This window comes from Ollibium composti (assembly GCF_004801285.1).
Lineage (GTDB): Bacteria > Pseudomonadota > Alphaproteobacteria > Rhizobiales > Rhizobiaceae > Mesorhizobium > Mesorhizobium composti.
This window is the reverse complement of sequence record NZ_SSNY01000007.1, coordinates 225,522-268,848: the sequence shown is the minus strand read 5'-3', so window position 1 is coordinate 268,848 and position 43,327 is coordinate 225,522. Positions and strand designations below refer to the sequence as shown.

The 43,327-nt window shown below is 64.8% G+C and carries 40 protein-coding genes, 2 tRNA genes and 1 pseudogene (1 of these 43 running past the window's edge); 20 read left to right on the top strand and 23 right to left on the bottom strand.

Annotated elements, in window-relative coordinates; all coding sequences use genetic code 11:
• From E6C48_RS14020 to E6C48_RS14010, 3 genes and pseudogenes are all read left to right on the top strand, one after another.
• Window positions 1–97 (top strand): IS3 family transposase (locus E6C48_RS14020; RefSeq protein WP_136358204.1); only part of this gene is annotated, 97 nt, incomplete at its 5' end.
• Window positions 98–119: 22 nt separating this feature from the next.
• Window positions 120–440 (top strand): annotated as a pseudogene (locus tag E6C48_RS14015) (ATP-binding protein); the annotation flags it as partial.
• A 25-nt stretch (window positions 441–465) separates the two neighbouring features.
• Window positions 466–1,467 (top strand): hypothetical protein, encoded by a 1,002-nt coding sequence (locus E6C48_RS14010; protein ID WP_136358202.1) that lies wholly within the window; start codon window positions 466–468, stop codon window positions 1,465–1,467.
• A 74-nt stretch (window positions 1,468–1,541) separates the two neighbouring features.
• Here E6C48_RS14010 and E6C48_RS14005 read toward each other — a convergent pair.
• Window positions 1,542–1,618 (bottom strand) — tRNA-Asp (locus tag E6C48_RS14005).
• 270 nt (window positions 1,619–1,888) lie between these two features.
• Here E6C48_RS14005 and E6C48_RS14000 point away from each other — a divergent pair.
• Window positions 1,889–1,964 (top strand) — tRNA-Val (locus E6C48_RS14000).
• Between the two features lie 271 nt (window positions 1,965–2,235).
• Here the strand turns inward: E6C48_RS14000 and hupB are convergent.
• The 4 genes from hupB to E6C48_RS13980 form a co-directional block, all read right to left on the bottom strand.
• A complete protein-coding gene (hupB, locus tag E6C48_RS13995) occupies window positions 2,236–2,508 on the bottom strand; it encodes a DNA-binding protein HupB (RefSeq protein WP_136358200.1) in 273 nt (90 codons plus the stop codon).
• Between the two features lie 199 nt (window positions 2,509–2,707).
• Window positions 2,708–5,119, bottom strand: a complete 2,412-nt coding sequence (lon, locus tag E6C48_RS13990) for an endopeptidase La (protein ID WP_136358198.1) — start codon at window positions 5,117–5,119, stop codon at window positions 2,708–2,710.
• 330 nt (window positions 5,120–5,449) lie between these two features.
• Entirely contained in the window at window positions 5,450–6,724 is a 1,275-nt protein-coding gene (clpX, locus tag E6C48_RS13985) for an ATP-dependent Clp protease ATP-binding subunit ClpX (RefSeq protein ID WP_136358196.1), read from the bottom strand.
• Between the two features lie 298 nt (window positions 6,725–7,022).
• On the bottom strand, window positions 7,023–7,655 hold the full coding sequence (locus E6C48_RS13980) for an ATP-dependent Clp protease proteolytic subunit (RefSeq protein WP_136358194.1): 633 nt from the start codon (window positions 7,653–7,655) through the stop codon (window positions 7,023–7,025).
• A 221-nt stretch (window positions 7,656–7,876) separates the two neighbouring features.
• Here E6C48_RS13980 and E6C48_RS13975 point away from each other — a divergent pair, with 221 nt between their 5' ends.
• Together E6C48_RS13975 and E6C48_RS13970 are read left to right on the top strand one after the other, a co-directional pair.
• Window positions 7,877–8,605, top strand: a complete 729-nt coding sequence (locus E6C48_RS13975; RefSeq protein WP_136358192.1) for a hypothetical protein — start codon at window positions 7,877–7,879, stop codon at window positions 8,603–8,605.
• Window positions 8,606–8,713: 108 nt separating this feature from the next.
• The gene (locus tag E6C48_RS13970) at window positions 8,714–9,970 is read left to right on the top strand and encodes a cytochrome P450 (protein WP_136358190.1); all 1,257 of its coding nucleotides are present in this window, start codon (window positions 8,714–8,716) and stop codon (window positions 9,968–9,970) included.
• Window positions 9,971–10,020: 50 nt separating this feature from the next.
• On the opposite strand, the gene E6C48_RS13965 is transcribed toward E6C48_RS13970, so the two are convergent.
• From E6C48_RS13965 to E6C48_RS13940, 6 genes are all read right to left on the bottom strand, one after another.
• A complete protein-coding gene (locus E6C48_RS13965; protein ID WP_136358188.1) occupies window positions 10,021–10,947 on the bottom strand; it encodes a metallophosphoesterase in 927 nt (308 codons plus the stop codon).
• A 78-nt stretch (window positions 10,948–11,025) separates the two neighbouring features.
• A complete protein-coding gene (locus E6C48_RS13960) occupies window positions 11,026–11,376 on the bottom strand; it encodes a cupin domain-containing protein (RefSeq protein ID WP_407940994.1) in 351 nt (116 codons plus the stop codon).
• 165 nt (window positions 11,377–11,541) lie between these two features.
• A complete protein-coding gene (locus E6C48_RS13955; protein WP_136358184.1) occupies window positions 11,542–12,825 on the bottom strand; it encodes an O-acetylhomoserine aminocarboxypropyltransferase in 1,284 nt (427 codons plus the stop codon).
• Between the two features lie 147 nt (window positions 12,826–12,972).
• A complete protein-coding gene (locus E6C48_RS13950) occupies window positions 12,973–13,494 on the bottom strand; it encodes a CoA-binding protein (protein ID WP_136358183.1) in 522 nt (173 codons plus the stop codon).
• A complete protein-coding gene (locus E6C48_RS13945) occupies window positions 13,491–13,910 on the bottom strand; it encodes a VOC family protein (protein ID WP_136358237.1) in 420 nt (139 codons plus the stop codon). Before E6C48_RS13945 ends, E6C48_RS13950 begins: the two co-directional genes overlap by 4 nt.
• On the bottom strand, window positions 13,910–14,731 hold the full coding sequence (locus E6C48_RS13940) for an enoyl-CoA hydratase (RefSeq protein WP_136358181.1): 822 nt from the start codon (window positions 14,729–14,731) through the stop codon (window positions 13,910–13,912). Before E6C48_RS13940 ends, E6C48_RS13945 begins: the two co-directional genes overlap by 1 nt.
• A 153-nt stretch (window positions 14,732–14,884) precedes the next feature.
• Here E6C48_RS13940 and E6C48_RS13935 point away from each other — a divergent pair, with 153 nt between their 5' ends.
• The 5 genes from E6C48_RS13935 to rpsI all read left to right on the top strand — a co-directional run bounded on the left by E6C48_RS13935 (window position 14,885) and on the right by rpsI (window position 17,158).
• Entirely contained in the window at window positions 14,885–15,337 is a 453-nt protein-coding gene (locus tag E6C48_RS13935; RefSeq protein ID WP_136358179.1) for a PaaI family thioesterase, read from the top strand.
• 54 nt (window positions 15,338–15,391) lie between these two features.
• On the top strand, window positions 15,392–15,577 hold the full coding sequence (locus E6C48_RS13930) for a type II toxin-antitoxin system HicA family toxin (protein WP_136358177.1): 186 nt from the start codon (window positions 15,392–15,394) through the stop codon (window positions 15,575–15,577).
• Between the two features lie 9 nt (window positions 15,578–15,586).
• On the top strand, window positions 15,587–15,985 hold the full coding sequence (locus E6C48_RS13925) for a type II toxin-antitoxin system HicB family antitoxin (protein WP_136358176.1): 399 nt from the start codon (window positions 15,587–15,589) through the stop codon (window positions 15,983–15,985).
• 232 nt (window positions 15,986–16,217) lie between these two features.
• Window positions 16,218–16,682, top strand: coding sequence for a 50S ribosomal protein L13 (gene rplM, locus E6C48_RS13920; protein ID WP_136358174.1), 465 nt, complete (start codon window positions 16,218–16,220; stop codon window positions 16,680–16,682).
• Window positions 16,682–17,158 (top strand): 30S ribosomal protein S9, encoded by a 477-nt coding sequence (gene rpsI / locus E6C48_RS13915; protein ID WP_136358172.1) that lies wholly within the window; start codon window positions 16,682–16,684, stop codon window positions 17,156–17,158. Before rplM ends, rpsI begins: the two co-directional genes overlap by 1 nt.
• Window positions 17,159–17,320: 162 nt before the next feature.
• On the opposite strand, the gene E6C48_RS13910 is transcribed toward rpsI, so the two are convergent.
• Together E6C48_RS13910 and E6C48_RS13905 are read right to left on the bottom strand one after the other, a co-directional pair.
• On the bottom strand, window positions 17,321–18,715 hold the full coding sequence (locus tag E6C48_RS13910) for an MFS transporter (RefSeq protein ID WP_136358170.1): 1,395 nt from the start codon (window positions 18,713–18,715) through the stop codon (window positions 17,321–17,323).
• Window positions 18,716–18,884: 169 nt separating this feature from the next.
• A complete protein-coding gene (locus E6C48_RS13905) occupies window positions 18,885–19,511 on the bottom strand; it encodes an invasion associated locus B family protein (protein ID WP_136358168.1) in 627 nt (208 codons plus the stop codon).
• A gap of 217 nt (window positions 19,512–19,728) precedes the next feature.
• Here E6C48_RS13905 and E6C48_RS13900 point away from each other — a divergent pair, with 217 nt between their 5' ends.
• Complete coding sequence (locus tag E6C48_RS13900) at window positions 19,729–21,543, top strand: extracellular solute-binding protein (protein WP_136358166.1); 1,815 nt, start codon at window positions 19,729–19,731, stop codon at window positions 21,541–21,543.
• A gap of 24 nt (window positions 21,544–21,567) precedes the next feature.
• A complete protein-coding gene (locus E6C48_RS13895; RefSeq protein ID WP_136358164.1) occupies window positions 21,568–22,245 on the top strand; it encodes a DsbA family oxidoreductase in 678 nt (225 codons plus the stop codon).
• 277 nt (window positions 22,246–22,522) lie between these two features.
• Here E6C48_RS13895 and mfd read toward each other — a convergent pair whose 3' ends face one another.
• A complete protein-coding gene (gene mfd / locus E6C48_RS13890; protein WP_136358161.1) occupies window positions 22,523–26,005 on the bottom strand; it encodes a transcription-repair coupling factor in 3,483 nt (1,160 codons plus the stop codon).
• Window positions 26,006–26,015: 10 nt separating this feature from the next.
• Entirely contained in the window at window positions 26,016–26,315 is a 300-nt protein-coding gene (locus E6C48_RS13885; protein WP_136358159.1) for an FAD assembly factor SdhE, read from the bottom strand.
• Window positions 26,316–26,405: 90 nt separating this feature from the next.
• On the opposite strand from E6C48_RS13885, the gene recG reads away from it, so the two are divergent.
• Window positions 26,406–28,514, top strand: coding sequence for an ATP-dependent DNA helicase RecG (gene recG / locus E6C48_RS13880; protein WP_136358157.1), 2,109 nt, complete (start codon window positions 26,406–26,408; stop codon window positions 28,512–28,514).
• Here the strand turns inward: recG and E6C48_RS13875 are convergent.
• From E6C48_RS13875 to E6C48_RS13845, 7 genes are all read right to left on the bottom strand, one after another.
• Window positions 28,466–29,218 (bottom strand): DUF502 domain-containing protein, encoded by a 753-nt coding sequence (locus tag E6C48_RS13875; RefSeq protein WP_136358155.1) that lies wholly within the window; start codon window positions 29,216–29,218, stop codon window positions 28,466–28,468. The genes recG and E6C48_RS13875 overlap by 49 nt on opposite strands.
• A gap of 76 nt (window positions 29,219–29,294) precedes the next feature.
• Complete coding sequence (locus E6C48_RS13870) at window positions 29,295–29,591, bottom strand: HigA family addiction module antitoxin (protein ID WP_136358153.1); 297 nt, start codon at window positions 29,589–29,591, stop codon at window positions 29,295–29,297.
• 31 nt (window positions 29,592–29,622) lie between these two features.
• Entirely contained in the window at window positions 29,623–29,904 is a 282-nt protein-coding gene (locus E6C48_RS13865; RefSeq protein ID WP_136358151.1) for a type II toxin-antitoxin system RelE/ParE family toxin, read from the bottom strand.
• A 73-nt stretch (window positions 29,905–29,977) separates the two neighbouring features.
• Window positions 29,978–31,801 (bottom strand): glutamine--fructose-6-phosphate transaminase (isomerizing), encoded by a 1,824-nt coding sequence (gene glmS / locus E6C48_RS13860; protein ID WP_136358149.1) that lies wholly within the window; start codon window positions 31,799–31,801, stop codon window positions 29,978–29,980.
• Window positions 31,802–31,948: 147 nt separating this feature from the next.
• Complete coding sequence (glmU, locus tag E6C48_RS13855) at window positions 31,949–33,298, bottom strand: bifunctional UDP-N-acetylglucosamine diphosphorylase/glucosamine-1-phosphate N-acetyltransferase GlmU (protein ID WP_136358147.1); 1,350 nt, start codon at window positions 33,296–33,298, stop codon at window positions 31,949–31,951.
• Between the two features lie 97 nt (window positions 33,299–33,395).
• The gene (locus E6C48_RS13850; protein ID WP_136358146.1) at window positions 33,396–34,142 is read right to left on the bottom strand and encodes a cytochrome c biogenesis CcdA family protein; all 747 of its coding nucleotides are present in this window, start codon (window positions 34,140–34,142) and stop codon (window positions 33,396–33,398) included.
• A gap of 94 nt (window positions 34,143–34,236) precedes the next feature.
• The gene (locus tag E6C48_RS13845) at window positions 34,237–35,085 is read right to left on the bottom strand and encodes a DMT family transporter (RefSeq protein WP_230978761.1); all 849 of its coding nucleotides are present in this window, start codon (window positions 35,083–35,085) and stop codon (window positions 34,237–34,239) included.
• Window positions 35,086–35,336: 251 nt separating this feature from the next.
• On the opposite strand from E6C48_RS13845, the gene E6C48_RS13840 reads away from it, so the two are divergent.
• Window positions 35,337–35,714 carry a COG4315 family predicted lipoprotein gene (locus E6C48_RS13840; RefSeq protein ID WP_136358142.1) on the top strand — a complete coding sequence of 126 codons (378 nt, stop codon included), beginning with the start codon at window positions 35,337–35,339 and terminating at the stop codon, window positions 35,712–35,714.
• A gap of 165 nt (window positions 35,715–35,879) precedes the next feature.
• On the opposite strand, the gene E6C48_RS13835 is transcribed toward E6C48_RS13840, so the two are convergent.
• Window positions 35,880–36,083: a hypothetical protein gene (locus tag E6C48_RS13835; protein WP_136358140.1), complete on the bottom strand. Its 204-nt coding sequence runs from the start codon at window positions 36,081–36,083 to the stop codon at window positions 35,880–35,882.
• Between the two features lie 258 nt (window positions 36,084–36,341).
• Here E6C48_RS13835 and topA point away from each other — a divergent pair, with 258 nt between their 5' ends.
• From topA to E6C48_RS13810, 5 genes are all read left to right on the top strand, one after another.
• On the top strand, window positions 36,342–38,927 hold the full coding sequence (topA, locus tag E6C48_RS13830) for a type I DNA topoisomerase (RefSeq protein WP_136358138.1): 2,586 nt from the start codon (window positions 36,342–36,344) through the stop codon (window positions 38,925–38,927).
• Between the two features lie 4 nt (window positions 38,928–38,931).
• The gene (gene rnr, locus E6C48_RS13825; protein WP_136358135.1) at window positions 38,932–41,226 is read left to right on the top strand and encodes a ribonuclease R; all 2,295 of its coding nucleotides are present in this window, start codon (window positions 38,932–38,934) and stop codon (window positions 41,224–41,226) included.
• A 2-nt stretch (window positions 41,227–41,228) separates the two neighbouring features.
• Window positions 41,229–41,681, top strand: a complete 453-nt coding sequence (locus E6C48_RS13820; protein ID WP_136358133.1) for a DUF983 domain-containing protein — start codon at window positions 41,229–41,231, stop codon at window positions 41,679–41,681.
• Between the two features lie 72 nt (window positions 41,682–41,753).
• Window positions 41,754–42,491: an NUDIX hydrolase gene (locus E6C48_RS13815; RefSeq protein WP_136358131.1), complete on the top strand. Its 738-nt coding sequence runs from the start codon at window positions 41,754–41,756 to the stop codon at window positions 42,489–42,491.
• Between the two features lie 27 nt (window positions 42,492–42,518).
• On the top strand, window positions 42,519–43,327 hold the 5' portion of the coding sequence (locus E6C48_RS13810; protein WP_136358129.1) for an MFS transporter. Its footprint extends 376 nt past the window's final position; only the first 809 of its 1,185 coding nucleotides appear in the window; it begins with the start codon at window positions 42,519–42,521; the stop codon falls past the right edge of the window.

Sequence of the window (43,327 nt, the reverse complement as noted above, 5' to 3'; positions counted from 1 at the left end):
CGATTACATCGAGCGCTTCTACAATCCCCGGCGACGGCACTCGACACTGGGCTATATGAGCCCCGTCGAGTTCGAGGAGAAAGCTATGTTAGCTTAACCCCGTGTCCGAAAAACCGGCAGCAGGCCAGATCGCCAACCGGCTCGCCCATTCCGATCTCGTCATCCTCGATGAACTCGGATATCTGCCCTTCAGCGCGTCAGGCGGGGCGCTGTTGTTCCATCTACTGAGCACGCTCTACGAGCGCACCAGCGTCGTCATCACCACCAACCTCAGCTTCAGCGAATGGGCGACCGTCTTCGGTGATGCCAAGATGACGACGGCGCTGCTCGATCGCCTCACCCATCATTGCCACATCTTGGAAACCGGAAACGACAGCTTCCGCTTCAAGAACAGCTCAGCACAGGCCGCAACGAGCAAGAAGGAGAAAGCCGCCCCTTGACCAAAACCTAAGACCCAAACCATACATGAAGGCGGGTCACTTCTCGGCGAAAATCCCGGGTCAGCTCTCAGCGGAAATCAACAGCGAGGCGTTTGACGTCTATCGAGGCACCAACGAATGGGCGAAAAAGGCCATTCGAACGCGCGAGGATTGGGAGCGTGCCTGGAAGTATATAGGGCCTGTTTTCGGGCGGTACTCGCCTGCCATGGTGACAATGCCGACGATCTCAGCCTGGCGTCAAGGCATTGAGGACGACATCAGTCTGCGAGAAGCCCATCGGGCGCTGAAAATCTGGCGCGCGCTCTGGAAGGTCATGGCTGCGCTCAAATACTGCCAGTTGGAAGGCGATCCGTCTCTTGCGGTGGCAAACACAGAGCCGAAGGGGCGCAGCGAGACTTGGTCCGAAGGTGAGGCCGTTCGCTTGGTGAAACGCGCCTTCCGCATGGGCTATTTCGGCTTGGCGGCGGCCTTGGCCTGCATGTGGGACGGCTCAGTATCACCAGTCGATGCCAGGTCCCTCACCTACGGTCAATTCCGCCGAGACGGGAAAGGGTGCTGGTTCGAGCTGAGCCGTGCGAAATCGGGACGTGACGCCGTTCTGACACTGTCCAAACGAAGCGCGCGGTTGCTGGAATGGTATATGCATCACCGCTTTGGCGATGCTGAACCTCTGGCAGGCGTTCGACTGTTCCAGACCAAAGGCTTTACACCGGCGCCAGGATCGAAGGGCGGCAGACCACGTCAAGGCGCTCCCTACACGCGCAATTCTTTCTCCGAAGACTTCCGCACCGTTCGATCCGTCGAGTTCCCAGGGGATACTCGCATGATGCTCGACTTCCGGCGGTCGGGTAGCGCTGAGGCCGTCGCCGGCGGCGTGGAAGGTACAGCCCTTTCCGCGAAGCTGGCAAACTCGTTGAGCGAATCGAAAAAGCTCGAACAGACCTACGTGCCGGTTCAAGTCGAAATGGTCAGGCGGGCCGATGCGGCTCGACTGGAGGGTAGGAAGGCCCTTCGTGGGAACAAATAGAGCCGAAAGTTTGAATTGCCGGTCTGGCGTTCAAACTTTTTCGAGGGAAGATGGTAGCTAAGCCTTTGAAAGAATGGCGCGAGTGACGGGGCTCGAACCCGCGACCTCCGGCGTGACAGGCCGGCACTCTAACCGACTGAGCTACACCCGCGCTTGCGGCGCACAGGACACGTCCGGTGCGTCGTTGCGCGGTGGATAAGGGGTTCACCGCTGGGTGTCAAGCGCACCTTTGGCGCTATTCTCACCGGCCGAAGCTTTTTTCCACGACGCCGTTCCGCGCCCATCGCGGCATCCGCCTTTCACCCGGCCGGCACGCCCGGAAAAGAAGCGATTTCGACCTCATCAGTGGCGGTGTCCTGCGAGGGATACGCCGTATTTGTCCTTGCGAAGCGGAGATCAACCGCTTAAAGCTCCGACCCGCGGGCGATTAGCTCAGTTGGTAGAGCATCTCGTTTACACCGAGAGGGTCGGCGGTTCGAGCCCGTCATCGCCCACCATTTTATATCTCACGGCAGTTCGCTTCGCTCACGCCTCCGACGGGGCGGGCGAAAGCCCGGGCCGCGGTCGCGGCCTCGTTCCGGTTCTTTACCTGATCTCACGGCAGTTCGCTTCGCTCACGCTTCCGACGGGGCGGGCGAAAACTTGGGCCGCAGGCGCGGCCTGCTCCAGCCTGAGTGACCTCCTCCCGCCCCGCCCTTTCGCGTGCCCCCGGCAAACAAAAAGCCGGGCAATGCCCGGCTTCCTGCATGGAACCGAAGGAAGGCGATCTTAGTTGACCGCGTCCTTGAGGCCCTTGCCGGCCGAGAACTTCGGCACGGTGCGCGCGGGGATCTTCACCTCGGCGCCGGTCTGGGGATTGCGGCCGGTCGAAGCCGCACGCTTCGAGACGCTGAAATTGCCGAAGCCGACCAGCCGGACATCGCCACCCTTCTTCAACTCGCCGGTGATGACGGAAAAAACCGCATCGACCGCCGACTGAGCGTCACCCTTGGAAATCTTGGCCGCATCGGCGACGGCGGACACCAGTTCGTTCTTGTTCATAAGGTTTCCCTTCCATGAGAATGCCGGAACACGTCGACTCATCCGGCTGGGCCCGGACTTTATGGAGAAGCGCTGCGACAACCAAGCGGAAATGCTGGCCGGAAGGCGAAAAAAGCCCGGAAATCCGGGCTTTTTCACATGAAAAAGCCGGGCGCGAAGCCCGGCTTTCCATTTGTTGCAATGCAGCGTCGCAAAACACTCAATGAGCGAGCGACTTGCCGGCGTCCTCGGCCGCATCGACCGGGCCGGGCGTCGTGGCCGGCTCCACCCATTCGATCGGCTCCGGCACCCGCACCAGCGCGTGCTGCAGCACTTCTCCGACCCGCGAGACCGGGATGATTTCCATGCCGTTCTTCACGTTGTCCGGAATCTCCGCCAGATCCTTGGCGTTGTCCTCCGGGATCAGCACCTTCTTGATGCCGCCGCGTAGTGCCGCCAGCAGCTTTTCCTTCAAGCCGCCGATCGGCAGGATGCGGCCGCGAAGCGTGATCTCGCCGGTCATCGCCACGTCGGCCTTCACCGGAATGCCGGTCAGCACCGAAACGATGGCCGTGGCCATTGCGGCACCTGCGGACGGACCGTCCTTCGGCGTGGCACCCTCGGGCAGATGCACGTGGATGTCGCGCTTGTCGAAGAGCGGCGGCTCGATGCCGAAATCGATGGCGCGGGAGCGGACATAGGAGGCCGCCGCCGAGATCGATTCCTTCATCACGTCGCGCAGGTTGCCGGTCACCGTCATCTTGCCCTTGCCGGGCATCATGACGCCCTCGATCGTCAGCAATTCGCCGCCGACCTCGGTCCAGGCAAGCCCGGTGACGACACCGACCTGGTCGTCCGTCTCGGCCATGCCGAAGCGGTAGCGCTGCACGCCGAGATAATCGGCCAGGTTGTCCTGGGTGATCTTCACCGCCTTCTTCTTGGTCTTCAGGATCTCCGTCACCGCCTTGCGGCCGAGCTTCATCAGCTCACGCTCGAGCGAACGGACGCCCGCTTCGCGCGTGTAGGTCTGGATGATGCCGCGGATGGCGTCCTCGGAAACCGAGAACTCCTTCGGCTGCAGCGCGTGGTCGCGGACCACCTTCGGCATCAGGTGCCGCTTGGCGATCTCGACCTTCTCGTCCTCGGTGTAGCCGGCGATGCGGATGATCTCCATGCGGTCCATCAGGGGCGCAGGGATGTTCAGCGTGTTCGCCGTCGTCACGAACATCACCGAGGACAGGTCGTATTCGACCTCCAGGTAATGGTCCATGAACGTCGCGTTCTGTTCGGGGTCGAGGACCTCGAGCAGGGCCGAAGACGGATCGCCGCGGAAGTCCTGGCCCATCTTGTCGATCTCGTCGAGCAGGAAGAGCGGATTGGACTTCTTGGCCTTCTTCATCGACTGGATGACCTTGCCGGGCATCGAGCCGATATAGGTGCGGCGGTGACCGCGGATCTCGGCCTCGTCGCGCACGCCGCCAAGCGCCATGCGCACGAACTCGCGCCCCGTCGCCTTGGCGATCGACTTGCCGAGCGAGGTCTTGCCGACGCCGGGAGGACCGACGAGGCACAGGATCGGCCCCTTCAGCTTCTTCTGGCGGCTCTGCACGGCCAGGTACTCGACGATGCGCTCCTTGACCTTGTCGAGGCCGAAGTGATCGGCGTCGAGCACTTCCTGGGCGAAGTTCAGGTCCTGCTTGACCTTGGAGTTACGACCCCACGGGATCGACAAGAGCCAGTCGAGATAGTTGCGCACGACCGTCGATTCCGCCGACATCGGCGACATCGAACGCAGCTTCTTCAACTCGGCTTCCGCCTTCTCGCGGGCCTCCTTGGAGAGCTTGGTCTTCTTGATGCGCGCTTCGATCTCGGCGGCCTCGTCGCGGCCGTCCTCGCCCTCGCCGAGCTCCTTCTGGATCGCCTTCATCTGCTCGTTGAGGTAGTATTCGCGCTGGGTCTTCTCCATCTGGCGCTTGACGCGCGAGCGGATGCGCTTCTCCACCTGCAGGACGGAGATTTCGGCTTCCATGAAGCCCATCGCCTTCTCCAGCCGCTCCTTGACGGAGAGCGTGGCGAGCATTTCCTGCTTCTCGGGGATCTTGATGGCGAGATGCGATGCGACCGTGTCGGCCAGCTTCGAGTAATCCTCGATCTGGCTCGCCGCCCCCACCACCTCGGGCGAGATCTTCTTGTTCAGCTTGACGTAGTTCTCGAAGTCGGAGACCACCGAGCGCGCCAGCGCCTCGATCTCGACTTCCTCCTCGCCCGGCTCGTTGAGCATGGTCGCGCGGGCTTCATGGAAATCGCCGCGATCGGTGAATTCCGAGATGCGCGCACGCGCAGCACCCTCGACCAGCACCTTGACGGTGCCGTCCGGCAGCTTCAGCAGTTGAAGCACGTTGGCGAGCGTGCCGACGTCATAGATGGCGTCCGGCTCCGGATCGTCATCGGCGGCATTCTTCTGGGTTGCGAGCAGGATCTGCTTTTCCTGCCCCATCACCTCTTCAAGGGCCTTGATGGATTTCTCGCGGCCCACGAACAGCGGCACAATCATGTGCGGGAAGACGACGATGTCGCGCAGCGGGAGGACCGCGAAGACGCCGTCGGCGGGGGACCTGGAAGTTTTGGCCATTGTCCAACCTTTCTGTCGCGACCGCTCTAAGCCAATCGCGAATCTCATATTAACGACCGCGGGTCGTTCCGCCTATCATCCTTTGTGACGGGAGTTTGTCAGCACGGAATGCAGCCCATCGGCCTTCCGTCGATAGGTGGATGCTGGCGACGGAAAGATCAAGGGCAAATGGCAGGCGACTAACTTGCCCCGCACGGAACGGAAGCGGCAGCCGCACAGCAAAGCGGCGCCTTTCGGCGCCGCCAGGCATTCCAAGGGAAAGGCAGCAGCGCCCGTCTCTTCAGCCGCATTTGCGCAACGCCAGACGATTCCGTCTGGCTGCAAAATGCTCTAGGCGCTGACCGGGCCCTTCTTTTCCTTGCTGTCGGAGTAGATGTAGAGCGGGCGGGCGCTGCCCGTAACCACTTCCTCCGAGATGACGACCTCGCGCACGCCTTCCAGCGCCGGCAGCTCGAACATGGTGTCGAGCAGGATCGCCTCCATGATGGAACGCAGGCCGCGTGCGCCGGTCTTGCGCTCGATGGCGCGCTTGGCGATGGCCGACAGCGCGTTCTCGTGGAAGGTCAGGTCGACGCTCTCCATCTCGAACAGCCGCTGGTACTGCTTGACCAGCGCGTTCTTCGGCTCGGTCAGGATCTGGATCAGCGCGGCCTCGTCGAGATCCTCCAGCGTCGCCAGCACCGGCAGGCGGCCGACGAACTCGGGGATCAGGCCGAACTTCAACAGGTCCTCCGGCTCGACCTGGCGGAACAGGTCGCCGCTGCGGCGGTCCTCCGGCGAGGCCACGGTGGCGCCGAAACCGATCGAGGTCTTGCGGCCGCGATCCGAGATGATCTTGTCCAGGCCGGCGAAGGCACCGCCGCAGATAAACAGGATGTTGGCGGTGTCGACCTGCAGGAATTCCTGCTGCGGATGCTTCCTGCCGCCCTGCGGCGGCACGGAGGCGACCGTGCCCTCCATGATCTTCAACAACGCCTGCTGGACGCCCTCGCCCGACACGTCGCGGGTTATCGAGGGATTGTCGGACTTGCGGGAAATCTTGTCGATCTCGTCGATATAGACGATACCCCTTTGGGCACGTTCCACATTGTAGTCGGCCGACTGCAACAGCTTGAGGATGATGTTCTCCACGTCCTCGCCGACATAGCCGGCCTCGGTCAGCGTGGTGGCGTCGGCCATGGTGAAAGGCACGTCGATGATGCGCGCCAGCGTCTGCGCCAGCAGAGTCTTGCCGCAGCCGGTCGGGCCGATCAGAAGGATGTTCGACTTCGCCAGTTCGACGTCGTTGTTCTTGCCGGCGTGGGCGAGGCGCTTGTAGTGGTTGTGGACGGCGACCGACAGCACGCGCTTGGCGTAGGGCTGGCCGATCACGTAGTCGTCGAGAACCTTCAGGATCTCCTGCGGTGTCGGCACGCCTTCGCGCGACTTCACCATCGAGGTCTTGTTCTCCTCGCGGATGATGTCCATGCACAGTTCGACGCACTCGTCGCAGATGAAGACGGTGGGGCCGGCAATGAGCTTGCGAACCTCATGCTGGCTTTTGCCGCAGAACGAGCAGTAGAGGGTGTTCTTGGAATCACCGCCGCCGTTGCTGACCTTGCTCATCGTCCAGTCCTTTTCATGGGCACCCGCCAAGCGGACACACCCGATAACCTATCGCGGGAAACCGCCTTTTCCAGTACCCGGCCCCCGTAGCGCATTCCGTACAAGGCACAACCCGGAAAGCGCCAGCCGATTCGCAGTTCCCCGGCGAAAAAGCTAAGCCGCCGAAGCTCAATAGAGCCTTAACGTAGGCGGTCGGGCTTCCCGAGGGAACAGCCAATTGTGGCGGAAATGCCGCAAATCCACGCAAAAGTTCCGGACCGGCCGGCCTTTGTCGGCCAGCCCGGAGGCAAAGTCCGGCTCAGGCCTTGGCCTCGCCCTCGTTTTCGTCGCGCGACGTCATCACCTTGTCGATCAGGCCGAGACCCAGCGCCTGCTCGGTGGTGAGGAAGTTGTCGCGCTCCATGGCGTTGTGGATCGTCTCGTAATCCTGCCCGGTGTGCTTGACGTAGATCTCGTTCAGCCGCCGCTTGAGCCGCTCGGTGAACTGGGCGTGGATCATGATGTCGGTCGCCTGGCCCTGATAGCCGCCCGACGGCTGGTGGATCATGATCTGGGCGTTCGGCGTGCAGAAGCGCATGTCCTTGGCACCGGCAGTCAGGAGCAGAGAGCCCGCCGACATCGCCTGGCCGACGCACAACGTCGACACCGGCGGCTTGATGAACTGCATGGTATCGTACATCGCCAGGCCCGACGTCACCACACCGCCCGGCGAATTGATGTACATGTTGATCTCTTTCTTCGGGTTTTCCGCCTCGAGGAAGAGAAGCTGCGCGCACACCAAAGAGGCCATGCCATCCTCGATGGGGCCGGTGATGAAGATGATGCGCTCCTTCAGGAGGCGCGAGAAGATGTCGTAAGCGCGCTCGCCACGGTTGGTCTGTTCGACCACCATCGGGACGAGGTTCATGTAGGTTTCATACGGATCTTTCATGGACTGTCCCTTGACACGCAGGATTGAGGCTGAGGCCGAATCGGGGCGCAGGAGCCCTGATGCGTAGATAGGATGGCCCCTCACCCTTGCGCAAGGCCGACCGGAACCGCCTTCCGGTTAAGGTTGCCCGTTAACGAATTTTAACGAATCCGCTTTTCCGCCGTCCGCCTGTCCGCTTAGGTTGAAAAAGGAGTTTCAGTTCGCGTTCAAGGGGTGGCGCAATGTCGACGAAGAAGCTGATGATCGCCGTATCGGCGCTCGCCGTGCTCGGCACGGTATCGGAAACGGCGGCGGGCGGGCGGGCGGTCGCCTGCTACGAGCCTTACCGGACCGCGCCGGTCTACGATACGGTCTATGAGAACGTCGAGGTCAATCCCGGCTACAGCCGGGTCGAGGTGACGCCGGCAATCTACGGCACGCGCAGCCGCACCGTCGTGGTGCGCGAGGAAAGCGTCGGCTACCGCACCATCCCGGCCGAATACGCCTACCAGCGCGAGCGGGTCGAGATCTATCCGGCCACCAGGGTGGCGCGCACGATCCCGGCGGAAGTGCGCACCCGCTACCGCACCGTCAAGGTCGCCGACGGCGGCTACGACTGGGAATGGCGCTGGATCGACGGCCGCAAGGTGCTGTGCAAGGTCAAGCGCAAGGCCCGCTACCAGCGCGTCGCCGAGACGGTGGTGGTGCGCGAGGCCCGCACCGTCTACGAAACCGTGCCCGCCGAATACGGCTACCGAAAGCGCAAGGTGATGGTCAGCCCGGAACGCACCGAGCGCTACGTCATCCCGGCCCGCTACGAAACTGTGGAAGAACAGGTGGTGGTGCAGCCTGAGCAGCGGCGCCTGGTCGAAGTGCCGCCGTCCTACCAGCGCGTGGCCCGCAAGGTGCTGGTCCAGGAAGGCTCGGAAGGCTGGCGGCGCGTGCACATCCGCCGCCACTGCGACGACTGAGGATCGAAGCGCAGAAAGCCGCATAGGATCGTACGCCCTCGTGGCGCGGGAACGTGGCATCACGATACGGTCTGGCACAGGCGCGGCAAACCGGGCTAATGATCCGGCATGACCGAGAAAGCCGTGCCTCCGCCCTACCTCTCCTTCGATCCGGCGAGCCGCCGCGTAAGGCTCTCGCCGCGCGAGCCGGCCTTCGTGCAGAACCCGTACGAGGCCTATGCATTCCTGCATGCGGCGAGCCCCGCCTTCTTCTGGGAAGACTACGGCCATTGGTGTTTCGGCGGCTACGACGACGTCAACCGGTTGCTGCGCGACCGGCGCTTCGGGCGGCAGAACCCGGCCGGCGTGCCGGACAGCCGCGGCGTCGATCAGGACCGCAGCCATCTCGCTTCCTTCGACGCGGTCGAGGCCAACTCGATGCTCGAGTTGGAGCCGCCGGTGCACACGAGGCTGCGCACGCTGGTCAACCGCGCCTTCGTCTCCCGGCAGGTGGAACGGCTTCGCCCGCGCGTCGAGGCGCTGGCCAACGAATTGATCGACGGCTTTCCCAAGGACGAACCGTTCGACCTGATCCCCGCCTATGCGACGCCGCTGCCCATCACCATCATCGCCGAGATGCTCGGCGTGCCGGTCGAAATGGGGCCGCAACTGCTCGACTGGTCGCATCAACTGGTGGCGATGTACACGCTCGGCCGCACGCGCGAGACCGAGGAGATTGCCAACAAGGCGGCTCGGGAGTTTTCCGCCTTCCTGCGCGGCTATGTCGCCGAACGGCGCGACGCGCCGGGCGACGATCTCTTGTCGCTGCTAATCGCGGCGCATGAAGGCGACCAGAAGCTTTCCGAGGACGAACTGGTCTCGTCCGTCATTCTCTTGCTCAACGCCGGCCACGAAGCGACCGTGCACCAGACCGGCAACGCCGTGCGCGCGGTCCTCCAACAGGGCGGCGACCCACGCCGCTTCGTCACAACGGCCGAAGAGACGGCGGCCACGGTCGAGGAATGCCTGCGCTTCGAGGCGCCGCTGCATATGTTTAACCGCTACGCCTATCAGGAGATGGAGGCGGCGCCCGGCATCACGGTGAAGCCCGGCGAGCAGATCGGCCTGCTGCTCGGCATGGCCAACCGCGACCCGGCCGCCTTCGCCGAGCCGCACGCCTTCCTGCCCGGCCGCGCCGACCAGAAGAACGTGTCGTTCGGCGCCGGCATCCATTTCTGCATCGGCGCGCCGCTGGCGCGGCTGGAATTGCAGGTCTCGCTGAAGGTGCTGTTCGAGCGCCTGCCCGGCATAAAGCTGGCCAGCGAGCCGCGCTTCCGCGACAGCTATCATTTCCACGGGCTGGAGGCGCTTCCAGTGTCTGCCTGACGGAAACGGCCGGACCAGGCAGGCCCGGCCGCTCCCCGGCGCTCCGCCGCTCAGATATTCAGCGTGCGGTTCTCCTCGCGGCCGAAGCCGCGGACTTCCAGCCGGTCGGCATAGACCTCAACCACCGAGAAGGCGGACTGGTCCGGCGTATCGACCATGCCCTTGAAGTTCAGGAAGTGCTTGCCGGCAACCTCGCCGTAGTTGCCGGCATGGTTATGGCCGTTGAAGTAGGCGACGAAATTGTCGAAGCCTTTCAGCAGATCGACGACCCGCTCGCTGTCCCACATGTTGTGCTCGTTCTGCGGGAAGACCGGGTAGTGGCCCATGACGATGGCCTTCTCGCCGGCGGCCTGGGCCTTCTTCATGGTCTCTTCCAGCCAGGCGAACTGCTTGTCGCCGAGCGAGCCGTTCCAGGTCTGGGCGTTCGGCGCGCCGCTGGCCTCCAGTTCCGCCAGGCGCTTGGCCGCGACCTCGCGGCGCGGATCGTCCTTCGGAGGCGCAAACAGGCTGACGTCGTTGCCGTCGAGGACGATGAAGCGATAGCCGCCGCCGGCGAAATCGTAATAGGCCTTCTCCATGCCGACGGTGCGGGTCACCGAGGTCAGGTACTCGGCGGCGATATCGAAGTCATGGTTGCCGAGCAGGAAGAAGTGATCGTGCCGCAGCTTGTCGTAGAGCGGCAGGATGTGGTTGTAGCTGTCCCAATGGCGGTCGATGATGTCGCCCAGCGTGGCCACGAACTGCAGGTCCTCCTTGTTGAAGGCCTCGATCGCCTCCGACAGCTTCCACAGGCTGTTGGAATAGTAGCGGTTGAGCTTCAGGTTGGGGACGACCGGCGCGTATTGCGGATCGGCGACGATGCCGAAGCGGAACAGCGGGCCGTCCTGGGCGCCGGCCGAGGTGACGGCAAAGCCCGAAAAGGGCGTAACCAGCGCGGCCGCGGCGCCGGCCTTGAGAACGGTGCGACGGGTAATCATGGCGGTCTCCTTGCTTGTTGGGGGACAAGCCGGAGCTACCCATGCGCGATGACAGCGGGGTGACGGTTCCGTCAAGATTCAAAGACGGATCACGTATTCCTTGCGGGTCGTTTCAACGACTTCCCAGCTTCCCTTGAAGCCGGGCCTCAGCACGAAGGAATCGCCGGCGCGCACCGTGCGCGCCTCGCCGCCGTCCTCCGCGATCACCGAGACGCCGGACAGAATGTGGCAGAATTCCCATTCGTCGTATTCGATGCGCCATTTGCCGGGCGTCGCTTCCCAGATGCCGGCATAAAGCCCGCCGTCGCGCTCCTCGACATTCCAGGTGCGGAATTTCGGATCGCCCGCGACCAGGCGATCCGGTGCGGGCGCTCCCTCCTCCGGCGTGACGCCGGCGGTATCGATGGAAAGGAAGCTTGGCAGACTCATCGACATTCCAATCCAGTATCGGGGTGCGTCCTTCGAGGCTCGCTCCGCTCGCACCTCAGGATGAGGGAAGCCGGAGCTCCGCTTCTCAGGAGAGGTTAGCGCCAAACGGTCCTCATCCTGAGGTGCGAGCGGAGCGAGCCTCGAAGGACGCACCCCGCCTTGATATCAGGCTTTCGCCAGCGCCTGGTCGAGGTCGGCGACGATGTCGTTGACGTCCTCGATACCGATGGACAGACGCACCACTTCCGGTCCGGCGCCGGCGGCGACGCGCTGCTCGTCCGAAAGCTGCCGGTGCGTGGTCGAGGCCGGGTGGATGACCAGCGACTTGGTGTCGCCGATGTTGGCGAGGTGCGAGAACAGCTCCAGCGACTCGACCAGCTTGATGCCGGCGTCGTAGCCGCCCTTGAGGCCGAAGGTGAACACCGCGCCGGCGCCCTTGGGCGAATACTTCTGCTGCAGCGCGTGGTTCTTGTCGTTCGGCAGGCCGGGATAGGACACCCAGGCCACCTTGGGATGGTTCGACAACCAGGCGGCGACGGTGGCGGCGTTGTCGCAGTGGCGCTGCATCCTGAGCGGCAGCGTCTCCAGACCGGTGAGGATCAGGAAGGCGTTGAAGGGCGAAATCGCCGGGCCGAGGTCGCGCAGGCCGAGCACGCGCGCGGCGATGGCGAAGGCGAAGTTGCCGAAGGTCTCGTGCAGCACCATGCCGCCATAGTCGGCACGCGGCTGCGACAGGAGCGGATACTTGCCCGACTTCGACCAGTCGAAGGTGCCGCCGTCGACGATGATGCCGCCGATCGAATTGCCATGACCGCCGATGAACTTGGTCAGCGCGTGGACGACGATGTCGGCGCCGTGCTCGATCGGCCGCACCAGATAGGGCGAGGCCAGCGTGTTGTCGACGACCAGCGGCAGGCCGTGCCTGCGCGCGACCTCGGCGATCTTGGCGATGTCGACGAACTCGCCGCCGGGGTTTGCAAGGCTTTCGATGTGGATCGCCTTGGTGCGGTCGTCGATCAGCTTGTCGAAGCTCGACGGGTCGTTGACGTCGGCCCAGCGCACTTCCCAGCCGAAGCTCTGGAAGGACGAGCCGAACTGGTTGATCGTGCCGCCATAGAGCTTGCGCGCGGCGACGAAGTTGTCGCCGGGGCTCATCAGCGTGTGGAAGACCAGAAGGTGCGCGGCCTGGCCCGAGGCGGTGGCGAGCGCCGCCGTGCCGCCTTCGAGCGCCGCGACGCGCTCCTCCAGCACCGCCTGGGTCGGGTTCATGATGCGGGTGTAGATATTGCCGAACGCCTTGAGGCCGAATAGCGAGGCGGCGTGATCGGCGTTGTCGAAGACGAAGGACGTCGTCTGGTAGATCGGCGTGGCGCGCGCGCCGGTGGCCGGATCGGGCTTGGCGCCGGCATGGACGGCAAGCGTGTTGAAGCCTGGTGCGCGCTGGTTCATGAAAAATCTCCCTCTACCCCTGCACGGAACTCGCGGCGCATTCTTGGCGAAGCCGCCGCCGGAATGCAAAGGAGAAAATTTCCCGAAGCCGGATATTTCGACGCAGATCGAAGCGACGGAATGGCCGATCTTGGAAATTTCTTCCGACTATTTCTGCCGGATGCCGAAACTCTGGAAGCCGCCGCGCATGATGGGCCGCTTCGAAGAAATGACGCCGGAAGAGACACCGTTCCAGCCGATCTCGCCGGACAGCCGGCCATATTCGATCTTCGGGCAGCGGTTCATCACCACCTTGACGCCGGCGGCCTCCGCCTTCGCCGCCGCCTCGTCGTTGCGCACGGTGAGTTGCATCCAGATGACCTTGGGCAGCGGGTCGAGCGCCAGCGCCTCGTCGACGATCGGCGGGACGGCGGCGGAGGCGCGGAAAATGTCGACCATGTCGATGGCCGCCGGGACATCCGCCAGCCTGGCATAGGCCATGCGTCCGAGGATATCCCTGCCGGCTTGGCCGGGATTGACGGGAAAGACCTCGAAACCCTTGGCCAGCAGGTATTTCAGCACGAAGAAGCTCGGTCGCACCTCGTTGGCCGAGGCGCCGACGATGGCGATCGTCCGCACTGAATTGAGAATGCCGGCGATGTAGGCGTTGTCGTAACTGTCGTGATTCATGCGGGCAACGCTATACGGCCTTCCGCGTCGATCGGGAAATCGGGATTGTGGGCGACCTCCCAGAGATTGTTCTCCGGGTCGGCGAAATAGCCGTACCAGCCGCCCCAGAAGGCGCGACCGGCCGGTTTCACGATACGACCTCCGGCCTTCTCGGCCTCAGTCAAAACGTCATCCACCTCGGCATCCGAGCGGGTGTTGTAGGCTAGATAGACGCGCGATGGCGCGGAGCCGAAGCCAATGCCGGCATCCGCCTCGGCGCTAGCGCGCGGAAAAAGCCCGAGGATCGCGCCGCCCATCTGGAAGAAGGCAACGCCGTCGCGGATACGGTGGCGCACCAGGCCCATCGCCTCGTAGAAGGCTGCCATGCGGTCGAGATCGTCAACGGCGATAGTGACGATGGAGATGCGGGGTTCCATCACTCGCCCTTCCACTCCGGCTTGCGCTTGCCGACGAAGGCGCCGATGCCCTCCTCCGCGTCGCGCGCCAGCATGTTCTCGACCATGACGCCGGCGGTGTAGTCATAGGCATCGGAAAGCCCCATCTCGACCTGGCGATAGAAGGCTTCCTTGCCGATCTTCAGCGTCAAAGGCGATTTCGACGCAATGGTTTCGGCATATTTGTTCACGACCTGATTCAAATATTCGCGCGGCACGACGCGGTTGACGAGGCCGAACTCCTTGGCGGTCGCGGCGTCGATCGTCTCGCCTGTCAGCAGCATCTCCATCGCCTGCTTGCGGCTGGCATTGCGCGACAGCGCCACCATCGGCGTCGAGCAGAACAGGCCGATATGGACGCCCGGCGTGCAGAAGGTCGCCTCGTGCGCGGCAACGGCGAGGTCGCAGCTCGCCACCAGTTGCAGGCCGGCGGCGGTGGCCAGCCCCTCGACTTCGGCGATGACCGGCTTCGGGCAGTGGACGATGGCCTGCATGAGCGCCGAGCAGTCGGCGAAGGTGCGCTCGAAGAACGCCCTGCCCCGGTCGGCGTCGGCCCTGTGCGCGGTCAATTCCTTGAGGTCATGACCGGCGCAGAACACTTTTCCCGGCGCGGCGAGGACGACGACGCGCACCGACCTGTCGGCGCCGGCCCGCTCGATCTCGGCCTGGAGGGCGGCCATCATGGCCAGCGACAGCGCATTGGCCGGCGGATTGGCCAGCGTCAGGCGCAAGGTGCCGCCTGTCTGCTCGATGATTATGGGGCCTTGCGCATCCTGGCGCTTGATGGCGACGACTTCTGCCAATTTCTCCTCCATGGCTGCGACGGCGGCTGGATGGCCCGACATTAGTACGCCCGTCCGCGAGGTCCAACCGTGTTCGTCTGTGCCAGAACCAAAGGCGCGCTGGACGAACGTTCCCGGCATCGCCATATAGGCAGCGGAACAAAAGGAGACGACATGCCCGCGCAGGCCAACCTGACACCGGTGCTGACGGCGAAAGAAGTTAACGATCTCATGGCCTCGGCGTTCCCCCAGCTCAACCGGGGCGGCCATTTCTACGAGGCCATCGAGGTCTTTCCCGGCGGCTGCACGGTCCGCCTCAACGCCGACGAGCGGCACCTGAGGCCCGGCGGCACGGTATCCGGCCCGGCGCTGTTCACGCTGGCCGACATCGGCGGCTACGCCTGCGTGCTCTCCCATGCCGGGCCGGACGCGCTGTCGGTCACCGTGAACCTGGACATCAACTTCATGCGCAAGGCCGAAGCCGGGCCGATCGACGGCCGCTGCCGTATCCTCAAGCTCGGCAAGACCCTGATGGTGTTCGACATCGACATCATGGCCGGACCGGACGGGGAAACGGTAGCGCATGCGACCGGCACCTATTCGATCCCGCCGAAAAGAACGGCATGATCCATCTGGAAATCGGAAAGGGAATGCGTATATAATTGCGCATCGGCGAAAGAGATGGAGCGGGACAGCAGAGAGATCGTCAAGCGTCTAAAGCAGGAAGGCTTCGAACTGATCTCGGTTCGCGGCTCGCATCATAAGTTCCGCAAAGGCGATATCGTGCTGATCGTGCCTCATCCGAAAAAGGACCTGCCCATCGGCACGGCACGGGCAATCTCAAGGCTGGCGGGCTGGATTCGATAGGACTTTGCCATGAAAACCTATTTCGCCTTGGTCGAGAAGGACAAGGACAGCGCGTTCGGCGTACGCTTTCCCGATATTCCGGGGGTTTTTTCCGCGGCAGATCAACAGGATGACGTCGTCGCGCAAGCGGTGGAAGCATTGCAATTGTGGGCAGAAGACATGCCGCTTCCGGCCCCTTCACCGCACGAACAGATCGTTGCCGACGCCGATGTCCGCGAGGCGCTGGCGAAAGGAGCTTATCTGATTTCGGTGCCCCTCATCGACAACGACAGCGCAGTCGTGCGCGCCAACGTCACTTTCGAGCGCGGCATGCTGCGCGCCATTGACGCCGCAGCCCACGATCGAGGCCTGACCCGCTCGGCTTTCCTGGCGAGTGCGGCGCGGCGGGAAATCGAAGCCAAGCATTAAGCTTATATGAGGTAAAATAATACCTCATTCCTAATGCATTGATTTCAAAAAGATTCTCTCGTCAATATCATATTTCAGGCGCTTGACGCTGCTCTCGCCCTCCCCTATAAGCACCACCGAAACAGCGGCCCGAAAAGGCCGCCGTTTTGTTATTGACGGCGCAGGCCGCCAAGCCAAGCAACAAGAAACGCCTTCGGCCTTCGGGCGGAGGGTCCCAAAGAGAGCACGAACCATGGCAACCTTTTCGCAGAAGCCTGCGGACGTGGTGAAGAAGTGGGTGCTGATCGACGCCGAGGGTCTCGTCGTCGGCCGGCTCGCCACCGTCATCGCCAACCGTCTGCGCGGCAAGCACAAGCCCACCTTCACTCCGCATGTCGACGACGGCGACAACGTCATCGTCATCAATGCCGACAAGGTGGTTTTCACCGGCAAGAAGTACACTGACAAGGTCTACTACTGGCACACCGGCCACCCCGGCGGCATCAAGGAGCGCACCGCGCGCCAGCTGCTCGAGGGCCGCTTCCCCGAGCGCGTCGTCGAGAAGGCCGTCGAGCGCATGATCCCGCGCGGCCCGCTCGGCCGTCGCCAGATGAAGAACCTCCGCGTCTATGCTGGCGCCGAGCATCCGCACACCGCCCAGCAGCCCGAGACGCTCGACGTCGGCGCGCTGAACGCCAAGAACAAGAGGGCTTCGTAATGGCTGAGCTTTCCTCGCTCGCAGAACTGGGCACCGCCGTCGCTGCTGAGCAGCCGGCCGCCCCCGTGCACGTCCAGAAGCTCGACAAGTCGGGCCGCGCCTACGCCACCGGCAAGCGCAAGGACGCCATCGCCCGCGTCTGGGTGAAGCCCGGCTCCGGCAAGATCATCATCAACGACAAGGAATTCGGCGCCTATTTCGCCCGTCCCGTGCTGCAGATGATCCTCAAGCAGCCGATCGTCGCGGCCAACCGTGACGGCCAGTACGACATCGTCGCCACCGTCGCAGGCGGCGGCCTGTCCGGCCAGGCGGGCGCCGTTCGCCACGGCATCTCCAAGGCCCTGACCTACTACGAGCCGACGCTGCGCGGCGTGCTCAAGAAGGGCGGCTTCCTGACCCGCGACAGCCGCGTGGTCGAGCGCAAGAAGTACGGCAAGGCCAAGGCTCGCCGCTCGTTCCAGTTCTCGAAGCGGTGAGGTTTCGATCGGCCGCAAGGCCGAGCTGAATGTCCGGTGGACATTCAGCAGAAACCGAACGCCCGGAGCCATAGCGAAGGGCAGCGTTTCAAGGACTGCCATCAATTCAAAAAAGGCCGCCTTCGGGCGGCCTTTTTCGTATGTCCGGCACGCGATATGGCGTTACGCGGGCTCTTCCGCTTCGCCGGAACGCGCCAGAAAGATCGCGACGGCACCGGCTGCGAACCCCATCAGCACCGCCGAGATGACCAGGGCCATGTGCATACCGGCAACGAGACCGAAGGACGTCAGCGCGCCGAACAGAGCCACGCCGATGGCGCCGGAGGTTTGCCTGATCGTGTTGAGAACGCCGGACGCCATGCCGGCCATGCCGGGCGGCACGGCTTCCAGGACCGCGGTCGTCATTGCCGGCACGGCAAGACCGGTGCCAATGGTGAGCACCAGAAGGCGCCAGATCAGCGATGCATAGGGCGTCGCAGCATCCACCGACAGAAGCAGGGCGAAGCCGAGCATAGCGACGGCGGGACCGACGATCAGCGGCAGACGCACGCCATAGCGAGCCACCACCGGGCCGGCCGCCACGTTGGCGACGATGACGGCGGCAAGGAACGGCGTGAAGGCAGCGCCGGCGATCATGGGCGGATAGCCCTTCACCTGCTGGAAATAGAAACTCAGCAGGAAGATCAGGCCGTAGGTGGTCATGTTCACCGCCAGCCCGACGAAATTGGCAACGGCGAAGGCGGGAATGCGAAAAAGGCCGAGCGGCAGCAACGGATGGCGGGCACGGAGCTCGACAGCGATGAAGGCCACGCCGGCACCGGCAGCCACGGCAAAGGCTGAAAGGACGAGCGGAGCACCGAAACCGGACGTGCCGCCCTCGATGACCGACGCCGTCAGGATGAACGGCACAAGGACGGCGAGCGCCTGGCCGGCGATGTCGATGGGCGGCCGCTCCGGCTTCACCGGCGTCTCGTCGAGAAAGGCCATCGCCATCGCGATGGCTGCGATGCCGATCGGCAAGTTCAACAGGAAGATGCTCTGCCAGCCAAACCGGTCGACCAGCAGGCCGCCGAGCGGCGGGCCAGCGGCGAAGGCGGCCGCGCCCGCCGCCGTCCAGATCGAAACGCCCCTCGCCCGCAGCGCGTTGTTGCCGTTGCTGGCATGGCTGAGCAGCGCCAGGGAACACGGCATCAGCATCGCCGCGCCTATTCCCTGCACGGCTCGCGCAACAACCAGCACGGCGCCATTCGCGGCAAGGCCGCAGCCGAGCGACGCGAGGGTGAAGACGGCCATGCCGAGGCTGAAGATGCGCCGTGAGCCGAGGCGATCGCCGAGCGCCCCCCCCGCCATCAACAGCGCGGCAAAGACCAGCGCATAGCCGTCGACCACCCATTGCAGGCCCGCCACATTCGTCGACAACGCCGCGCCGATCCGTGTCAGGGCGATGTTGACGACGGATATGTCGAGCTGGACGACGACGAAGCCGAAGCTGGTCGTCACCACGGCCAAAGCGTAAGGGATGCGGGACGAACCGGTTCGATGACGTGCGGCAGGCATGTCCGCCAAGTAAGCCGAACGCCACGCCACGCAAGACGGAGCGGTCGCGGCTGCTGACAGCATCCTGTCGGCAGGAGAATTTGCGTTCGCCGACGAAAAAGGCTCCGGCGCGGACCGGAGCCTTTTTTCATGCCGTTTCGAACCGCCGCAAAATCGGCGGCTCCCGGGATCAGTTGCCGGCCTTGGCCTTCTCCTGCTCTTCCTTGAGCTTCTTGGCGAAGTCCTCGTTGTTCTTGGCAACGAAGTCCTGCAGCTTCTTCTGCCGGTCCTCGATGTCGGACTGCTTCAAGGCCGGACCGTCGAACGCTTCGCTGAAGCCGGTCAGGGCGACCTTGATCGGGTTCGGCTGGTTCTGGAAATTGATCGAGGTCAGCGTAAGTTGCTGGCCCTTCTTGAAGGAGGTGACGAGCTGGTCGGTCAGCGGCACCTCGGCCACGCAACGGTCGGGGAAGCAGATGACGTAGTCGAGCTTCTGCGTCTTGCCGCCGTCGACCTGCAGGCCGATGCCGGGCTGCACCAGACGGCCGGTCGGCACGGTGACCTGGAAGACCTTGCGGTTCACCTTGCCGCGCAGGTCGATCAGGCTGACGCCGGTGATGAGCTGGCCGTTGCCGGCGGTGGTGATGTTCTGCACGTTGCAGATGTCGACGTCTTCCTGCTTGGTGCAGGCCTTGAACCAGCCCTGCGGAATCTGCTGCTGCTGAGCCGAGGCCGAGGGAACGGCAGCACCAAGCACGCCGGCCACGCCGGCGGCCACGAGCGAAAGGCGGAATGCGTTGCTGTTCAGGCTCGTCATATGGTGCAATCCTCTGAAATGGTCGTGCCGGCTTTGCGCGCCTCGCGACGTGCTACCTCTTGCCGAAATGAGGCAACAGAATGACTTGCGCGGCGTGTTACACTGCCCGCGCCGTCGAATCCAGTCCACCGGCTTCATTTCTTTGGCAGATGCCGTCAGGGTGCGCATGCTAGTTTCGAAACCGAATCACCCGTTCGAACATCGAGGCAAACCGGTCATGCGCCGCATCTCTTTCCGGCTGGCTGCCGCCGTCCTTTCAGCCTTCTTCGCCGCCATCCCGGCGCGGGCAGCGCAAGGCATCGCCATGCAGGGCGAACCCGAACTGCCGCCCGGCTACACGCATTTTCCCTACGCCAATCCGGACGCGCCGAAAGGCGGCGCGATCACCTATTGCGTGGTCGGCACTTTCGACAACCTCAACCCGTTCATCATCAAGAGCCTGCGCACCACCGCGCGCGGCGTGATCGACATCATCTACGGCAATCTCGTCTTCGAGACGCTGATGGCGCGCAACTACGACGAACCGTTCGGCCTCTACGGCCTGCTCGCGGACGACGTGAAGATGGATCCCGACCGAAAGTGGATCGAATTCCACCTCGATCCGAAGGCGAAGTGGTCGGACGGCGAGCCGGTAACGCCGGAGGACGTGCTGTTCACCTACGACACCTACACCGAAAAGGGCCGGCCGCCCTATTCCGACCGCATGAAGAAGGTGGCGAAGCTGGAGAAGACCGGCGAGCGCAGCGTCAAGTTCACCTTCAACGACAAGGCCGACCGCGAATTTCCGCTGATTATCGCGATGACGCCGATCATTCCGAAGCACGCCTTCGACAAGGAAACCTTCGACCGCACGACTCTGAAGCCGGTCATCGGCTCCGGGCCCTACACGATCGCGGAGGTGAAGCCCGGCGACCGCATCGTCTTCAAGCGCAATCCCGACTACTGGGGCAAGGACATTCCGGCCAAACGCGGCTTCGACAATTACGACCAGATCACCATCCAGTATTTCCTCAACGCCAACGCGATGACGGAGGCTTTCAAGAAAGGCATCTGCGCCATCGACACCGAGACGGACCCGGTCAAGCGCGAGCGCGACCTGGATTTCCCCGCCTACAAGCAGGGCAAGGTCGTGGCCGAGACGTTCCAGTCCGGCATACCTCCGGTGGTGAACGGCTTCCTGTTCAACACGCGGCTGAAGAAGTTCGCCGATCCGGCCGTGCGGCGCGCGCTCGGCATGCTCTACGACTTCGAATGGGCCAACAAGAACCTGTTCGATGGCAAGTTCACCCGCACCATGAGCTACTGGCAGGGTTCGGAACTGTCGGCGCTCGGCCATCCGGCGAGCGAAAAGGAAAAGGCGCTGCTCGCCCCCTTCCCCGGCCGCGTGCCGCCGGACGTCATGGACGGCACATGGCGGCCGCCGGTGACGGACGGTTCCGGACAGGACCGCAAGGTGCTGAAGGCCGCTTTCGACGTGCTGAAAGCCGCCGGATACCACATCGAAGGCGGCAATATGGTCGATCCGCAGGGCCAGCCCTTCGGCTTCGAGATCCTGACGTCCAGCCAGGAGGAAGAGCGGTTGGCCGCGCTCTACCAGCGCACTCTGGCCAAGCTCGGCATCGAGGTGACGATCCGCGCGCTGGACGGCGACCAGATCCAGTCGCGCAAGCAGCGCTTCGACTTCGATGTGCTGATCGGCTCCACCGGCTTCACCAATTCGCTGTCGCCGGGCATAGAGCAGATCGGCCGCTGGGGCTCGGCCTCCGCCAATGCCGAGGGCTCGTTCAACCTCGCCGGGGTCGCCGATCCGGCCGTCGACGCGGCGATCGAGGCGATGCTCAACGCGCGCCAGAAGGACGACTTCGTCGCCGCCGTCAGGGTGCTCGACCGGCTTCTGATCTCGGGCAACTACATGGTGCCGATGCAGCACAATACCGAGCAGTGGATTGCGTACTGGGCCTATATGGCCCATCCTGACAAGACGTCGCTCTACGGCTACCAGTTGCCGACGTGGTGGCGGAAGGCGAATTGATCGCCAGCGGCGAAAGGACAAGCCATGAGCGACAATTCAATCAGCATCGACGTGGTGTCCGACGTCGTCTGTCCCTGGTGCTTCCTCGGCGAAAAGCGCCTCAGGGCGGCCATCGCCGCGGTCGGCGACGTCGACGTCACCGTGCGCTGGCGGCCGTTCCAGCTCGACCCGACCATTCCGCCGGAAGGCAAGGACCGCAAGGACTACATGCGCGCCAAGTTCGGCGACGGCGACCGGCTGCATCAGATCCATGCCAACCTGACTTCGCTCGGCGCCGTCGAAGGCATTTCCTTCGACTTCGACGCCATTCGCGTCTCCCCCAACACGCTCGACGCCCACCGCGTCATCCGCTGGGCCGGGACGATGGGCGAGGCCGAGCAGAACAGGCTCGTCGAAGAACTGTTCAGCCGCTATTTCGAGCGCGGCGAGAATACCGGCGACGCCGGCGTGCTGATCGAGGCGGCAAAGGTGGCCGGGATGGACACCGCCGTGGTCGAGACGCTCCTGCCGACCGACGCCGACGCCGATGCGGTGCGCGCCGAGATCAACACCGCCGCGCGCATGGGCATCACCGGCGTGCCCTGCTTCCTGCTGGAGGGAAAATACGCCGTCATGGGCGCGCAGGAGCCCGGCGTGCTGGCAGACGCCATCCGCCAGATTTCGGCTGCAAAGGCGCGCGGAGAATTGGAAAAGGCGGAATAACACGCCTTCTTTGTCGGATTTCGCCTTTTCCCTCAGGTGCGTCCTTCGAGGCTCGCTGTGCTCGCACCTCAGGATGAGGGAGGTGGTTTGCTCGGCTTCACTTTCTTAGATCGTTTCACCGTTTCATGGAAACGGCGTAACGATCTATCTCTTTGTTTTAGCCGCATTTGTGCGACGCCGGACGATTCCGTCGGGCTGCAAAATGCTCTAGGTTCAATACAAAACGGCCTTCATCTTGAGGTGCGAGCGACGCGAGCCTTGAAGGACGCACCAAAAACTACCCCGCCAGCTTCGCCAGCTGGGTCATGACCACGGCGGAGCCGGACAGGCGCTTCTCCGCATTCGGCCAGTCGCGGATGAAGACGATGGAATGATCGGCGCGGATCTTGGCCAGCGAGCCCTGGTCGCCGATGTATTTGACCAGCCCGGCCGGATTGGCGAAGGTCTTGTTGCGGAAGTGGATGACGACGCCCTTCGGCCCGGCGTCCAGCTTCTCGACATTGGCCTTGCGGCACAGCGCCTTGATGAAGACGATCTTCAACAGGTGCTTGACCTCCTCCGGCAGCGGGCCGAAGCGGTCGATCAATTCGGCGCCGAAGCCGTCGATCTCCTCCGGTGTCTCCAGGTCACCGATGCGCCGGTAGAGCGCCAGCCTGAGCTGAAGGTCCGGCACGTAGCTTTCCGGGATCATGACGGCGGTACCGATGGCGATCTGCGGCGACCAGCCGGTGTCCAGCGTCTCGCCCGAATCCTTTACCTCGGCCACGGCCTCCTCCAGCATCTGCTGGTAAAGCTCGAAACCGACCTCCTTGATGTGGCCGGACTGCTCCTCGCCCAGAAGATTGCCGGCGCCGCGGATATCGAGGTCGTGGCTGGCCAATTGGAAGCCGGCACCCAGCGTATCCAACGATTGCAGCACTTTCAGGCGTCGATCCGCCGTGTCGGTCAGCTTCTTGTTGGCCGGCAGTGTGAACAGGGCATAGGCGCGCAGCTTCGAACGGCCGACGCGGCCGCGCAGCTGGTAAAGCTGCGCCAGGCCGAACATGTCGGCGCGGTGCACGATCAGCGTGTTGGCAGTCGGGATATCGAGGCCGGATTCCACGATGGTGGTGGACAGAAGCACGTCGTACTGGCCGTCGTAGAAGGCGTTCATGATGTCGTCCAGCTCGCCGGGAGGCATCTGGCCGTGCGCCACGCCGACCTTCAGTTCCGGCACTTCCGCCTTCAGGAAGTCGTGGATTTCGGCAAGGTCGCTGATGCGCGGCACGACATAGAAGGACTGGCCGCCGCGATAGCGCTCGCGCAGCAGCGTCTCGCGGATCACCAGCGGGTCGAAAGGCGAGATGAAGGTGCGCACCGCCATGCGGTCGACCGGCGGCGTGGCGATCAGCGAAAGCTCCCGCACGCCCGTCAGCGCCAGTTGCAGGGTGCGCGGGATGGGCGTCGCCGACAGCGTCAGCACATGCACGTCGGATTTAAGCTCTTTCAGCCGCTCCTTGTGCTTGACGCCGAAATGCTGTTCCTCGTCGACGATGAGCAGGCCGAGGCGCTTGAACGAGATCGAGGAACCCAACAGCGCATGGGTGCCGACGACGATGTCGACGGTACCTTCGGCAACCTCCTTCTTGACCTGAGCAAGCTCCTTGGCGCCGACCATGCGCGAGGCCTGCGCCACGCGCACCGGCAGGCCGGCGAAACGCTGCTGGAAGGTCTTGAAATGCTGGCGCGACAGGAGCGTGGTCGGCACCACGACCGCCACCTGGAACCCTTCCATGGCGGCGACGAAAGCGGCGCGCAGCGCCACTTCGGTCTTGCCGAAGCCGACGTCGCCGCACACCAGCCGGTCCATCGGCCGGCCGGCCGAGAGGTCGCCGGCGACGGCATCGATGGCGTTCTGCTGGTCGTCCGTCTCCTCATAGGGGAAGCGGGCGGCGAACTCGCCATAGAGCCCGTCCTGCGGGATCATGGTCGGGGCGGAGCGCATCTGCCGCTCGGCGGCAATGCGGATCAACTGGCCCGCCATGTCGAGCAGGCGTTTCTTCATGCGCGCCTTGCGTGCCTGCCAGGCGCCGCCGCCCAGTTTGTCGAGCGTGGCTTCGGCCGAATCCGAGCCGTAGCGCGACAGAAGCTCGATGTTCTCGACCGGCAGGAACAGCCGGTCGTCGCCAGCGTAGTGGATCTCCAGGCAGTCGTGCGGCGCGCCCGCCGCCTCGATGGTCCGCAGGCCGATGAAACGGCCGATGCCGTGGTCGGCGTGGACGACGATGTCGCCGGCCGAAAGCGAAGCGGCCTCGGCGATGAAGTCGGAGGCGCGCTTGCGCTTCTTGGAACGCCGCACCAGCCGGTCGCCGAGGATGTCCTGCTCGGCGACGACGACGAGACCGTCCGTCTCGAAGCCGGTTTCCAGCGGCAGCACCGCAAGTGCCGCCTGCCCCGTCTCCAGTCTCTCCACCTCGGCCAGCGTGGCGACGATCTTCAGCTTGCCGAGATGATGTTCGGCGAGAATCTGGCCAAGCCGGTCGAGCGAGCCGTCGGTCCAGCCGGCGACGACGACGCGGCGCTTCTTCGCCCGCTCGTCGGCGATGTGCTTCACCGCCGTCTCGAAGACGTTGGCGTTGGGGTCGGCGCGCTCCTCGGCGAAGCTGCGGCCGGCGCGCGAGCCGGCGTGGAAGACCTTCCGGTCGCTCGCTTCAGGTGCCGCGAACGGCGTCAGTTCGATGGCCTCGCGGCCGGCGGTCGCCTCGTTGACGCCCTCCGGCGAGAGATAAAGCAGGTCCGGCGCCACCGGCTTGTAGGGCACCGCGTCCTTGAGTGCGCCCTGGTTGCGGCGCGCGTCGAAGTGATCGAGGATCAGCTTGCGGCGCTCGGCCAGCGCCTCGTGCGCCAGATGATCGAAGACCACCGGCGCCTCCGGCAGATAGTCGAACACCGTCTCCAGCCGCTCGTAAAAGAAGGGCAGCCAGTGCTCCATACCGGCGAAGCGGCGGCCTTCGCTGACGGCGGCATAGAGCGCGTCGTCGCGCGAGGGCGCGCCGAACGTCTCGATATAGGCGCGGCGAAAGCGGCTGATCGTGTCTGGCGTCAGCGCCACCTCGCTCATCGCCTGCAACACGAGCTGGTTGCGCTGGCCGGTGGTGCGCTGGCTGGCGGGATCGAAGGCGCGGATCGATTCCAGCGTGTCGCCGAAGAAATCGAGCCTCAGCGCGTCCTCCGCGCCCGGCACGAACAGGTCGAGGATGCCGCCGCGCACGGCGAATTCGCCGACCTCGCGCACCGTCGGCACGCGCTCGAAACCGGAGGTTTCCAACCGCGCAATCAGCACCTTCATGTCGATCTGGTTGCCGGGCTTGGCCCGGAAGGTCTGCGCTTCGATCGATGCTGCGGGCGGCACGCGCTGCAACAGCGCGTTGGCGGTGGTGAGCACGACGGCGCGGTGCGGCTTGGCCGCCAGCGCCGCCATGCCAGCCAGCGCGTCGAGCCGGCGTGCGGCCGCGTCGGAGCCTGGCGAGACGCGGTCGTAGGGCAGGCAGTCCCATGCCGGAAGCTCCAGCACCGGCAGGTCGGGCGCGGCGAAGGCCAGCGCTTCGACGATGGCCGGCAGGCGCTGGCCGTCGCGGGCGACAAAGACCAGCGGCCGGTCGGGCGCGATCTCGCCGGCGATTGCGGCCAACGCGAAGGCTTCGTAGCCGTCGGCCACCTCATCGACGATGAAGGAGCCGGCGCGGCCTTTCGGCAGGCCGATGGAGGGAATGAGCTTCATTTGCGTGGTTTCAGATTTGAGATGTCCGGCCGAAAGCCAAAATCCTGTCGAGCAGCGGACAGTCCAGATGCGCCGGCACCGGCAGGTCGCCGGTCACCAGCAGGAAGAACTGGTCGTCGGGAAAGTCGAGGAGCTTTTCATATTGGTCGAGTTCGTCGTCGGTCAAGCCGGCGATCTCGGCATCGGCGAAGCGGCCGAGGATGAAATCCATCTCGCGCATGCCGCGATGCCAGGAGCGGAACAGGAGTTTCTTGCGGCGGGGATGCAGGTCGCCGGTCACGGGGTTTGCCGCTTCTGCCGTTCCGGTCATGACACGATCCTCGGTTACGGGCGCGATATAGCGTGGATAGGCGAAGGTGTCAGCCTTTGCGCAAGCATTGTGGCGCCATAGACTGACAGGATGCGCCCTGCCCTGCTCGATCCGCTGTTTTCACCCATCACCACGCTTGCCGGCGTCGGCGCGAAAATGGCTGCCCTCATCGAGCGCGTGCTGCCGCTGGATCTCGGCGGCCGCGAGACGCGCGTCGGCGATCTTCTGTTCGTGCTGCCCAATTCCGTCATCGACCGCCGCAGCCGCCCCGGCATCGCCAACGCCATCGACGGCCAGATCGTCACGCTCGACCTCACCATCGACCGCCACCAGCCGCCGCCGCGCGGCAACCGCTCGGTCCCCTACCGTGTCTACGCCCATGACGACACCGACGACATCGCGCTGACCTTCTTCCACGCCCACGCCGCTTATCTGGAAAAGCAGTTGCCCGAGGGTGAGCAGGTCGTGGTGTCCGGCCGCATGGAGCGGTTCAACGGGCGGCCGTCCATGGTGCATCCCGACCATATCGCGCTGGCCAGCGAAGCGGAAAGCCTGCCACTGGTCGAGCCGGTCTATCCGCTGACGGCGGGGCTTTCGGCCAAGGTGCTGCGCCGGGCCATCGGCCAGGCGGTCGAGCGCGTGCCGACGCTGCCGGAATGGCTCGACGCCGCCTTCATGCGTAAGCACAGTTTTGCGTCCTTCGATGCCGCGCTCGCCCGCCTGCATAATCCGGAAAACCCGCTCGACGCCTCGCCGGAAAATCCGGCGTGGCGCCGGCTGGCCTATGACGAATTCCTCGCCGGACAGGTTTCGCTGGCGCTGGTGCGCGCCAAGGTGCGGCGCCTGTCCGGCCGGCCGCTGGCCGGTGACGGCCGCATCGTCGAAAAGCTCCGCGCCGCCCTGCCCTATTCGCTGACCGGCTCGCAGGAGGCCGCGCTTGCCGAAATCCTCGCCGATCTCGCCGAGCCGGACCGCATGCTGCGCCTGCTGCAAGGCGATGTCGGCTCGGGCAAGACGGTGGTGGCGCTGATGGCCATGGCGCGCGCGGTGGAAGCCGGCGGGCAGGCCGCGCTGATGGCGCCGACTGAAATCCTGGCGCGCCAGCATCTCGCCACCATCGCGCCGCTGGCGGCCCGTGCCGGCCTGCGCACGGCAATCCTGACGGGGCGCGAAAAGGGTCGCGAGCGCGGCGAGACACTGTCCAGGCTGGCGGACGGCTCGATCGACATCGTCGTCGGCACCCACGCGCTGTTCCAGGAGGCCGTGACCTTCAGGAACCTCGTCTTCGCGGTGGTCGACGAGCAGCACCGCTTCGGCGTCCACCAGCGGCTCGCCATCACCGCCAAGGGCGATGCGCCCGACATGCTGGTGATGACGGCCACCCCCATCCCGCGCACGCTGGTGCTGACCGCCTTCGGCGACATGGACACCTCCAAGCTCACCGAAAAGCCCGCCGGCCGACAGCCGATCCGCACCGTCACGCTGCCGATGGAACGGCTTTCCGAACTCGTCGGCCGCATTCGCGACGCGGTGGCCGAGGGCCAGAAAATCTACTGGATCTGCCCGTTGGTCGAGGAATCCGAGGAGGTGAAGCTGATGTCGGCGGAAGAGCGCTTCGCCGCGCTCCAGCCCGTTTTCGGCGATCAACTCGGCATCGTCCACGGTCGCATGAAGGGTGCCGAGAAGGACGAGGCGATGCGCGCCTTCAAGGACGGCGAGACGCGCGTGCTGATCGCCACCACCGTCATCGAGGTCGGCGTCGACGTGCCGGACGCCACGATCATGGTGATCGAGCACGCCGAACGCTTCGGCCTCGCCCAGTTGCACCAGTTGCGCGGGCGAGTCGGGCGCGGCTCGAAGCCATCGTCCTGCGTGCTGCTCTACAAGGATCCGCTGGGCGAGACGGCGAAGCGCCGGCTTTCGGTGATGCGCGAGACGGAGGACGGCTTCGTCATCGCCGAGGAGGATCTGAAACTGCGCGGCGAAGGCGAGTTGCTGGGCACCCGCCAATCCGGCACGCCGGGCTTCCAGGTGGCGCGCATCGAGTTCCACTCGGACCTGCTGGAAGCCGCGCGCGACGACGCCCGCCTCATCCTGTCGCGCGATCCCGAACTGCAATCCGAACGCGGCGAGGCGATCCGCCTGCTGCTCTACCTGTTCGGCCGCGACGAGGCGGTGCGCCTGTTGCGGGCCGGCTGAGGCAAGTTACCTTCCTCCGGATTGGCGAGTTCGATCGGCAGGCCGTCCGGGCCGAGCACCTTCTTCTTGACCGGCGGCGCCACCAGCCCGGCCGAGACGATCAGCTTGGCGCCGTCTTCTATGCTCATGTCGAGCATGACGATCTCGGATTTGCGCACGTACATCAGGAAACCGGTGGTCGGGTTGGGCGTGCAAGGCATGAAAACGGCGATCAGCGGATCGCCGGGCTTGTTCAGTTTCTCGCCGATCTCGGTTTCCTTCTCACCGGCGACGAAGACCAGAGACCAGACGTCCTTGCGTGGATATTCCACCATGGCGACCTGGCTGAACATATTGCCCTTGTCGGAAAAGACGGTCTGGAAGATCTGCTTCAGCGAGCCGTAGATGCCGCGCACCAGCGGCATGCGGCCGAGCAGGCGCTCGCCGAAGCCGACGACGGCGCGGCCGACGATGTTGGCGGTGAGGAAGCCGATCAGCGTGATCAGCACCAGCGCCACGATCAACCCGAAGCCCGGAATACGGAACGAGAGGTAGGTGTCCGGGCTGTAGCGGGCTGGAATATAGGGCTTCACCCACGAATCGACCCAGCCGATGAACGACCAGGCGATGTAGGCAGTGATCGCCAGCGGCGCGCAGACGATGAAGCCGGTGAGGAAATAGTTCCTCAGCCGCGTCATCGCAGAAGGTTTCAGAGTATCCGACATGCCCCGCCGTCTCGTTGCGCCGCAACATTAGGGGAGCGGGGCGAAGTTTGGAACCGGGAAGTTTCCCGGCCGAGCCTCATGCGGCTTTCAGCGGCTCGATCTTGTCGAGTTCAGGCGCTAGTTTCCGGGCCTCGGTTTCCAGTTCGTATGTCTGCTGGAAATTCATCCAGAATTCGGGGGTCGTATCAAAAAACCGAGCCAGCCGGAGAGCCGTATCCGGCGTTATGCCGATCTCTTCCTTTGCGATTCGCTCGATACGGGTGCGTGGCAGATTGAGTTTGCGCGCCAATGCTCCGGCACTCATGTTCAGCGGCACCAGATATTCCTCGCGGAGGAATTCACCGGGATGAAGGGGACGAGCGAATTTAAGCATCTGTTCCTCGACGGTCAGGGCAAGAGCCCGATCAATGATAGTCGACGATCTCCACGTCCTCGGCGCCAGCTTCCGTCCAACGAAAACAGATACGCCATTGCTCGTTGATGCGGATAGAATGCTGTCCGGCGCGATCCCCTTTCAAAGCCTCGAGATGATTTCCCGGAGGCGAACGAAGGTCCCTCAAGTCTACTGCATTAGCGACGGCTCGCAGACGGCGTTCAGTGCGGGCAATCAAATCCGACGGAAATCCCTTCGGCGCCTTTCCAGCCGCGATCGCCTCAACAGCTTTGCCTTTGTATGAAACGATCATTGCTGCTCAACTCCTATGTATCATACACCGATACATGGATGAGTCAACAACTTCGTATCACCCGATGATACGCCTACTCCACCGTCACGGATTTCGCCAGGTTGCGCGGCTGGTCGACGTCGGTGCCCATGAAGACGGCGGTGAAATAGGCCAGCATCTGGATCGGCAGCGCGTAGACGATCGGCGCGATGATCTCTGGTACGTCCGGCAGCACGATCGTCTCCAGCGTGTTCACCGTCGAGTGGGCCGCTCCCTTGGCGTCGGTGATGAGGATGATCTTGCCGCCGCGCGCGGCGACCTCCTGCATGTTGGAGACGGTCTTCTCGAAGATGCGGTCGTGCGGGGCGATGACGATCACCGGCATGTTCTCGTCGATCAGCGCGATCGGGCCGTGCTTCAGTTCACCCGCCGCGTAGCCTTCGGCGTGAATGTAGGAGATTTCCTTGAGCTTCAGCGCGCCTTCCATGGCGAGCGGGAAATTGGTGTCGCGGCCGAGATAGAGCACGTGCTTGTAGTGGGACAATTCCCGCGCGACCTTCTCGATCTGCGCATCGAGCTTCAGCACCTGGCTGGCAAAGCGCGGCGCCTCAGCAAGCTGGCGCACCATCGCCTTCGCCTCTGCGGCCGAGACGGTGCCGCGCGCTTCCGCCGCCTTCAGCGCCAGAGAGGCCAGCACCGAAAGCTGGCAGGTGAAGGCCTTCGTGGACGCCACGCCGATCTCGGGGCCGGCAAGAGTCGGCAGCGTCACGTCGCTTTCGCGAGCGATGGTGGATTCGCGCACGTTGACGACGGCGCCGATCAGCAGGCCCTGGCTGCGGCAATAGCGCAGCGAGGCCAGCGTGTCGGCCGTTTCGCCGGATTGCGAAATGAAGAGCGCGGCCGCGTTCTTCGACAGCGGCATCTCGCGGTAGCGGAACTCCGAGGCGATATCGATATCCACCGGCAGGCGGGCGAAGCGCTCGAACCAGTACTTGCCGATCAGGCCGCTCAGATAGGCAGTGCCGCAGGCCGAAATCGCCAGGCGATCGATCCTGGCGAAGTCGAACGGCAGGTCGAGCGGCTTCGAGGTGCCGTTGGCGAAATCGAGGTAATGCGCCAGCGTATGCGAGATCACCTCCGGCTGCTCATGGATTTCCTTTTCCATGAAGTGCCGGTGATTGCCCTTGTCGACCATGTAGCTGGTGCCGAGCGACTGCTGGCGCTTGCGCTCCACCTTGTTGCCGTCGATGTCGTAGATGGCGACTTCGTTGCGGCGCACCACCGCCCAGTCGCCGTCCTCCAGATAGGTGATGGCGTTGGTGAACGGCGCCAGCGCGATGGCGTCCGAGCCTAGGAACATCTCGCCCTCGCCGTGGCCGACGGCCAGCGGCGGGCCGTTGCGAGCGCCGACGATCAGGTCCTCGTCGCCCTTGAACATGATGGCCAGCGCAAAGGCGCCCTGCAGGCGCTTCAGCGCCCTGTGCGCGGCCTCGGTCGGGGAAGCCCCGCGCGCCACTTCGCGCGACACCAGATGGGCGACCACCTCGGTGTCGGTCTGCGAGGCGAATTCGTAGCCGTCCTTCTTCAGTTCGTCGCGCAGTTCGGCGAAATTCTCGATGATGCCGTTGTGGACGATGGCGACGCCGTTGGAGAAATGCGGATGCGCGTTCGTCTCGTTGGGCACGCCGTGAGTGGCCCAGCGGGTGTGGCCGATGCCGATGGTGCCGGCGAGCGGCTCGTCCTGGAGCCGGCGCTCGAGGTTGACCAGCTTGCCCTCGGCGCGGCGGCGGCCCAGTTCGCCGCGCTCGATGGTGGCGACGCCGGCGGAATCGTAGCCGCGATACTCAAGCCGCTTCAGCGCGTCGACGATAAGCGGCGCCACCGGCGTATGGCCGACAATCGCTACAATTCCGCACATGGACTGCCCCCGATGAAAGCTCTGTGGCGCCTATCTAGGAGGCGGCACGGCAGTGTTGAAATCACATTACGTTTCGCTTCGTATCGGCAAGACGCCGCGTCTGCGGCCTCACTATGGCAGGCCTGAGCCCAAGTCCAGCCGGCGCCTTCATGCCTTCTTGGCCGCCGCGCGGCGCGCGCGCAGTTCCTTCGCCTTGCCGGGCAGCGTCTTCTGGCGGGCGCGGCCGAACGCCAGCGCGTCATCCGGAACGGACTCGGTGATGACGCTTCCCGAAGCGATATAGGCGCCCGTGCCGATAGAGACCGGCGCCACCAGGGAGGAGTTCGAGCCGACGAAGGCGCCTTCGCCGATGTCGGTGAAGAACTTGGAATAGCCGTCGTAATTGCAGGTGATGGTGCCCGCCCCGATATTGGCGCCGGCGCCGATGCGCGCATCGCCGATATAGGTCAGGTGGTTGACCTTGGCGCCTTCCTCCACCGTGGCGTTCTTGATCTCCACGAAATTGCCGGCCTTGGCCCTGGCCTTCAGGGCCGCTCCCGGACGCAGGCGCGCGAAGGGGCCGATGTCGCAGCCGGGGCCGATGTTCGCGCCCTCGAAATGGCTGTAGGCATGGATTTTCGCGCCCGCTCCGACGGTGACGCCCGGGCCGAAGAAGACATTCGGCTCGACGACGGTGTCCGGGCCGATCTCGGTATCGAAGGAGAAAAACACCGTTTCCGGCGCGATCAGGGTAACGCCCGACAGCATGGCCGCCTCGCGGCGGCGCTTCTGCCAGATCGCCTCGGCCTCGGCGAGCTGGACGCGGTTGTTGATGCCCAGCGCATTCTCGAAGCTCGCTTCGGTGGCGACGACCGAAAGCCCCTGGCCGCCGGCGATCTCGACGATGTCGGTGAGGTAATATTCGCCCTTGGCGTTGTCGTTGCCGACCGCGTCGAGCAGCGCCAGCGCATGGGCGCCTGCAATCGCCATCAGGCCGCTGTTGCAGAAGGTGATGCGGCGCTCCTCCTCGGAACAGTCCTTCTCCTCGCGGATGGCGAGCAGCTTGCCGTCCTTCTCGATCAGGCGGCCGTAGCCGGTCGGCTCGTCGGCACGGAAGCCGAGCACGACGACGGCTGCGCCTTCGGCCAGCTTTTCGCGCGCCGCGACCAGCGCGCCCGCGTCGATCAGCGGCGTGTCGCCGAACATCACCAGGACATCGTCGTAGCCGGCCGCGATGTCCTCGCGCGCGGCGAGCGCGGCGTCGGCGGTGCCGAGGCGCTTTTCCTGCACGAACAGCTTCGCCGCCGGCGCGAATTTTTCCGCCGCCTTACGCACCTCGTCGGCGCCGTGGCCGATCACCAGCGCCAGTTCGCCGGCGCCCGCGGCTTCCGCCGCCCTGACCACATGCGCCACCATCGGCAGGCCGGCTACCTTGTGCAGCACCTTGGGCAGCGCGCTTTTCATGCGGGTGCCCTCGCCTGCGGCAAGAACAATGGACAGGCACGAACGACTATTCATGAAGTTGGACCGGTTCCGGGACGGTGGGAATCGCAAAGCTCAATAGCATTGGCTTGTTTGTCCACCAATGCGGTTAAATTCGGGTGAGCAACCGCAACTATCCGAGTTGGCCGAGGACCGGGAAATTCTCCAGCAACCAATAGGACAGGCTCTGCACGCCGCCGGTGAGGAAGAAAACGCCGGCCACGACCAGCAGGCCGCCGATCACTTTCTCGACGCGGCCGAGATGGACCCGGAATTTTTGCAGGAAGCGCATGAAGGCGCCTGAAAACAGGGCCGCGACGAGGAAGGGAATGCCGAGGCCGAGCGAATAGGCGGCAAGGAGTGCCGCCCCCTCGCCCACCGTCTCGCGCCCGCCGGCCAGCGTCAGGATCGGCCCCAGCACCGGGCCAATGCATGGCGTCCAGCCGAAGGCGAAGGCGAGGCCCATCAGATAGGCCGCTACCGCGCTCGCCGGCTTGCCCTCGCTCTGGAAGCGCGCCTCGCGCGACAAAAGCGGGATCTTCAGGATGCCGAGGAAATTCAGGCCCATGACGATGATGAGGATACCGGCGGCAAACGCCAACTGTTCCTGCCAGACCCTGAGGAAATGGCCGATGGTCGATGCGCCGGCGCCGAGCGCGACGAACACCGTGGAGAAGCCGAGCACGAAGGCGACGGAAGCGGCGAGCAGCGCGCCGCGCGCGCCGGACCTTGCCGCCACGCCTGCGTCGCCGCGGAAATCGTCCACCGACACGCCGGCCATGTAGCAGAGATAGGGCGGCACCAGCGGCAGCACGCAAGGCGACAGGAACGACAGCGCTCCCGCCCCGACGGCGCTGACGTAGCCGATATCCAATGCCATTGTGCCGCTCCAGTTTCGCGACCGCGATATAGCCGCAGTCACTACGGCACGCCAATCACCATCCCGTGCCCGCGCCGCAACGTCGCGGCACGCTTCAGGCGACGATCGCCAGTCGCCGCCTGCGCCCGTCAAGGAGCACGATCGTCAGCCCGCTGGCGACGACCAGCAGGATGCCGACGACGGCGAGCGCGTTCGGAAACTGGCCGAATACCAGCAGGCCCGAGATCACCGCCCAGACGGTGAAACAATAATAGAATGGCGCGACCACGCCGGTAGGCCCGACGCGATAGGCCATGAAGATGAAGAAGTGGCCGAAGATCAGGAAGAACCCCGCGCCCGCCATCAGCAACAGATGATGGGCGGACGGCATGATCCAGCGCTCGGTGGCCAGATGGGCGAAGCCGGCGCCGACGAGGACGACGAGCACGGCGGAAATCGCCACGATCATGCCGGGTATCTCGGCGGCGACGCGACGCCCGGTCAGGTCGCGCGCGGCCGAAAGCGCGGCATTGGCGAGTGCCAGCAGGGCGTAGACGGAAATTCCCTGCATGGTCGGCTGCGCGATCATCAGCGCGCCCGCGAAGCCGACGCCGATCAGCGCCATGCGCAGGCCACCGATGCGTTCGCCGAACAGCAGGGAAGCACCGAGCAGGACGAGCAACGGCGTGACCTGGCCGAGCGCGGTGGAGTCGGCGATCTGCATGTTGGCCAGCGCCACGACATAGGCGAGGATCGCCGCCGTTTCGAACAGGTTCCTGGCCAGCACGCGCTTCTCGACAAGGAGCGGAAGCTGCCTGCCGTACCCGAGAACGAACAACATCGGAATGCCCCAGAGCGTCGCCGCCGCGCCGCGCAGGAACAGCACCTCATAGGGCGGAAGCCCCTCGGTGGCGAGTTTCATCAGCGTGTCGTTGATGATGTACGACCCTGTCGACAGGATCATGAAAAGCGGACCACGGAAGATCGACAAGGAGTGTTGCATCCGCAGACAGAACCAGAGCCGCAACATGGCGGCAAGCGCCGCGACGCCTGGTCCAATCGACGGCAGGGCAAACAGGCCAGTCGCACCCGAAATTCGCGGCCGGGCGACCATATCCGCCGCCGAATATCCCGTCAGGGACGAAACATCGCGCCCGCGACGTTTACCCTGCGTGGGCCGCGATCCTCGCGGTTGTCCAGACAGGGAGATTTTCGATGAAAGCGATCGCATTTGGCTTCGCCATGTTGCTGGCCGGCACAGCCGCTTCCCAAGCCGCCGACGCCTGGAAGGAAGCCGAGGTCAACGGCGCCAAGATCTACACCGACGCCAACGGCATGACGCTCTACACCTACGACAAGGACGAGGCCGGCAAGTCCAACTGCTACGACAAATGCGCGACCAACTGGCCGCCGCTGAAAGCCGAGGCCGACGCCAAGGACGAAGGCGAATGGACCGTGGTCAAGCGCACCGACGGCACGGCCATGTGGGCCTATGAGGGCCACCCGCTCTATACGTTCATCAAGGACAAGAAGGCCGGCGACACGACAGGAGACGGCGTCGGCGACGTCTGGCACATCGCCAAGGCCGATTGATCCGCCTCAAGATGATGCCCGGCCGCTCACATGCCGGTGAGGCTGGCCGGGCAAGGCAGCGCAGGGACCGCCGAAGCCCGTATCATGGGCTCAAGCCCGCGATCCATCAATTCGCCCATAAGGATTAGCTGCCGGCTCGCCCCAGCGCGGCGGAGGGTGCCATCGTCAGGCCACTCCCCGCCGCCCGCCTTGCTGGACGCGCGCCGGGCGCTCGCCGCGGATGATGTCGGAGGCCTCGAGATAGGCCATCTCGATCAGGTAGGCGAGCATGTCGCAGCGTTCGGCTTCCGCCATGGTGCGCAACTGGCCGAGCATGGACTGCATGTAGTCGAGCGTCTCGGTCCGCCTTCTGGTATAGATCTGCCGCATTTCGGACGTCCTCGCCTGCCGTCTGCGTCGTCGCCCTGGCCAAATCGGAAGCGCTTTCGCCAAGGCAGGGACAATCTATTCCCATTATCTAAAATTGCAAACTTTAATGATAATCGCGCAATGGTTGTATAGCGAGGACGAGGCCATTTTCGCCCTGGCTCTTGACCGGATCGAAAAGCACGGCCATTTGACGGGCGATCCGAATGACAATTCGCCCGCGGCTCGTCACCTGCCGCAGCGCCTGCACCAAGAGCATCCATGGACGTCGTCGTCGTCGAATCGCCCGCAAAGGCGAAGACAATCAACAAATATCTCGGCCGCAACTACAAGGTTCTGGCCTCCTTCGGCCATGTCCGCGACCTGCCGGCCAAGGACGGCTCGGTCAAGCCCGACGAGGATTTCGCCATGTCCTGGTCGGTGGACACGGCCTCGGGCAAGCGGCTGGCCGACATCGCCAAGGCGGTGAAGGACGCCGACGGGCTGATCCTCGCAACCGACCCGGACCGCGAGGGCGAGGCGATTTCCTGGCATGTGCTGGAAGTGCTGAAGCAGAAGCGCGCGCTGAAGGACAAGAAGGTCAGCCGCGTCGTCTTCAACGCCATCACCAAGAATTCCGTGCTCGACGCCATGGCCAACCCGCGCGAGATCGACGCGCCGCTGGTCGACGCCTATCTGGCGCGGCGCGCGCTCGACTATCTGGTCGGCTTCACGCTGTCGCCGGTCCTGTGGCGCAAGCTGCCCGGCGCCCGCTCGGCCGGCCGCGTGCAGTCGGTGGCGCTGCGCCTCGTCTGCGACCGCGAATCGGAGATCGAGCGCTTCGTCCGCGAGGAATACTGGAACATCGCCGCCATCCTCGGCACGCCGCGCAAGGACACGTTCGAGGCGCGGCTGACGGCCTATGAGGGCAAGAAGCTCCAGAAGCTCGACATCAAGAACAAGGACCAGGCCGACGGCATCAAGGCGATGCTGGAGGGCGCTTCCTTCCGCGCGCTGTCGGTGGAAGCCAAGCCGACCAGGCGCAACCCGGCGCCGCCCTTCACCACGTCCACCTTGCAGCAGGCCGCCTCCTCGCGGCTCGGCTTCTCGGCCAACCGCACCATGCAGGTGGCGCAGCGCCTTTACGAGGGCATGGACATCGGCGGCGAAACGGCCGGCCTCATCACCTATATGCGTACCGACGGCGTGCAGATGGCGCCGGAGGCGATCGAGGCGGCCCGTGCCGCGATCGGCAAGGAATTCGGCGACAAGTACCTGCCGGAGAAACCGCGCCACTACACCACCAAGGCCAAGAACGCGCAGGAAGCGCACGAGGCGATCCGCCCGACCGACTTCTTCCGCACGCCGGCTTCCGTGCGCCAATATCTCGATGCAGACCAGGCGCGGCTCTATGAGCTGATCTGGAAGCGCGCCATCGCCAGCCAGATGAACGCTGCCGAGATCGAGCGCACGACGGTCGAGATCGAGGCCGTCAACGGCTCCCGCACCGCTGGCCTGCGCGCCGTCGGCTCGGTCGTCCGTTTCGACGGCTTCATCGCCGCCTATACCGACCAGAAGGACGAGGATTCGGAAGACGAGGAAAACCGCCGCCTGCCGGAAATCCGCCAGGGCGAGGCACTCGACCGCGAGGCCGTCAATGCCACGCAGCACACGACCGAGCCGCCGCCGCGCTATTCCGAAGCCTCGCTGATCAAGAAGCTGGAGGAACTCGGCATCGGCCGTCCCTCCACCTACGCGGCGACGCTGAAGACGCTGGAAGACCGCGAATATGTCGTGATCGACAAGCGCCGGCTGATCCCCGAAGCCAAGGGCAGGCTGGTCACAGCCTTCCTCGAGAACTTCTTCGACAAATATGTCGAATACGATTTCACTGCCTCGTTGGAAGAGAAGCTGGACGAGATTTCCGACGGCAAGCTCGCCTGGAAGGACGTGCTGCGCGACTTCTGGAAGGACTTTTCGGCGCATGTCGACGAGACCAAGGAATTGCGCGTCACCGACGTGCTCGACGCGCTGAACGAGGAACTGGCGCCGCTGGTGTTCCCCGCCCGCGAAGACGGTTCCGATCCGCGCATATGCCCGAAATGCGGGACCGGCAACCTGTCCCTCAAGCTCGGCAAGTACGGCGCCTTCGTCGGCTGCTCGAACTATCCCGAATGCGGCTACACCCGCCAGCTCGGCGGCGAGGCCAACGGCAACGGCGAGAACGGCGGCGCGGTCGACGGCGCCAAGGTGCTCGGCAAGGACCCCTACACCGCCGAGGAGATCACGCTGCGTTCCGGCCGCTTCGGCCCCTATGTGCAGCGCGGCGAAGGCAAGGAAGCCAAGCGCTCCAGCCTGCCGAAGGGCTGGACGGCCGATTCCATCGACCACGAGAAGGCGCTGGCGCTGCTGTCGCTGCCGCGCGACGTCGGCAAGCATCCCGAAACCGGCAAAATGATCTCGGCCGGGCTCGGCCGCTACGGGCCGTTCGTTCTGCACGACGGCACCTACGCCAATGTCGAATCGATCGAGGACGTGTTCTCCATCGGCTTGAACCGTGCCGTCTCGGTGATCGCCGAGAAGCAGGCCAAGGGCAAGGGCGGCCGCAACGGCGGCACGCCGGCGGCGCTGAAGGAGCTCGGCGAGCATCCCGACGGCGGCAAGATCACCGTGCGCGACGGCAAATACGGCCCCTATGTCAACTGGGAAAAGGTCAACGCGACGCTGCCCAAGGGCAAGGACCCGCAGTCGGTGACGGTCGAGGAAGCGCTTGCGCTGATCGCCGAGAGGGCCGCCAAGAGCGGCGGCAAGAAGCCGGCGCGCAAGGCGGCGGCGAAGAAGCCCGCCGCCAAAAAGAAGAAGGAGTAGCGGCTTGGCACGCAGGATCTCCGGACGGCACCACGGCGATCCGCGCGCTACCGATACCCGTCGCGGCAAGGACGCCTACCGCCCCTCGCGCGACGAGGTCCTGCGCTACATCGCGGAAAACCCGGACCGCTCCGGCAAGCGCGAGATCGCCAAGGCGTTCGCGTTGCGCGGCGACGATCGCATCTGGTTGAAGGACATGCTGCGCGACCTCGCCGACGAGGGGCTTTTGGAAAAGAGCCGGAAGCGCCACATCCGCCCCGGCGCGCTGCCGCACGTCACCGTGCTCGAAATCTTCGGCCGCGACGGCGAAGGCGGCCTTCTGGCGCGGCCGATCGACTATCAGGGCGATCAGCCGCCGACGGTCGCGCTGCGCTCGTCGCGCGGCAATGGCGGCCCTGCCCCCGGCATCGGCGACCGCGTGCTGGCCAAAACCTTCCCGACCGACGACGAGAGCGGGCCGGCCTATACGGGGCGGGTGATGAAGCTGTTCGAGAAGCGCTCGGAAGCCGTACTCGGCATCTTCCGCGTTCTGAAGGACGGCACGTTCCGCATCGAGCCGGTGGAGCGCCGGCAACCCGAACTGATCGTCGACAAGGAATTCCAGAACGGCGCGAAGAACGGCGACCTCGTCGAGGTCGAGCCGTCGAAGGCCGGGCGCTACGGCTTGCCGAAGGCCAAGGTGCTTTCGGTGCTGGGTTCGCTGACCAGCGAGAAGGCGGTCTCGATGATCGCCATCCACGCCCACGACATCCCGCATCTATTCCCGCCGGATGTGCTGGCGGAAGCAGAGGCGCTGAAGCCGGTCACGCTGGAGAAGCGCGAAGACTGGCGCGACCTGCCGCTGGTCACCATCGATCCGGCCGACGCCAAGGACCATGACGACGCGGTGTTCGCCGTGCCCGACACCGACGAGAACAACGTCGGCGGTGTGGTGGTGACGGTCGCCATCGCCGACGTCGCCGCTTATGTGCGGCCCGGCACGCCACTCGACCGCGAGGCGCTGAAGCGCGGCAATTCGGTCTATTTTCCCGACCGCGTCGTGCCGATGCTGCCGGAGCGCATCTCGAACAACCTGTGCTCTCTGCGCGAGGGCGAGGACAAGCCGGCAATCGCCGTGCGCATGACGTTTTCTGCGGAAGGCCGCAAAATCCGCCATTCCTTCCATCGCGTCATGATGAAGTCGGCCGCCAAGCTCGCCTACCCCCAGGCGCAGGCGGCCATCGACGGCGTGCTCGACGACAAGACCGGGCCGATCCTAGACACGGTGCTGAAGCCACTGTGGGACGCCTACGCCGTGCTGAAGCGCGGCCGCGACGCGCGCCAGCCGCTGGAACTCGACCTGCCGGAACGGAAAATCCTGCTCAAGGAAGACGGCACCGTCGACCGCGTGGTGGTGCCGGAACGGCTCGACGCCCACAAGCTGATCGAAGAATTCATGATCCAGGCCAATGTCGCGGCGGCCGAGACACTGGAGGGCAGGAAGCAGGCGCTGATCTATCGCATCCACGACGCGCCGTCGCTGGCCAAGCAGGAATCGCTGCGCGAATTCCTGCAGACGCTGAGCCTGTCGCTGGCGCGCGGCGCGCAGATGCGGCCGGCCCAGTTCAACAGCATATTGGAGCGGGTACGCGGCGCCGACAACGAGGCGCTGGTCAATGAAGTGGTGCTGCGCTCGCAAAGCCAGGCCGAATACTCGCCGGCCAATATCGGCCATTTCGGCCTGAACCTGCGCCGCTACGCGCATTTCACCTCGCCCATCCGCCGCTATGCCGACCTGATCGTGCATCGCGCGCTGATCGCCTCCCTCGGCCTCGGCGCCGGCGGATTGACGCGCGAGGAGGAAGCGCGGCTGGAGGAAACGGCGGTGCTGATTTCGGCGACGGAACGCCGCGCCATGGCGGCGGAGCGCGAGACGGTTGACCGGCTGATCGCCGCGTATCTCGCCGAGCGCGTCGACGAGCGCTTCGACGCCCGCATCTCCGGCGTCACCAAGGCCGGGCTGTTTGTCACATTGCCGCAGTTCGGCGCGGATGGCTTTATTCCGGTGTCATCCCTGGGTGGCGACTACTATATCTACGATGAAACAGCGCGATCGCTGTTCGGCGAACGCAGCGGGAAAGGCTACCAGCTTGCGGACCGTGTCGAGGTCCGTCTCGTGGAAGTGGCGCCGATGGCCGGCGCGATGCGCTTCGAGATGCTGACGGAGCCCAAGCCCCTGCCCGGCTCGCGGCGGTCGTTCCACAAGGCAAAGGGCCGCGCCCGGGCTTCACAAGGGCGCTCGCGCGGCAGGAGACGATAACGATGGCAACGAACGCAGGCATGGAAGCGCAGGTTTTCGGCGGCGAGAACCATTCCGGACGGCCGGCCCGGCCGATCTGGGAGGCGATGAAGCGCGGCTTTTTCGGCCGCTGCCCGCATTGCGGCGAGGGCAAGCTGTTCCGCGCCTTCGTCAAGACGGTCGACAAGTGCGCCGTGTGCGGCGAGGACATCTCCCACCACCGCGCCGACGACCTGCCGGCCTATCTGGTCATCGTCATCGTCGGCCATGTCGTGCTCGGCGGCTTCATGGCGGTCGAGATGACCTCCAATTGGGCGATGTGGCAGCATCTCGCCGTCTGGGCGCCGTTGACGGTGCTGCTTTCGCTGGCGCTGCTGCAACCGGTCAAGGGCGCGGTCGTGGGCCTGCAATGGGCCTGCTACATGCACGGCTTCGGCGGCGAAAAAGACGAGTTCGAAACGCATCCGGAGCTGTAGGTGGCCATTGGTGCAATGGCCCGCAGGCATTCGCCCCTTTCCCGGCCGGCGACTTTCGGCTAGGTCGAACGCATGCACGGAATGAGCAAGGCGGAAGTGGACGCGGTCGAACGCATCGCATTGGGCGCGGGTCCCAAGCGGCCGCGCGATGCCGCCACCCTGATCCTGCTCGACGGCGAAGGCAGCGCGGCCCGCGTGCTGATGGGGCGGCGCCACATGCGCCACGCCTTCATGCCGGGGAAATTCGTGTTTCCCGGCGGCCGCACCGACCCGGCCGACAGCCGAATCCCGGCGGCGACGCCGCTGCCCCCCGAAGAAGAGGCGCGGCTGACGGCGCGCGCCGGAAAAGTGGGCGCGGCGCGGGCGCGGGCCATCGCGCTGTCCGCCATCCGCGAAACCTATGAGGAAGCCGGCCTGCTCATCGGCCGGCGGGCTCCGTTCAGCACCGCGAAGCGCGACTGGCAGGGTTTTGCCGAGCATGGCGTCGCTCCTTCGCTGGAAGCGATGCGCTTCATCGCCCGTGCGATCACGCCGCCCGGCCGGGTGCGCCGCTTCGACACCCGCTTCCTCGCCGCATGGCGCAGCGACGTCGCGGTGGAATTGCCTCAGGGCGGGCCGACGAACGAATTGGAGGAACTCGTCTGGCTGCCGCTCGCGGAGGCCCGGCAGGCCGATATTCCGGCGATCACCCGCACGATCCTGGAAGAACTGGAGCGGCGGCTCGCCTTCGATCCGCTGCTCAAGCCCGGCGGCGGCGAGGTGCCGTTCTACCGGATGATCGGCAAGCGGTTCATCCGCGAAGTTCTCTAGTCAGTCAGTTCAGCATCAGGGTCTTTCATGACGGTCGCAACCGAGCCTCAGGACGCAGAACGCGTGCGCTGGCTGTCGATCATCGCGGCCATCTCCTCGATCAGCGTGGTGGGCATCGCCATCGGGCTCGGCATGCCGCTTCTGTCCGTCATCCTGGAATCGCGCGGCCATTCGGCCTCGATGATCGGGCTCAACACGGCCGTGGCCGGCATCGCCTCGATCGCCGGCGCGCCGCTGGCGACGCCGCTCGCCTCGCGCATAGGTGTCGCCTGGGCCATGCTTCTCATGATCGCGGCCGGGGCGGTCGCCTTCGTCGGCTTCCATTTCGCGCCGGCGTTCTGGATGTGGTTTCCGCTGCGCGTGCTCCTGCATGTGTCGCTGACCATCCTCTTCATCCTGTCCGAGTTCTGGATCAGCACCTCGGCACCGCCGTCGCGGCGCGGGCTGGTGCTCGGCGTCTACGCCACCGTGCTTTCGCTTGGCTTCGCCGCGGGCCCGTGGCTGTTCGCCCATCTCGGCAGCACCGGCTTCCTGCCCTTCGGCGTGACGGTGGCGCTGGTGGCGGTGGCGGCCGTGCCGGTTCTGGCCGCCCGCAACGAGAGCCCGCCGATCCGCGCCGAAGGCGAGGAAACCAGCGGTTTCCTGCATTATATCTGGCTGGTGCCCACGGCGACGGCGGCCGTGCTTGTCTTCGGCGCCGTTGAAACGGGCGGCTTCGCGCTGTTTCCCGTCTACGGCAACCGCATCGGCTATTCGGAAGCGGACGCGGCACTGCTTTTGACCATGATCGGCCTCGGCAATGTGCTGCTGCAGATTCCCATCGGCATGATCTCCGA

Excerpts from the sequence above, each read along its gene's own strand:
- E6C48_RS13925 (WP_136358176.1), top strand. The coding sequence starts at position 15,587 with ATGAAAACCTATTTCGCCTTGGTCGAGAAGGACAAGGACAGCGCGTTC.
- E6C48_RS13815 (WP_136358131.1), top strand. The coding sequence starts at position 41,754 with ATGCACGGAATGAGCAAGGCGGAAGTGGACGCGGTCGAACGCATCGCA.
- E6C48_RS13980 (WP_136358194.1), bottom strand. The coding sequence starts at position 7,655 with ATGAAAGATCCGTATGAAACCTACATGAACCTCGTCCCGATGGTGGTC.
- mfd (WP_136358161.1), bottom strand. The coding sequence starts at position 26,005 with ATGAAGCTCATTCCCTCCATCGGCCTGCCGAAAGGCCGCGCCGGCTCC.
- E6C48_RS13865 (WP_136358151.1), bottom strand. The coding sequence starts at position 29,904 with ATGATCGTTTCATACAAAGGCAAAGCTGTTGAGGCGATCGCGGCTGGA.
- clpX (WP_136358196.1), bottom strand. The coding sequence starts at position 6,724 with ATGAGCAAGGTCAGCAACGGCGGCGGTGATTCCAAGAACACCCTCTAC.
- E6C48_RS13840 (WP_136358142.1), top strand. The coding sequence starts at position 35,337 with ATGAAAGCGATCGCATTTGGCTTCGCCATGTTGCTGGCCGGCACAGCC.
- E6C48_RS13910 (WP_136358170.1), bottom strand. The coding sequence starts at position 18,715 with ATGCCTGCCGCACGTCATCGAACCGGTTCGTCCCGCATCCCTTACGCT.
- E6C48_RS13970 (WP_136358190.1), top strand. The coding sequence starts at position 8,714 with ATGACCGAGAAAGCCGTGCCTCCGCCCTACCTCTCCTTCGATCCGGCG.
- E6C48_RS13965 (WP_136358188.1), bottom strand. The coding sequence starts at position 10,947 with ATGATTACCCGTCGCACCGTTCTCAAGGCCGGCGCCGCGGCCGCGCTG.
- E6C48_RS13950 (WP_136358183.1), bottom strand. The coding sequence starts at position 13,494 with ATGAATCACGACAGTTACGACAACGCCTACATCGCCGGCATTCTCAAT.
- E6C48_RS13835 (WP_136358140.1), bottom strand. The coding sequence starts at position 36,083 with ATGCGGCAGATCTATACCAGAAGGCGGACCGAGACGCTCGACTACATG.
- E6C48_RS13850 (WP_136358146.1), bottom strand. The coding sequence starts at position 34,142 with ATGGCATTGGATATCGGCTACGTCAGCGCCGTCGGGGCGGGAGCGCTG.
- E6C48_RS14010 (WP_136358202.1), top strand. The coding sequence starts at position 466 with ATGAAGGCGGGTCACTTCTCGGCGAAAATCCCGGGTCAGCTCTCAGCG.
- glmU (WP_136358147.1), bottom strand. The coding sequence starts at position 33,298 with ATGAATAGTCGTTCGTGCCTGTCCATTGTTCTTGCCGCAGGCGAGGGC.
- E6C48_RS13930 (WP_136358177.1), top strand. The coding sequence starts at position 15,392 with ATGGAGCGGGACAGCAGAGAGATCGTCAAGCGTCTAAAGCAGGAAGGC.
- E6C48_RS13820 (WP_136358133.1), top strand. The coding sequence starts at position 41,229 with ATGGCAACGAACGCAGGCATGGAAGCGCAGGTTTTCGGCGGCGAGAAC.
- topA (WP_136358138.1), top strand. The coding sequence starts at position 36,342 with ATGGACGTCGTCGTCGTCGAATCGCCCGCAAAGGCGAAGACAATCAAC.
- E6C48_RS13885 (WP_136358159.1), bottom strand. The coding sequence starts at position 26,315 with ATGACCGGAACGGCAGAAGCGGCAAACCCCGTGACCGGCGACCTGCAT.
- E6C48_RS13900 (WP_136358166.1), top strand. The coding sequence starts at position 19,729 with ATGCGCCGCATCTCTTTCCGGCTGGCTGCCGCCGTCCTTTCAGCCTTC.
- recG (WP_136358157.1), top strand. The coding sequence starts at position 26,406 with ATGCGCCCTGCCCTGCTCGATCCGCTGTTTTCACCCATCACCACGCTT.
- rplM (WP_136358174.1), top strand. The coding sequence starts at position 16,218 with ATGGCAACCTTTTCGCAGAAGCCTGCGGACGTGGTGAAGAAGTGGGTG.
- E6C48_RS13945 (WP_136358237.1), bottom strand. The coding sequence starts at position 13,910 with ATGGAACCCCGCATCTCCATCGTCACTATCGCCGTTGACGATCTCGAC.
- E6C48_RS13845 (WP_230978761.1), bottom strand. The coding sequence starts at position 35,085 with ATGATCCTGTCGACAGGGTCGTACATCATCAACGACACGCTGATGAAA.
- E6C48_RS13870 (WP_136358153.1), bottom strand. The coding sequence starts at position 29,591 with ATGCTTAAATTCGCTCGTCCCCTTCATCCCGGTGAATTCCTCCGCGAG.
- E6C48_RS13960 (WP_407940994.1), bottom strand. The coding sequence starts at position 11,376 with ATGAGTCTGCCAAGCTTCCTTTCCATCGATACCGCCGGCGTCACGCCG.
- rpsI (WP_136358172.1), top strand. The coding sequence starts at position 16,682 with ATGGCTGAGCTTTCCTCGCTCGCAGAACTGGGCACCGCCGTCGCTGCT.
- hupB (WP_136358200.1), bottom strand. The coding sequence starts at position 2,508 with ATGAACAAGAACGAACTGGTGTCCGCCGTCGCCGATGCGGCCAAGATT.
- E6C48_RS13975 (WP_136358192.1), top strand. The coding sequence starts at position 7,877 with ATGTCGACGAAGAAGCTGATGATCGCCGTATCGGCGCTCGCCGTGCTC.
- E6C48_RS13875 (WP_136358155.1), bottom strand. The coding sequence starts at position 29,218 with ATGTCGGATACTCTGAAACCTTCTGCGATGACGCGGCTGAGGAACTAT.
- lon (WP_136358198.1), bottom strand. The coding sequence starts at position 5,119 with ATGGCCAAAACTTCCAGGTCCCCCGCCGACGGCGTCTTCGCGGTCCTC.
- E6C48_RS13905 (WP_136358168.1), bottom strand. The coding sequence starts at position 19,511 with ATGACGAGCCTGAACAGCAACGCATTCCGCCTTTCGCTCGTGGCCGCC.
- E6C48_RS13955 (WP_136358184.1), bottom strand. The coding sequence starts at position 12,825 with ATGAACCAGCGCGCACCAGGCTTCAACACGCTTGCCGTCCATGCCGGC.
- E6C48_RS13895 (WP_136358164.1), top strand. The coding sequence starts at position 21,568 with ATGAGCGACAATTCAATCAGCATCGACGTGGTGTCCGACGTCGTCTGT.
- glmS (WP_136358149.1), bottom strand. The coding sequence starts at position 31,801 with ATGTGCGGAATTGTAGCGATTGTCGGCCATACGCCGGTGGCGCCGCTT.
- E6C48_RS13935 (WP_136358179.1), top strand. The coding sequence starts at position 14,885 with ATGCCCGCGCAGGCCAACCTGACACCGGTGCTGACGGCGAAAGAAGTT.